General features: G+C 36.6%; 50 protein-coding genes and 2 tRNA genes. 51 read left to right on the top strand and 1 reads right to left on the bottom strand.

Going from position 1 to position 48,905, the window contains the following annotated elements:
- Positions 1-313 precede the first annotated feature (313 nt).
- The 9 genes from AZF08_RS16020 to rsmI all read left to right on the top strand — a co-directional run bounded on the left by AZF08_RS16020 (position 314) and on the right by rsmI (position 6,837).
- On the top strand, positions 314-493 hold the full coding sequence (locus tag AZF08_RS16020) for a sigma factor G inhibitor Gin (protein ID WP_033678145.1): 180 nt from the start codon (positions 314-316) through the stop codon (positions 491-493).
- An 80-nt stretch (positions 494-573) separates the two neighbouring features.
- A complete protein-coding gene (locus tag AZF08_RS16025; RefSeq protein ID WP_033678147.1) occupies positions 574-1,992 on the top strand; it encodes an aminotransferase class I/II-fold pyridoxal phosphate-dependent enzyme in 1,419 nt (472 codons plus the stop codon).
- Between the two features lie 8 nt (positions 1,993-2,000).
- A complete protein-coding gene (tmk, locus tag AZF08_RS16030) occupies positions 2,001-2,627 on the top strand; it encodes a dTMP kinase (protein ID WP_033678149.1) in 627 nt (208 codons plus the stop codon).
- A gap of 35 nt (positions 2,628-2,662) precedes the next feature.
- Complete coding sequence (gene holB / locus AZF08_RS16035; RefSeq protein WP_033678151.1) at positions 2,663-3,646, top strand: DNA polymerase III subunit delta'; 984 nt, start codon at positions 2,663-2,665, stop codon at positions 3,644-3,646.
- Between the two features lie 5 nt (positions 3,647-3,651).
- The gene (locus tag AZF08_RS16040; RefSeq protein WP_033678203.1) at positions 3,652-4,479 is read left to right on the top strand and encodes a PSP1 domain-containing protein; all 828 of its coding nucleotides are present in this window, start codon (positions 3,652-3,654) and stop codon (positions 4,477-4,479) included.
- Positions 4,480-4,493: 14 nt separating this feature from the next.
- Positions 4,494-4,844, top strand: coding sequence for a DNA replication initiation control protein YabA (yabA, locus tag AZF08_RS16045; RefSeq protein ID WP_033678153.1), 351 nt, complete (start codon positions 4,494-4,496; stop codon positions 4,842-4,844).
- Positions 4,845-4,975: 131 nt separating this feature from the next.
- On the top strand, positions 4,976-5,716 hold the full coding sequence (locus AZF08_RS16050; RefSeq protein ID WP_033678155.1) for a tRNA1(Val) (adenine(37)-N6)-methyltransferase: 741 nt from the start codon (positions 4,976-4,978) through the stop codon (positions 5,714-5,716).
- The gene (locus tag AZF08_RS16055; protein WP_033678158.1) at positions 5,703-5,993 is read left to right on the top strand and encodes a GIY-YIG nuclease family protein; all 291 of its coding nucleotides are present in this window, start codon (positions 5,703-5,705) and stop codon (positions 5,991-5,993) included. The genes AZF08_RS16050 and AZF08_RS16055 overlap by 14 nt, the downstream gene beginning before the upstream one ends.
- Positions 5,962-6,837, top strand: a complete 876-nt coding sequence (gene rsmI, locus AZF08_RS16060; RefSeq protein WP_033678160.1) for a 16S rRNA (cytidine(1402)-2'-O)-methyltransferase — start codon at positions 5,962-5,964, stop codon at positions 6,835-6,837. The genes AZF08_RS16055 and rsmI overlap by 32 nt, the downstream gene beginning before the upstream one ends.
- Positions 6,838-6,857: 20 nt before the next feature.
- Here the strand turns inward: rsmI and AZF08_RS16065 are convergent, their stop codons facing one another.
- Entirely contained in the window at positions 6,858-7,142 is a 285-nt protein-coding gene (locus AZF08_RS16065) for an AbrB/MazE/SpoVT family DNA-binding domain-containing protein (protein ID WP_033678162.1), read from the bottom strand.
- 361 nt (positions 7,143-7,503) lie between these two features.
- Here AZF08_RS16065 and metG point away from each other — a divergent pair, with 361 nt between their 5' ends.
- From metG to lysS, 42 genes are all read left to right on the top strand, one after another.
- Entirely contained in the window at positions 7,504-9,486 is a 1,983-nt protein-coding gene (gene metG / locus AZF08_RS16070) for a methionine--tRNA ligase (RefSeq protein WP_033678164.1), read from the top strand.
- A gap of 171 nt (positions 9,487-9,657) precedes the next feature.
- A complete protein-coding gene (locus AZF08_RS16075) occupies positions 9,658-10,425 on the top strand; it encodes a TatD family hydrolase (protein WP_033678166.1) in 768 nt (255 codons plus the stop codon).
- A 367-nt stretch (positions 10,426-10,792) separates the two neighbouring features.
- Positions 10,793-11,350 (top strand): ribonuclease M5, encoded by a 558-nt coding sequence (gene rnmV, locus AZF08_RS16080; protein WP_033678168.1) that lies wholly within the window; start codon positions 10,793-10,795, stop codon positions 11,348-11,350.
- A complete protein-coding gene (rsmA, locus tag AZF08_RS16085; RefSeq protein ID WP_033678170.1) occupies positions 11,347-12,222 on the top strand; it encodes a 16S rRNA (adenine(1518)-N(6)/adenine(1519)-N(6))-dimethyltransferase RsmA in 876 nt (291 codons plus the stop codon). Before rnmV ends, rsmA begins: the two co-directional genes overlap by 4 nt.
- Before the next feature lie 153 nt (positions 12,223-12,375).
- On the top strand, positions 12,376-13,239 hold the full coding sequence (yabG, locus tag AZF08_RS16090; protein ID WP_033678172.1) for a sporulation peptidase YabG: 864 nt from the start codon (positions 12,376-12,378) through the stop codon (positions 13,237-13,239).
- A 267-nt stretch (positions 13,240-13,506) separates the two neighbouring features.
- Positions 13,507-13,770: a biofilm formation stimulator Veg gene (veg, locus tag AZF08_RS16095; RefSeq protein ID WP_033678174.1), complete on the top strand. Its 264-nt coding sequence runs from the start codon at positions 13,507-13,509 to the stop codon at positions 13,768-13,770.
- 91 nt (positions 13,771-13,861) lie between these two features.
- On the top strand, positions 13,862-14,041 hold the full coding sequence (sspF, locus tag AZF08_RS16100; protein WP_002094215.1) for an acid-soluble spore protein SspF: 180 nt from the start codon (positions 13,862-13,864) through the stop codon (positions 14,039-14,041).
- 197 nt (positions 14,042-14,238) lie between these two features.
- Positions 14,239-15,108, top strand: a complete 870-nt coding sequence (gene ispE, locus AZF08_RS16105) for a 4-(cytidine 5'-diphospho)-2-C-methyl-D-erythritol kinase (RefSeq protein ID WP_153019542.1) — start codon at positions 14,239-14,241, stop codon at positions 15,106-15,108.
- 54 nt (positions 15,109-15,162) lie between these two features.
- Complete coding sequence (gene purR / locus AZF08_RS16110; protein ID WP_033678176.1) at positions 15,163-16,011, top strand: pur operon repressor; 849 nt, start codon at positions 15,163-15,165, stop codon at positions 16,009-16,011.
- Between the two features lie 186 nt (positions 16,012-16,197).
- A complete protein-coding gene (locus tag AZF08_RS16115) occupies positions 16,198-16,572 on the top strand; it encodes a RidA family protein (RefSeq protein ID WP_033678178.1) in 375 nt (124 codons plus the stop codon).
- A 152-nt stretch (positions 16,573-16,724) separates the two neighbouring features.
- Positions 16,725-17,018: a septation regulator SpoVG gene (gene spoVG / locus AZF08_RS16120; RefSeq protein WP_000454042.1), complete on the top strand. Its 294-nt coding sequence runs from the start codon at positions 16,725-16,727 to the stop codon at positions 17,016-17,018.
- A 373-nt stretch (positions 17,019-17,391) separates the two neighbouring features.
- The gene (gene glmU / locus AZF08_RS16125; RefSeq protein ID WP_033678180.1) at positions 17,392-18,771 is read left to right on the top strand and encodes a bifunctional UDP-N-acetylglucosamine diphosphorylase/glucosamine-1-phosphate N-acetyltransferase GlmU; all 1,380 of its coding nucleotides are present in this window, start codon (positions 17,392-17,394) and stop codon (positions 18,769-18,771) included.
- Positions 18,772-18,789: 18 nt separating this feature from the next.
- Positions 18,790-19,743, top strand: coding sequence for a ribose-phosphate diphosphokinase (locus AZF08_RS16130; protein WP_000107420.1), 954 nt, complete (start codon positions 18,790-18,792; stop codon positions 19,741-19,743).
- 72 nt (positions 19,744-19,815) lie between these two features.
- Complete coding sequence (gene pth / locus AZF08_RS16135; RefSeq protein ID WP_033678182.1) at positions 19,816-20,376, top strand: aminoacyl-tRNA hydrolase; 561 nt, start codon at positions 19,816-19,818, stop codon at positions 20,374-20,376.
- Between the two features lie 70 nt (positions 20,377-20,446).
- Positions 20,447-20,671 (top strand): anti-sigma-F factor Fin family protein, encoded by a 225-nt coding sequence (locus tag AZF08_RS16140; protein WP_033678183.1) that lies wholly within the window; start codon positions 20,447-20,449, stop codon positions 20,669-20,671.
- Between the two features lie 106 nt (positions 20,672-20,777).
- Complete coding sequence (gene mfd, locus AZF08_RS16145; RefSeq protein ID WP_033678185.1) at positions 20,778-24,308, top strand: transcription-repair coupling factor; 3,531 nt, start codon at positions 20,778-20,780, stop codon at positions 24,306-24,308.
- A 135-nt stretch (positions 24,309-24,443) separates the two neighbouring features.
- Entirely contained in the window at positions 24,444-24,980 is a 537-nt protein-coding gene (spoVT, locus tag AZF08_RS16150; protein WP_033678187.1) for a stage V sporulation protein T, read from the top strand.
- A 303-nt stretch (positions 24,981-25,283) separates the two neighbouring features.
- A complete protein-coding gene (locus AZF08_RS16155) occupies positions 25,284-26,885 on the top strand; it encodes a putative polysaccharide biosynthesis protein (protein WP_033678189.1) in 1,602 nt (533 codons plus the stop codon).
- Between the two features lie 12 nt (positions 26,886-26,897).
- Positions 26,898-28,361, top strand: a complete 1,464-nt coding sequence (gene yabN / locus AZF08_RS16160; RefSeq protein WP_033678206.1) for a bifunctional methyltransferase/pyrophosphohydrolase YabN — start codon at positions 26,898-26,900, stop codon at positions 28,359-28,361.
- Positions 28,362-28,373: 12 nt separating this feature from the next.
- On the top strand, positions 28,374-28,649 hold the full coding sequence (locus AZF08_RS16165; RefSeq protein WP_033678191.1) for an RNA-binding S4 domain-containing protein: 276 nt from the start codon (positions 28,374-28,376) through the stop codon (positions 28,647-28,649).
- Between the two features lie 58 nt (positions 28,650-28,707).
- On the top strand, positions 28,708-29,016 hold the full coding sequence (gene yabP, locus AZF08_RS16170; RefSeq protein WP_033678193.1) for a sporulation protein YabP: 309 nt from the start codon (positions 28,708-28,710) through the stop codon (positions 29,014-29,016).
- Positions 29,013-29,666, top strand: a complete 654-nt coding sequence (gene yabQ, locus AZF08_RS16175) for a spore cortex biosynthesis protein YabQ (RefSeq protein ID WP_033678195.1) — start codon at positions 29,013-29,015, stop codon at positions 29,664-29,666. Before yabP ends, yabQ begins: the two co-directional genes overlap by 4 nt.
- Complete coding sequence (gene divIC / locus AZF08_RS16180; RefSeq protein ID WP_033678198.1) at positions 29,663-30,022, top strand: cell division protein DivIC; 360 nt, start codon at positions 29,663-29,665, stop codon at positions 30,020-30,022. The genes yabQ and divIC overlap by 4 nt, the downstream gene beginning before the upstream one ends.
- Positions 30,023-30,109: 87 nt before the next feature.
- A complete protein-coding gene (locus tag AZF08_RS16185; protein ID WP_033678200.1) occupies positions 30,110-30,595 on the top strand; it encodes a S1 domain-containing RNA-binding protein in 486 nt (161 codons plus the stop codon).
- Between the two features lie 170 nt (positions 30,596-30,765).
- Positions 30,766-30,839: transfer RNA gene (locus tag AZF08_RS16190), tRNA-Met, on the top strand.
- A 13-nt stretch (positions 30,840-30,852) separates the two neighbouring features.
- A tRNA-Glu gene (locus tag AZF08_RS16195) sits at positions 30,853-30,924 on the top strand.
- A gap of 252 nt (positions 30,925-31,176) precedes the next feature.
- Positions 31,177-33,648 (top strand): stage II sporulation protein E, encoded by a 2,472-nt coding sequence (gene spoIIE, locus AZF08_RS16200; protein WP_033679089.1) that lies wholly within the window; start codon positions 31,177-31,179, stop codon positions 33,646-33,648.
- Between the two features lie 221 nt (positions 33,649-33,869).
- Entirely contained in the window at positions 33,870-35,300 is a 1,431-nt protein-coding gene (tilS, locus tag AZF08_RS16205; protein ID WP_033679090.1) for a tRNA lysidine(34) synthetase TilS, read from the top strand.
- Positions 35,297-35,839 carry a hypoxanthine phosphoribosyltransferase gene (gene hpt / locus AZF08_RS16210; protein ID WP_033679092.1) on the top strand — a complete coding sequence of 181 codons (543 nt, stop codon included), beginning with the start codon at positions 35,297-35,299 and terminating at the stop codon, positions 35,837-35,839. Before tilS ends, hpt begins: the two co-directional genes overlap by 4 nt.
- A gap of 85 nt (positions 35,840-35,924) precedes the next feature.
- The gene (ftsH, locus tag AZF08_RS16215; RefSeq protein WP_033679094.1) at positions 35,925-37,844 is read left to right on the top strand and encodes an ATP-dependent zinc metalloprotease FtsH; all 1,920 of its coding nucleotides are present in this window, start codon (positions 35,925-35,927) and stop codon (positions 37,842-37,844) included.
- 311 nt (positions 37,845-38,155) lie between these two features.
- Positions 38,156-38,944, top strand: a complete 789-nt coding sequence (locus AZF08_RS16220; protein WP_033678929.1) for a type III pantothenate kinase — start codon at positions 38,156-38,158, stop codon at positions 38,942-38,944.
- Between the two features lie 2 nt (positions 38,945-38,946).
- Complete coding sequence (hslO, locus tag AZF08_RS16225; protein ID WP_033678930.1) at positions 38,947-39,822, top strand: redox-regulated molecular chaperone HslO; 876 nt, start codon at positions 38,947-38,949, stop codon at positions 39,820-39,822.
- A gap of 120 nt (positions 39,823-39,942) precedes the next feature.
- On the top strand, positions 39,943-40,866 hold the full coding sequence (gene cysK, locus AZF08_RS16230) for a cysteine synthase A (RefSeq protein WP_033678931.1): 924 nt from the start codon (positions 39,943-39,945) through the stop codon (positions 40,864-40,866).
- 221 nt (positions 40,867-41,087) lie between these two features.
- Positions 41,088-42,485, top strand: coding sequence for an anthranilate synthase component I (gene trpE / locus AZF08_RS16235; protein ID WP_033678932.1), 1,398 nt, complete (start codon positions 41,088-41,090; stop codon positions 42,483-42,485).
- 5 nt (positions 42,486-42,490) lie between these two features.
- Positions 42,491-43,078, top strand: coding sequence for an aminodeoxychorismate/anthranilate synthase component II (gene pabA / locus AZF08_RS16240; RefSeq protein WP_033678933.1), 588 nt, complete (start codon positions 42,491-42,493; stop codon positions 43,076-43,078).
- Entirely contained in the window at positions 43,072-43,944 is an 873-nt protein-coding gene (pabC, locus tag AZF08_RS16245; protein WP_033678934.1) for an aminodeoxychorismate lyase, read from the top strand. The genes pabA and pabC overlap by 7 nt, the downstream gene beginning before the upstream one ends.
- Positions 43,919-44,779, top strand: a complete 861-nt coding sequence (gene folP / locus AZF08_RS16250; protein ID WP_063177310.1) for a dihydropteroate synthase — start codon at positions 43,919-43,921, stop codon at positions 44,777-44,779. The genes pabC and folP overlap by 26 nt, the downstream gene beginning before the upstream one ends.
- Positions 44,780-45,142, top strand: coding sequence for a dihydroneopterin aldolase (gene folB, locus AZF08_RS16255; protein ID WP_033678936.1), 363 nt, complete (start codon positions 44,780-44,782; stop codon positions 45,140-45,142).
- Complete coding sequence (folK, locus tag AZF08_RS16260) at positions 45,139-45,654, top strand: 2-amino-4-hydroxy-6-hydroxymethyldihydropteridine diphosphokinase (RefSeq protein ID WP_033678937.1); 516 nt, start codon at positions 45,139-45,141, stop codon at positions 45,652-45,654. The genes folB and folK overlap by 4 nt, the downstream gene beginning before the upstream one ends.
- Positions 45,606-45,809 carry a helix-turn-helix domain-containing protein gene (locus AZF08_RS16265; RefSeq protein ID WP_033678938.1) on the top strand — a complete coding sequence of 68 codons (204 nt, stop codon included), beginning with the start codon at positions 45,606-45,608 and terminating at the stop codon, positions 45,807-45,809. Before folK ends, AZF08_RS16265 begins: the two co-directional genes overlap by 49 nt.
- Before the next feature lie 23 nt (positions 45,810-45,832).
- Positions 45,833-46,831, top strand: a complete 999-nt coding sequence (gene dusB, locus AZF08_RS16270; protein ID WP_033678939.1) for a tRNA dihydrouridine synthase DusB — start codon at positions 45,833-45,835, stop codon at positions 46,829-46,831.
- Between the two features lie 164 nt (positions 46,832-46,995).
- Positions 46,996-48,495 carry a lysine--tRNA ligase gene (gene lysS / locus AZF08_RS16275; protein ID WP_033678940.1) on the top strand — a complete coding sequence of 500 codons (1,500 nt, stop codon included), beginning with the start codon at positions 46,996-46,998 and terminating at the stop codon, positions 48,493-48,495.
- Positions 48,496-48,905: the final 410 nt, after the last annotated feature.

A 48,905-nucleotide genomic window follows, 5' to 3' on the forward strand; every position in this document is an offset into this window, starting at 1 on the left:
GATGGTAGTTGGGACCTTGTCCCTGTGAGAGTAGGACGTCGCCAAGCAATCTAAGCACGAGTCAATGGACTCGTGCTTTTTTTGTATATATTTTTATTTTAGGTAAGATGAAAAATCTTGAGTTGAAAGTTTCATTTCATTATATAAGTGACAAACACATTGCCCAAAGAAGATTCATATCATACATATATAACGCAACGATGTATATTTTTCTGTAAAATGTTAATGAATAGAAGTATGAAATATTTTAATGTAAATAGAGAGAGAATATCCTAAATCATTTTATTTTGAAGGAAAGGATGGGGATAAAGCTATGAAAGTAAAGGATGAAATCTGTATTGTATGTGAAAATAGAAGAGATGATGGAATACATGTACAGACTAGTTTTATATGCGATGAGTGTGAAAGGGATATGGTGAGAACAGAGACCAATGACCCTAAATATATATATTACTTACAACAATTGCGAAAGATACAAATATCATATTCATAAATAGGCGTATATGCCTATTATTTTTTTTGCTTTAATATCTGTATAATAGATAGAGAACGAAAAATAAGGAAGAGATAAGCATGAATCAAAAAAAAATACCATTATACGAGGCTTTAATTCAGTTTAGAGAAAAAAAACCACTTTCTTTACATGTCCCAGGACATAAAAACGGCTTGAATTTCCCGGAAGAGGCTAGGGTAGGTTTTGAAGATATACTTTCTATTGATGTAACAGAATTAACAGGTTTAGATGATTTACATAGTCCCTTTGAGTGTATAGATGAGGCACAAAAACTGTTAGCTCATGTATATAATGTGCAAAAGAGCTACTTTCTAATTAATGGGTCTACGGTTGGAAATTTAGCAATGATTTTATCGTGTTGTGGAGAAAAAGATACCGTTCTTGTACAGAGGAATTGTCATAAATCAATTATCAATGGTTTGAAGTTAGCGGGAGCGAATCCAGTCTTTTTAGATCCTTGGGTGGATGAGGCATATGGTGTACCGGTCGGAGTTCAACATAAGGTTATTAAAGAAGCGATTGAGCGTTATCCAGAAGCGAAAGCATTGATTTTAACGCATCCCAATTATTACGGTATGGGGGTCGATTTAAAGGAAAGCATTACATTGGCACATGAACATGAGATTGCTGTTTTAGTGGATGAGGCACATGGAGCACATTTTTGTATAGGAGAACCTTTTCCCAAGTCTGCATTAACATATGGTGCTGATATTGTTGTACATTCAGCACATAAAACATTACCGGCTATGACTATGGGATCTTATTTACATATAAATAGTAATTTAATTCATGAAGAAAAAGTTTCTTCCTATTTAAATATGTTACAATCTAGCAGTCCATCTTATCCTATCATGGCCTCGCTGGATGTAGCTCGTTTTGCATTAGCGAATATGAAAGAAAAGGGTTGTCATAAAACTATGGAGTTTGTGCGGAAGTTTAGAGAGGAATTACAGTGTATTCCGCAACTTGCTGTTTTACAGTATCCTATGCAGGATGAATTGAAAGTTACAGTACAAACACGCTGTCAGCTATCGGGGTATGAATTACAATCCATATTCGAGGAAGTAGGTATATATGCAGAAATGGCAGATCCATATAATGTTCTGTTTATCTTACCATTACAAGTAAATGAGCAGTATATCCAGGCGGTACAGGTGATACGATTAGCATTACATAATTACAAGGTAACAGACAAGATACCATCTATTCGGTATACTTATAATGGGAGATTTTCTTCCTTACCATTTACGTATAAACAATTAGAAAAGTATGAGAAAAAGATGATACCCGTGCAAGAAGCTGTTGGTATGATCGCGGCGGATATGGTTATTCCATATCCACCAGGAATTCCATTACTTATGTATGGAGAGAAGATTACTGCAGAGCATATTAAACAAATTTCTTATTTAGAAGAAACGGGAGCTCGTTTGCAAGGAAATAAAAAATATATGAATGTATATGATATAGAGAGAAAGTAGGTTTTTGGATGAAAGGATTATTTGTAACAATTGAGGGACCAGAAGGTTCAGGAAAGTCGACATTAATTACAAAGTTATTACCATACTTTGAGAAGAGAGAGCAAAAGGTAATTGCTACAAGGGAGCCAGGTGGTATTGCAATTTCAGAAGAGATTCGAACCATTTTACATAAACAAGAATATACGATGATGGAAGCACGTACGGAAGCTCTATTATATGCTGCAGCACGTAGACAGCATTTAGTAGAAATGGTTATGCCGGCATTGAAAGAGGAGCATCTTGTATTATGCGATCGCTTTATTGATAGTTCTCTTGCTTATCAAGGATATGCAAGGGGATTAGGTATTGATAAGGTATTTGAAATTAATCGCTTTGCGACGGAAGATTGTATGCCTGGCTTGACGATTTATTTAGATATTAAACCAGAAGTGGGATTAGCACGCATTGAGAAGGATGCTGGCCGTGAAGTAAATCGTTTAGATATGGAGAGTATTACATTCCACAAGCGTGTACGTGAGGGGTATTTACAGGTTGTGGAACGTTTCTCGGATCGTATAGCTGTTGTGAATGCTGATCAACCAATGGAAAAGATTATGGAAGAAGTCATTCAGCTTATAGAAAATAAATTGTTATAATAGAAGGAAAGTATAAAACAAGTGAGGTATGCATTATGACGAAGACGTGGGAGCAGCTCTCTGCTATACAACCCATTGGTGTAAAGATGTTAATGAATAGTATTGCAAAAGGGCGTATATCCCATGCTTATTTGTTAGAAGGGGCGAAAGGAACGGGAAAATTTGAAACGGCAATTCAAATGGCAAAAAGTTTTTTATGTTTGCAACGGATCGGTGTAGAGCCTTGTCATACGTGTACAAATTGTCGCCGAATTGACTCAGGTAATTATCCTAATTTACATATTTTAAAACCAGATGGATTATCAATCAAAAAACAACAAATTCATGATTTACAAGAAGAGTTTTCAAAAACAGGTTTAGAGGCCAATAAAAAGGTGTATATTATTGAGCACGCAGATCGTATGACAGCAAATGCTGCCAATACCTTATTGAAATTTTTAGAAGAACCAAGTGGTAACACAACAGCGATTTTACTTACTCAACAAAGCCATCAGATTTTAAATACTATTTTATCACGTTGTCAAGTTGTTACATTTAGACCACTTTCTACTGAATCTTTAATTGAGAGGTTGCAGGTTGAGGGAGTTACCGTTTCTTTATCCACTCTTGCTGCGCAAATTACAAATAGTTTTGAAGAAGCTTTATTACTATGCAATGATGAATGGTTTGCACAAGCACGAGCTTTAGTGATAAAATTATGTGAAGCGCTCGAAAAAGATAAAGCTGCCCTTTTTTTTGTACAAGAAAAATGGGGAAAGCACTTTGGAGAGAAGGAACAATTACAACAAGGTTTAGATATGTTACTCCTTATTTATAAGGATTTATTATATGTTCAATTAGGAGAAGAAGATCGTCTTGTTTTTCAAGATCAGAAGGAAATATTCCAATCTTTCTCCTATGCTCAGAAGCGCATTGTATCAGCTCTTTTTAATATATTAGAAGCAAAAAATAGAATCAACGCTAATGTAAATGCGCAGCTTGTGTTCGAACAGTTAGTGTTGCGGTTGCAGGAGGGATGACCGTTTTGTATGATGTAGTAGGTGTTCGCTTTAAGAAGGCCGGAAAAGTATATTACTTTGACCCTAATGAATTTGATATCTCAGAAAATGAGTTTGTAATCGTGGAAACTGTACGAGGTATTGAATATGGGAAAGTAGTTATTACAAAAAAGCAAGTTGATGAAAACGATGTTGTACTACCGCTAAAGAAAGTCATTCGTATTGCAAATGAAAATGATCGGACCATTGTTGAGGAGAACAAGCATGCTGCAAAAGAAGCATATCAAGTTTGTCAACAAAAGGTAGGGGAACATAAACTTGATATGAAACTTGTAGATGTAGAATATACATTTGATCGTAATAAAATCATTTTCTATTTTACAGCAGACGGTCGGATTGATTTCCGTGAGCTTGTAAAGGATTTAGCAGCAATTTTTCGGACAAGAATTGAGCTAAGGCAAATTGGTGTGCGTGATGAGGCAAAAATGCTTGGTGGTATTGGTCCATGTGGGCGTATGCTTTGTTGTTCTACATTTTTAGGAGATTTTGAGCCTGTATCCATTAAAATGGCAAAGGATCAAAATTTATCATTAAATCCTGCGAAAATCTCTGGTTTATGTGGTCGTTTAATGTGTTGCTTAAAATATGAGAATGACGAATATGAGGCAGCAAAAGAGCAACTTCCTGATTTAGATCAGCGTATACAAACACCAAATGGTCTTGGACGTGTCATCGGATTAAATATTTTAGAAAGATTAATTCAAGTGGAACTAGTAGACAAGGAACGGGTAATAGAATATACGTTAGATGAATTAATTAATGAAGGGGTCGTTTCGAGTCAAACCACAGATTAATGAGGTGGGTGCTTGTGGAGAAAAAGGATATTTTTGCAGCGGTTTCCAGTATGGAAGAGCAAATTGGCCATTTATATAAACAGTTGGGAGAATTAAAGCAACATCTTGCAGAGTTACTTGAAGAAAACCAACATATTAAAATGGAAAATGAAAATTTGCGACAACGTTTTGAAGAAGTGCAGAAAAAGGAAAAACAAAAAACTCAAAAACGAAAAGAAATGAAACCTAAAACGGATATTGGTGAGGGATATGATAATTTAGCGCGCTTATATCAAGAGGGTTTCCATATCTGTAATTTACATTATGGAAGTGTACGTAAAGAAGGGGATTGTTTATTCTGTCTGTCATTTTTAAATAAAAAATGAAATTACCTTTCCAATATATTTGGAAAGGTAATTTTTTATACATGAGAGTAAAGATAATAGAAAATAGATCTTAATTTTACGTTAATAGAGAATAAAATAGGGTAGGTTAATTGTAAGAAAGGAAGCAGTATATGAACTTATATGAAGATGAGCGTTTAGATTATTTACTAGCAGAACAAATGAAAATCATTCAAAGTCCATCCGTATTTAATTTTTCCTTAGACGCAGTTTTACTTGCGAATTTTGCTTGGATTCCGATTCAAAAAGGGAACTTACTTGATTTGTGCACTGGAAATGCTGTTATTCCGCTTTTATTAAGCGCGAGAACAAAAGGGAATATTACCGGTGTAGAAATCCAAGAGCGCTTGTATGATATGGGGATTAGGAGTATCCAATATAACAAACTAGAAGAACGAATTCATTTAATTCATGGGGATTTGAAGGATATGCCAGAGGTACTTGGGCGTCATCAATATGACGTTGTGACATGTAATCCACCTTATTTTCAAACACCAAAGACATCTGAGAAAAATATAAATGAACATTTAGCTATAGCTCGTCATGAAATTATGTGTACACTGGAAGATGTTGTACATGCTAGTAGCCAACTTGTGAAACAAGGTGGTAAGGTGGCATTTGTCCATCGTCCAGGCCGGTTCCTTGATATTGTAACGTTAATGAGAAAATATAAGATTGAACCTAAACGTGTACAATTTGTGTATCCTAAGGCTGGTAAAGAAGCAAATACATTGTTAATTGAAGGGATTAAAGATGGAAATGCAGATTTAAAAATTTTACCACCCCTTTTTGTATATGAAGAAAATAATGAGTATACAAAGGAGCTTCGTTCAATCTTATATGGAAAAGAATAAACATTATTTTTATGTTGTGGAGTGCTCAGATAGAAGTTATTATGCGGGATATACAAATCATATAGAGAAAAGGATCCAGACTCATAATAATGGGAAGGGAGCTCGGTATACACGTGCTAGGCTCCCAGTCGTTTTGAAATACCTAGAAGTTCATGAGGATAAACGAACAGCTATGCAAGCTGAATATCACTTTAAACAGTTAAAGCGAAAAGAAAAAGAAGAATATATGCAAAAAGGAGAACGTTATGTGGCAGCAAAAAAGCTTTCAACAAAATGAAAAGGGAGTCCTATATTTAGTTCCGACCCCAATTGGTAATTTAGAAGATATGACGTTTCGCTCAATTCGAATTTTGAAAGAAGCGGATGTCATTGCTGCTGAAGATACGCGGCAGACGAAAAAGCTTTGTAACTATTTCGAAATCGAAACGCCTGTTATGAGTTATCATGAACATAATAAAGAAGTAAGTGGGCGAAAGATCTTAGAGAAGTTAGAAGATGGGAAAAACGTAGCTCTTGTAAGTGATGCAGGAATGCCGTGTATTTCTGATCCTGGTTACGATATTGTTGTAGAAGCTGTAGCAGCACAATATCATGTTATCCCGCTCCCAGGGGCAAATGCTGCACTTACAGCGTTAATTGCTTCAGGATTAGAAACGAGACATTTTTATTTCTATGGTTTTTTACAAAGGAACAAGAAGGAACGTAAAGCTGAATTAGAAAAATTACGCTATGTCCCAACTACGATGATGTTTTATGAAGCACCACATCGTTTAGATGATACATTAATTTCTATGAAAGAAGTACTTGGTAATAGGGAGATTGTATTGTGCCGAGAACTAACGAAAAAATTTGAAGAGTTTATTCGCGGTTCAGTAGAAGAAGCGATTGAATGGACAAAACAAAATGAAGTTCGTGGTGAATTTTGTATTTTAGTAGCAGGATCAAAAGAAGAAGCTCCGTCTGAGGAGCAGTGGTGGGAATCTATATCGGTGTATGAACATATAGAACATTACATAAATGAAAAAGGGATGTCATCAAAGGATGCAATTAAAATAGTTGCAAAAGATCGTAATTTATCGAAACGAGATGTCTATCAAACCTATCATGTTGATAAAAAATAAACTTCTCATAATTGAGAAGTTTATTTTACTGCTTGGATATATTGTTGAAGTTCGCTTAAAACTTGTTCAGCGCCCTCTTTGCTTAAAATAATTTTGCCTGCAGCTAAAGAAAGATTACCATCAGATACTTCACCAGTTACTTGGCAAGTCATATTTGGCTTATATTTCTTTAGGATGATTTTTTCGTCATCAACATAAATTTCAAGAGCATCCTTTTCAGCAATACCTAATGTACGGCGTAATTCAATCGGAATTACCACACGACCTAATTCATCAACTTTACGAACGATACCAGTAGATTTCATATTCGTTTCCTCCTCATATTCTGTAAGTCTTCGAGTCTATATTTTGATTCGTCATTTTTCGACAAAATACCCTATGAACATATGATACCAATCATTTACATTTCCGTCAATTCTTAAATTCTATATTTTATAAAAGATTTATAGATTTTTATACTTCTTATATATAATAGAAAAGGGGAGAGTTACACAAGTGTTTTACTGTATTTTAAAAATTTATCAATATTTCAGACAAATGATTGTATATTTTTTTTGAATATGAGTAATAGATGATAAAGATATCGAGCATTAATTCGTTTTTATGGGTCAGTTTTTGATATACTGTTTATAAATACATATGAGGTCATTTGGGAGGTTCAAAACAATGGCAGAGGAAAATAAGTCCTTTTATATTACTACTCCAATTTATTATCCAAGCGGAAAGCTCCATATTGGACATGCTTATACAACGGTAGCAGGAGATGCAATGGCACGCTACAAGCGCATGCAAGGATACGATGTTCATTATTTAACAGGTACTGATGAACATGGACAAAAGATTCAAAAGAAAGCAGAAGAACTACAAGTTACACCACAAGCTTATGTTGATAACATCGTAACAGGAATTAAAGAGCTTTGGGAAAAGATGGACATTTCTTATGATGACTTTATTCGTACAACCGAAGATCGTCATAAAGAAGTTGTCGAAAAGATTTTTAAACAACTTGTTGATCAAGGGGATATTTATCTTGATGAATATGAAGGATGGTATTCTGTCCAAGATGAAACATTCTACACGGAACATCAACTTGTTGATCCAATTATGGAAGAAGGCAAAGTAGTTGGCGGAAAAAGCCCAGATAGTGGCCACGCTGTAGAGCTTGTTCGTGAAGAATCCTATTTCTTTAGAATGGGAAAATATGTAGATCGACTTCTGCAGTTCTATGAAGAGAACCCTCATTTCATTCAACCGGAATCTCGTAAAAATGAAATGATCAATAACTTTATTAAACCAGGTCTAGAAGACTTAGCGGTGTCCCGTACTTCATTTGACTGGGGAATTCGTGTGCCAGATAACCCAAAACATGTTATTTATGTATGGGTAGATGCATTATCTAATTACATTACAGCACTAGGATATGGAACAGCAAACGAAGAGAAGTATAAAAAGTATTGGCCTGCAGATGTTCATTTAGTAGGAAAAGAAATTGTTCGTTTCCATACAATTTATTGGCCAATTATTTTAATGGCATTAGATTTACCACTTCCGAAAAAGGTATTTGCTCATGGGTGGATCTTAATGAAAGATGGAAAAATGAGTAAATCTAAAGGTAATGTAGTTGATCCTGTTACGTTAATTGATCGTTATGGATTAGATTCCTTACGTTATTATTTACTTCGTGAAGTGCCATTCGGATCAGACGGTGTGTTTACACCTGAAGGATTTGTGGAACGTATTAATTTTGATCTTGCTAATGATTTAGGGAATTTATTGAATCGTACAGTGGCAATGATTGATAAGTACTTTAACGGAGAAATTCCTGAATTCAAAGCGAATGTAACAGAGTTTGATGAAACGTTAGTAACATTTGCACAAGATACAGTGCAAAAAGTAGAAGAAGCAATGGAAAACATGGAATTTTCAGTAGCGTTAAGCTCGATTTGGAAATTAGTTAGCCGTACAAATAAATATATTGATGAAACGCAACCTTGGGTGCTGGCGAAAGATGAGAATGACCGTAATAAGCTTGCTGCTGTAATGGCACATTTAGCAGAAATGCTTCGCCAAACGGGAATTATGCTGATGCCATTCTTAACAGCAACGCCAGGGAAAATATTTGTGCAACTTGGTATTACTGAGGAAGCATATCAATCTTGGAATAGTCTTTCTACAATTGGTTGTATCCCAGCGGGTACAGCAGTAGTTAAAGGACAACCAATATTCCCTCGTTTAGAAGTAGAAGTAGAGGTTGAATATATTAAAGAACAAATGAAAAATTCTACTCCTAAAGTAGAAGAGAAAAAAGAAGAAGAGCCGAAGGCGGAAGAAATTACAATTGATGATTTCTTTAAAGTAGAATTACGCGTGGCAGAAGTAATAGATGCAGAGCCTGTGAAAAAGGCAGATAAATTGCTGAAAATCCAACTTGATTTAGGTACAGAAAAGCGACAAGTTGTTTCGGGAATTGCTAAGTTTTACAAGCCAGAAGAATTAAAAGGAAAAAAGGTTATTTGTGTAACAAATTTAAAACCAGTAAAATTACGTGGTGAACTATCACAAGGTATGATTTTAGCAGGCGAAGAAAACGGTGTATTATCGTTAGCGACAATTGACCAAAATTTACCGAATGGTACAAAAATCAAGTAATTATGACAAAATAAAAGATGTTTCACGTGTAACATTCGTGGAGCATCTTTTTCTTATTAGACAACTTTCTTGATTTTCCTTTTTTGTATTAAACTTGTAATTTTGTTATCGTTACGTTGTTAGTAAAGTGATTTTTATATAATTCATTTCAAATAAAAGGAGTTATTTACCATGTTGTTTGATACACATTCACATTTAAATGCAGAGCAGTTTGAAGAAGATTTACAGGAAGTTATTGCAAGAATGAAAGAAGTCGGGGTTTCATACACAGTTGTTGTTGGTTTTGATGAAGTGACAATCAACAAAGCAATTGAGCTCGCGGAAACATATGATTTTATTTATGCAGCAGTTGGCTGGCATCCGGTTGATGCAATTGATATGACAGATGAACATTTAATTTGGTTAGAGGAGTTAGCTACTCATCCAAAGGTAGTAGCCCTTGGTGAAATGGGGTTAGATTATCATTGGGACAAGTCTCCAAAGGAAATACAGAAAGAAGTCTTTCGTAAACAAATTCAGCTAGCAAAGAAAGTGAAGCTACCTATTATTATACATAATCGTGATGCAACGCAGGATATTGTAGATATTTTAGAAGAAGAAAATGCAGCTGAAGTAGGCGGTATTATGCATTGTTTTAGTGGTAGTGTAGAAGTAGCAAAGCAATGTATTGATATGAATTTTTTAATCTCATTAGGAGGACCAGTAACTTTCAAAAATGCGAAGAAGCCAAAGGAAGTTGCTATGGAAATCCCTATGGAAAAGTTGTTGATAGAAACCGATTGCCCATACTTAACACCGCATCCATTTCGTGGTAAACGAAATGAACCAAGCTATGTTAAGCTTGTAGCAGAAGAAATCGCAAATTTAAAAGGAATCTCATACGAAGAAGTTGCGCAGGCAACAACAGAAAATGCAAAAGCTTTATTTGGTGTTGAATAGAAAAAGAATGGGGAAATCAATTCTTTTTCTTTATACTTTGTCTTATCATTAGTGTCCGATAAAAATAGCGAAAGAGATGTACAAGGTAATTGGTGGGATGAAGTTGAGAGAAATGTGTTAATGAGGTTAAAAGCAAGTAAAAGTGTAGAAATAAAGGGGAAACGAATTGATTTGTTAATGCCACCCGCGGCACAGGTATACTCGTGGAGGCAGAAAACAAGTGAAGCTTAAAGTGTTACAATAAGAAGAGTAGGCAGAGGGTTTTTTCTCCTCTGTTTTTTAAATTGTAAGAATGGGAAAATAATAATGGAAAAGTATTTGTTTTTTTGTTTTACTAAGTAGAGACGAAAAGAGTGTGGAGGAAGGCATGAAAATTAAAGAGATTATCGTTGTAGAAGGTAAAGATGATACAGTCGCAATTAAGCGTGCTGTTGATGCAGATACAATTGAAACGAACGGTTCAGCAATCGGTGATCATGTCATTGAGCAAGTAAAATTAGCACAGCAAAAACGAGGCGTTATTATTTTGACAGATCCTGATTATCCGGGAGAGCGCATTCGTAAAATTATTTCTGAAAAGGTTCCAGGTTGTAAACATGCTTTCTTACCAAAAGAAGAGGCAATTGCTAAAAGAAAAAAAGGACTTGGAATTGAGCATGCTTCTAATGAATCTATTCGCCGTGCTTTAGAAAATGTTCATGAGGAAATGGAAGCTTATACGAGCGAAATTAGTTGGAGTGACTTAGTAGATGCTGGCTTAGTGGGCGGAGAACAGGCAAAAAGTCGCAGGGAAAGAATGGGTAAGCTATTAAAGATTGGTTATACAAATGCGAAGCAGTTACATAAACGTTTACAAATGTTTCAAGTTTCAAAAGAGGCATTTGCGGAAGCATATAAACAAGTATTACAGGAGGAAAAGAAATGAAGGATATCGCGACGCCAAATCGTACGAAAGATATTGTTGAAAAGTACGGATTTTCATTCAAAAAAAGTTTAGGACAAAATTTCTTAATTGATACAAATGTATTAAATCGTATTGTAGATTATGCAGAAGTTGGTCCAGAGAGCGGTGCAATTGAAATTGGACCTGGTATTGGAGCGTTAACAGAACAGTTAGCAAAACGTGCGAAGAAAGTGGTAGCTTTTGAAATAGATCAGCGATTATTACCAATTTTAGATGAGACTCTAGCTCCTTACGGTAATGTTACTGTTATTAATAAAGATATTTTAAAAGCGGATGTACATGAAGTATTTGGAGAGCAATTTGATGAAGGACAAGATGTAATGGTAGTAGCGAATTTACCATACTACGTTACAACGCCGATTTTATTTAAATTGCTTGAAGAACAGTTACCAGTTCGAGGGTTTGTTGTGATGATGCAAAAAGAAGTAGGCGATCGATTAGCAGCTAAACCAGGAACGAAAGATTACGGTTCTTTATCTATTGCGATTCAGTATTACACGGAAGTAGAAACAGTTATGACTGTTCCACGCACTGTATTTGTACCGCAACCTAATGTAGACTCTGCAGTTATTCGCCTTCTAAAAAGACCAAAACCAATTGTAGAAGTAAAAGACGAGAAATTTTTCTTCGAGGTTGTAAGAGCAAGTTTTGCGCAGCGCCGTAAGACTTTGATGAATAACTTATCAAACAATTTAAACGGTTTCCCGAAAGACAAAGAGTTGTTAGATCGTATTTTAACAGAGGTGAATATTGATCCAAAACGAAGAGGCGAAACGTTATCAATTGAAGAATTTGCAGTGTTGAGTAATGCACTAGTCTCTCATAAAGCGTAACTTTAATCAGTGGAATTGCTCTACTCATGAATAGAAGGATAAAAGGACAACTCAATTAGAGTTGTCCTTTTTGTCACCTTTTTCACCCTAAACTCATACGTTAAGAACAGAACATGGTTAGTGAGATGGCCTAATGAGTTTGGAGGTAGAATAATGGCTGTACATGTTGGAGATTTAGTGGAACGACAGTCTTATAACCGCGACATTCTTTTTCGCATTACGGAAATAAAGGATGAGATGGCAATATTATTTGGCGAAGAAGTTAGGCTTGTAGCAGATGCACCGCTTGAAGATTTAATTATCATTGATCAACGAGAGTATAAAAAAAGAGCGAAGCGTGAAAAGGAGTCAATGGAGCGAACGTATCGTTTATTTCAACAAGATTATGTATTGATGAAGCAACGTCATGAACATACTTCCACAGGTGGGTATACGAGTGAAGTCAATTATTTTCAAATGCCAGGGCGAGTTTTGCATATAGATGGAGATCCATTATATTTACGAAAATGTTTAGATCTATATACGAAGATAGGTGTTCCTGTTCAAGGAGTTCATTGTAAGGAAACTGAAATGCATGAAAAGGTAGTAGATTTAATTGATCATTTCCGCCCAGATATTTTAGTGATAACAGGCCATGATGCATATACAAAATCGAAAGGGGTAATGGGGGATTTAGCAGCGTATCGTCATTCTAAACACTTTGTACAGGCTGTCCGAGAAGTAAGAAAAAAGTACCCTTCATTAGATCAGCTTGTTATTTTTGCTGGGGCATGTCAATCACATTTTGAAGCGTTAATCCGAGCAGGTGCTAATTTTGCTAGTTCACCATCACGTATTAACATTCATGCCTTAGATCCAGTCTACGTAGTAGGGAAAATTAGTTTTACTTCTTTTATGGAACGCGTAAATGTATGGGATGTTGTGCGCAATACCATCACTGGAGAAAAAGGTCTTGGTGGAATTGAAACACGTGGGATTTTACGAACTGGGTTGCCGTTTCAATATTATGAGGAGTAAGCAAGGTACATAGGTTACCTTGCTTTTTTTATGGAGAAAGGTTAAAGAATTATGTAGGTTAAATAAGGATTTGTTAGGGACGGGATAAAAAAGGATCAGAACGTACAGACTATATAATGATACTTTTACAATATAGTATTTCTTCTATCTATTCGAAAGCATTAGGTTCTTGCAAATGTATTGTCTGTTACTTGCGGTCAATAATTGGGTAGATATATCGTGTATTTATATGTTCAATCTAAATTACAGCGAGGTGTAGCAAGGTATATGTCAAAACGTTTAGATGAAATTAAAAGCGAACTAGATCACCATCTTGGAAAGCGCCTTATGTTAAAGGCGAATAGTGGAAGAAGAAAAACAGTGGAACAATCTGGAGTACTAGCAGAGACATACCGTTCTGTTTTTGTAGTACAGCTGGATCAACAGGAAGATATGTTGCAACGTGTTTCTTATAGTTATGCGGATGTTTTAACAGAAACTGTAGAATTAACGTTTTATGATGACCCTCATGGCGAGGTAATTTTAGGGTAATCGCTTAACTTGTTACATAGATTCCCATGAATAAAAAGGTACACTTTTTGCATACTAATTATACCGTAGCAAAATAAGGAGGGACCCTGCATTGAGTAGACGAAGAGGAGTCATGTCAAATCAATTTAAAGAAGAGCTTGCAAAAGAGCTTGGATTTTATGATGTTGTTCAGAAAGAAGGATGGGGCGGAATTCGTGCGAAAGATGCTGGTAATATGGTGAAACGTGCTATTGAAATTGCAGAGCAGCAATTAATGAAACGAAACCAGTAGTTGTAAGATAACTTCTATGCTACGGTAGCCGAGGAGAAATTCCTCGGCTTTTTGCACGCCAAAAGGTGTCATCATTTTGCACTCAGTAGTTTCATTCTGAATGCTTTTCGTTATAATTAGGGAAGTGTCATCGTCTTACTATAAATTTATGGTAAAATAAACGATAAAAGATTGAGTACATAGAGTGGGTGAATGGATTGAAGCTACTAGTGAAAGCACCAGCAAAGATTAATCTGTCGTTAGATGTACTAGGGAAAAGACAAGACGGTTATCATGAAGTGAAAATGATTATGACAACAATCGATTTAGCAGATCGTTTAGAGTTAACGGAGTTAACAGAAAACCGTATTGAAATTGTATCCCATAATCGGTATGTCCCAGACGACCAACGTAATTTAGCTTATCAAGCAGCGAAGTTATTAAAAGAGAGATTTAAAGTAAAGAAAGGTGTATCTATTGCTATTGAAAAAACGATTCCAGTGGCAGCAGGATTAGCAGGTGGTAGCAGTGACGCAGCCGCTACCTTACGTGGCCTTAATAAGTTATGGAATTTAGGTCTAACAATAGATGAGCTAGCGAACCTTGGTGCAGAAATTGGATCAGATGTATCTTTTTGTGTATATGGAGGAACGGCAATTGCTACAGGAAGAGGAGAAAAAATTGAGCATATAAAGACACCACCTTCTTGTTGGGTTGTTTTGGCGAAGCCTCACATCGGTGTATCTACTGCTGACGTATATGGAAATTTAAAATTAGATCGAGTTACACATCCGGATGTAGAAAAAATGGTTGAAGTGATCAATCAAGGTGATTATAAAGGAATATGTAATGCGGTTGGAAATGTATTAGAGGATGTGACGTTTGCAATGCACCCTGAAGTTGCACGAATTAAGGCACAGATGAAGCGTTTTGGCGCAGATGCAGTTTTAATGAGTGGTAGCGGGCCAACTGTGTTTGGACTTGTGCATCATGACTCACGTATGCATCGTATTTATAATGGTTTAAAAGGATTTTGCGAACAGGTATATGCAGTGCGTTTATTAGGAGAGCGAGAAACGCTTGAATAAAGACGTATAATAAGTTATGATTTGTTTAGAATATTCGTGATTTGAGGTGAGAGTGTGAAAATTAGGCGGAGTACAAGATTAGTCGATATGACTTATTATTTGTTACAAAACCCTCGTCGGTTAGTTTCTCTCACTTTTTTTGCTGAACGGTATCAATCTGCTAAATCTTCTATTAGTGAGGATTTAGTTATTATTAAGCAAACGTTTGAACAACAAGGGGTCGGCACATTGCAAACGATACCAGGGGCAGCAGGAGGAGTGAAATATATTCCGTATATAAGTGAAGAAGAAGCAAATCTGATTATCAATGAGCTTTGCAGCTTATTCGAAAATCCAGGTCGAATCTTACCAGGTGGGTATCTATATATGACGGATCTTTTAAGTAATCCACGTCATATAAATGGTGCGGGTCGTTTATTTGCATCTGTCTTTGCAAGGCAACCAATTGACGCGGTTATGACTGTAGCAACAAAAGGCATTCCGCTTGCATATGCGGTAGCTAACTATTTAGATGTACCGGTAGTAATTGCAAGAAAAGATAATAAAGTAACAGAGGGACCAACAGTTAGTATTAACTACGTATCAGGTTCATCTAAGCGTATTCAAACAATGACTTTAGCAAAGCGTAGTCTACCAGAAGGTGCCAACGTGTTAATCGTTGATGACTTTATGAAAGCCGGGGGAACGATTCAAGGCATGATTAGTATGCTAGAAGAGTTTAATGCAAACGTTGTTGGAATTGGCGTGTTAGTAGAGTCAACAGATATCGAAGAAAGACTTATTAATAACTTTGTTTCGTTAATTCGTTTATCAGAGGTAGATGTGAAAGAAAGAACAATTCAAGTGGAAAAAGGAAATTATTCGCTTGTACCATTTGAAGAAGGGCTTGTAGAAGCTGAATAAAAAGGTAAAGCAGAGGCTTTATCTTTTTTTGTAAATGAAAGTGTTAGTGGGCGGTAAGCCTTTTCGTATATTCGTAAAGTCTTACCACCCATTAGCACGATACAGCCTATTTATTTTAGAGGGTATGATGGGTGTTGTTTTGAAGGTTTGTACGTAAGGAAAATACAAAATAAAAGGGTGAGCAATGTGAAAGTAGTTCAAACAAATCAAGCACCACAAGCAATTGGTCCATATTCACAAGGAATTATTGTAAATAATATGTTCTATAGTTCAGGTCAAATTCCATTAACAGCAATTGGAGAACTTGTAACTGGTGATGTAAAGATACAAACAGAACAAGTATTTCAAAATTTACAAGCTGTATTAGAAGAAGCCGGTGCATCGTTTGATACGGTTATAAAAACAACTGTATTTTTGAAAGATATGGGTGATTTTAATGCTGTAAACGAAGTGTATGGGTCATATTTTTCTATACATAAACCAGCGCGTTCTTGTGTACAAGTTGCAAAATTACCGAAAGATGTTTCTGTCGAAATTGAAGTAATCGCCCTTGTAAAATAAAGCTTTGTAAGCGATAACGTCCATTAATCTCTATATTCAATTAAAATAAAAATTTTTATCTTAAAAATTTTTAAAAAATTAAAGGGAAAATAGAAAATTTGTGGAATTTATACAAACATATCGCTTATTTAGAAAAGGGTGGTGAACACAAGATGGAAGTGACTGACGTAAGATTACGCCGCGTAAACACAGAAGGCCGTATGAGAGCGATTGCCTCTATTACTCTTGACCATGAATTTGTTGTTCATGATATTCGTGTAATTGATGGCAATAATGGATTATTTGTAGCAATGCCAAGTAAACGTACTCCAGATGGGGAGTTCCGTGACATTGCACATCCAATTAATTCTAACACACGCTCTAAAATTCAAGATGCGGTTTTAACCGAGTATCACCGTTTAGGCGAGTTGGAAGAGGTTGAGTTTGAAGAAGCTGGAGCTTCGTAAAATTCGAATAAAAAGAGTTCGAATAAAAAGGGCTCTATAATTTTGTAGCAAACTCCTGTAAACACTTACAGGAGTTTGTTTTTTTATGTCTTTATTCATGAACAGTAGTAATTTCGTCTCAAAATGAAGTGAGAACAAAAAAACAAATGGAAAATTATCTTTGGAAGTTTTAATTGGTTCTTTGCATGGAAACTTCTAATTTTTTCAAAATCGTTCAAAATAGTATAGCTTATTTCCTAAAAAAAGATACTAAAGAGTAAAACATCTCGTAAGAAGTATGGTAAAATTTAATAGTTATGCTGTGTTTCTTGAAATATATAATGATTTAGGATAATATCTTTAATGGATAAATAGGTTGCGATGGAGGGTCTATATGTCAAACAGATTTGCAGTGATTCTAGCTGCAGGTAAAGGCACACGTATGAAGTCCAAGCTATACAAAGTGCTTCATCCTGTATGCGGAAAACCAATGGTACAGCATGTAGTTGATCAAGTATCTCAATTAGGATTGCAGAAACTTGTAACGGTAGTCGGACATGGTGCTGAAAAAGTACAAGAACAACTAGGGAACGTAAGCGAGTTTGCATTACAAGCAGAGCAACTTGGTACAGCACATGCTGTTGATCAAGCAGCTGATGTGCTTGCAAATGAAGAAGGAACAACTTTAGTTATTTGTGGTGATACACCTCTAATAACAGCAGAAACAATGGAAGCATTGTTAAAGCATCATGAAGAAGCAGGGGCGAAAGCGACGGTGCTAACAGCATACATAGAAGAACCTGCTGGATATGGCCGTATTGTGCGTAATGAAAACGGGCATGTCGAAAAAATCGTTGAGCATAAAGATGCAAATGAAGTAGAGTTAGCAATTAAAGAAATTAATACTGGTACGTATTGTTTTGATAATAAAGCTTTATTTGCTTCACTTTCTAAAGTTTCAAATGATAATGTTCAAGGTGAATACTACCTTCCAGATGTTATTGAGATTTTGAAAAGTGAAGGTCATATTGTATCGGCTTATCAAACGGAGCATTTTGATGAAACGTTAGGTGTTAACGACAGAGTCGCTCTATCGCAAGCGGAGATTATTATGAAAAATCGTATCAACCAAAAGAATATGGTAAATGGTGTGACAATTATTGATCCAAATAACACATACATTTCTACAGATGCAATTATTGGCAGTGATACAGTTCTTCACCCAGGAACAGTTATTGAAGGGAAAACTGTAATTGGTTCTGATTGTGAAATTGGACCACATACAGTAATACGCGACAGTGAAATTGGAGATCGTACGACAATCCGTCAATCTACTGTACATGATAGTAAGATTGGTTTAGAGGTTTCGGTTGGTCCATTTGCACATATTCGCCCAGACTCAGTTATTGGCGACGAAGTACGCATTGGAAACTTTGTTGAGATTAAAAAGACTGTTTTTGGAAATAGAAGTAAAGCTTCACACTTAAGTTATATCGGGGATGCACAAATTGGAGAAGACGTGAATCTTGGCTGTGGTTCAATTACGGTGAACTATGATGGCAAGAATAAATTTAAAACAGTTGTTGGAGATGGCGTATTTATTGGTTGTAATTCAAACCTTGTCGCTCCTGTAACAGTTGAAGATGGTGCGTATGTGGCGGCAGGCTCTACAATTACAGAGAATGTTCCATCAAAAGCATTATCTATTGCACGTGCACGTCAAATTAACAAAGAAGACTATGTTGATCAATTGCTGAATAAGAAAAAATCATAATGTGGAGGGTTAATCTAGATGTCGACTCAATATCTAAATTCTAATTTGAAAGTATTCTCTTTAAACTCTAATAAGGAGCTTGCAGAGCAAATTGCAAAGCACATTGGAGTAGGCTTAGGAAAATGTTCTGTTGACCGTTTTAGTGATGGAGAAGTTCAAATTAACATTGAAGAAAGTATTCGTGGTTGCGATGTATTCATTATTCAATCTACAAGCTTCCCAGTAAACGAACATATCATGGAATTACTTATTATGATTGATGCATTAAAACGTGCATCTGCAAAAACAATCAATATTGTTATTCCTTATTATGGTTATGCGCGTCAAGACCGTAAAGCGCGCTCTCGTGAGCCAATTACATCGAAACTTGTAGCAAACTTGCTTGAAACAGCAGGTGCAACTCGTGTAATCACTCTAGATTTACATGCTCCACAAATTCAAGGGTTCTTTGATATTCCAATCGACCACCTAATGGGTGTACCGATTCTTTCAGATTACTTCGAGACAAAAGGTCTTAAAGATATCGTAATCGTATCACCTGACCACGGTGGTGTAACACGTGCAAGAAAAATGGCGGATCGCTTAAAAGCACCAATTGCCATTATCGATAAACGTCGTCCACGTCCGAATGTATCGGAAGTTATGAATATCATCGGTAACATTGAAGGTAAGACAGCAATCTTGATTGATGACATCATTGATACAGCTGGTACAATTACATTAGCAGCAAACGCTCTTGTTGAGAACGGCGCTTCTGAAGTATATGCTTGCTGTACACACCCAGTTTTATCTGGTCCAGCAATTGAGCGCATCCAAAACTCAAATATTAAAGAGTTAGTTGTAACAAACTCTATCGTATTACCAGAAGAGAAGAAAATTGATAAAGTACACGAACTTTCTGTTGCTCCATTAATCGGGGAAGCAATCATTCGTGTTTACGAAGAAGAATCCGTGAGTGTATTATTCAATTAATTGGATAGAATGAGACGTAACCAAATTTGGTTACGTCTTTTCGTATCGTAAAAAGAAAGTAGTGGTACAAGAATGAAATTAATAGTAGGACTTGGGAACCCAGGTAGAGAATATGAATTAACAAGACATAATATTGGATTTATGGCGATTGATGAACTTGCAAAACGATGGAATATTTCTTTAAATGAGCAAAAATTTAAAGGTTTATTTGGAGCGGGATTTGTTAATGGGGAGAAAGTAATTTTATTAAAGCCACTTACATATATGAATTTGTCTGGAGAAAGTATTCGTCCCCTTATGGATTATTATAAAATTGATGTGGAAGATTTTGTTGTCATGTATGATGATCTAGATATCCCTGTAGGTAAATTACGTCTTCGGATGAAAGGTAGTGCTGGCGGGCATAATGGCGTGAAGTCAACAATTTCTCATTTGGGTACGCAGGAATTCCAACGCATTCGTATGGGAATCGATCGTCCGAAAAATGGTATGAAGGTAGTGGATTATGTATTAGGTCGATTTACAACAGAAGAAATAACGGATGTAAATCAATCTATTGAAAAGGCTGCGGATGCATGTGAAGAATGGTTAAAGAAACCGTTTCTTCAAATTATGAATACTTTTAATAGTTAATGTCTGAAATTGGAATATTTTATGTTATTTCTATCCATACTAATAGTAATTGTACATTTAGGAGGATAGTATGGACGGACATTATTACTGCAGACATTGTGGGTGTAACATAGGTTCCATTACCGTAGAAAAGGTATATAGCAAAGTTTTATTTCAACTAACAGAGCAAGAAAGGTTGGATATGATTCATTTTCATGAAAATGGAAATATATATATAAAAACGATTTGTGAATCGTGCCAAGAAACGCTCTCATCTCATCCTGAGTACTATGAGTATGAAAAGTTTTTGCAATAAAATGTTGTCGCTTTGGCGTGTCCAAAGCATTTTTCTGTTTTCTTTTTCCAAAATATTTGCATAAAAATATATTAGCTTGCTCTTTATGTTGAGAGGAGTTTTAAAAATGATAGGGTTATTAGAGCGATTTTATAAAAATAAAGAAATACAATCCATTATCAATGGTTTAGAAGAAGGGTTAAAAGAGCAGCTTGTTTCCGGTATGGCAACTTCTTCACGTTCTTTGTTAATGGCTGCTTTATATAAAAAAACAAAGCAGTCACAGCTTGTTGTCACGCACAACTTATATCAAGCGCAAAAAGTATATGAGGATTTAGTATCACTGCTTGGTGAAAAAGATGTGTGGCTATATCCAGTTAATGAATTAATTGCATCGGAAATTGGAGTTGCGAGCCCGGAACTTAAAGCGCAGCGGATTGAGGTATTGAATCGTTTAGCGATGGGCGAAAATGGTATTATTGTTGTCCCAGTTGCTGGATTGCGTAGATTTTTACCAATAAAGGAACTATGGAAGCAAAAACAAATTGAAATCAGCCTAGGGCAAGAGGTTGATTTAGATGCATTGCTTCATACGTTGCATCATATTGGTTATGAACGTAAATCGATGGTAGAGGCACCTGGAGAATTTAGTCTACGCGGGGGGATATTGGACATTTATCCTTTAACTGAAGAATTACCGTTGCGTATAGAGTTCTTTGATACGGAAGTAGACTCCATTCGTTCATTCGATGTAGAAGAACAACGCTCTCAAGATAAAAAGGAGAGTGTGCGTTTTGGTCCTGCAACGGAGTTTCTATTTTCAAAAGATGAGTTAAAACTAGGAGTGGAACGTCTTGAAGAAGGGTTAATGAAGACGATGCAGAAGCTCTCTGATGATAAAATCAAGACAGCAGTACTTGAAACAGTGAGTCATGAAATAGAAATATTAAAAAACGGACAGAACATAGAGCAAATGTTTAAATATTTATCTATCTTCTACAAGGAACATGCTAGTCTAATAGATTATTTACCTGAAAACGGTGTTGTCATTTTAGATGAAATTTCGCGTATCCAAGAAACTGCATCTCATCTTGAGACGGAAGAAGCTGAATGGTATACATCACTTCTTAGTGAAGGGGCAATTATTCAAGATTTGGTGTTCTCTCATCAATTTGAAGGGTTCTTACATCATAAAAAAAGAAGTTTTGTATATTTGACATTATTTTTACGTCATATTGCGCACACACATCCGCAAAACATTGTAAATGTAACATGTAAAACAATGCAGGATTTCCACGGACAAATGCAGTTATTAAAAACAGAAATTGATAGGTGGACTGAAGGGAATTTTACAACGGTTGTATTAGGGACAGATGAAGAACGTGCAAAAAAATTACAACATATTTTAAGTGATTATGATATCGAAGCGGATATTATAGAATCTACAGATATATTACTTCCCGGTCGTCTACAAATCGGTGTTGGTGATTTGCATGCAGGATTTGAAATGCCTATGCAAAAGCTTGTCGTTATTACAGAAAAAGAACTTTTTCATAAAAAGGTAAAAAAATCGCAACGTAAACAAAAACTATCAAATGCAGAGCGCATTAAAAGTTATTCAGAGCTAAAGGTTGGCGATCACGTTGTTCATGTGAACCATGGTATTGGTAAATTTTTAGGGATTGAAACATTAGAAATTAACGGTGTCCATAAGGATTACTTGAATATTAAATATCAAGGAAACGATAAGTTATATGTACCAATTGAACAAATCGATCAAGTTCAAAAATATGTAGGATCAGAAGGTAAAGACCCGAAAGTTTATAAATTAGGCGGAAATGATTGGAAAAAGGTAAAAACAAAGGTAGAAAAATCTGTACAAGATATTGCAGATGATTTAATCAAATTATATGCAGAGCGTGAGGCTTCAAAAGGCTATGCATATACACCAGACACTGCAGAGCAACAAGAGTTCGAATCATCCTTCCCATATCAAGAGACTGAGGATCAATTACGTTCTATTGAAGAGATTAAGAAGGATATGGAACGCGAGCGTCCGATGGATCGACTTCTTTGTGGTGATGTTGGATATGGGAAAACAGAGGTGGCAATTCGTGCTGCATTTAAAGCAATTATGGATGAAAAACAAGTTGCGATCTTAGTTCCGACAACAATTCTTGCGCAGCAACACTACGAAACAATTCGAGAGCGTTTTCAAGATTATCCAATTAATATTGGGTTGTTAAGCCGATTCCGTACGAGAAAACAGCAAAACGAAACAATTAAAGGTTTAAAAGATGGGACAGTGGATATCGTCATTGGAACGCATCGTATTTTATCAAAAGATGTAACTTATAAAGATTTAGGTTTGCTTATCATTGATGAAGAGCAACGATTTGGCGTTACGCATAAAGAGAAGATTAAACAATTAAAAGCGAATGTAGATGTACTAACATTAACAGCAACACCAATTCCACGTACGCTTCATATGTCTATGTTAGGTGTACGAGATTTATCTGTTATTGAGACACCACCAGAAAATCGTTTCCCTGTACAAACATATGTGGTGGAGTATAATCCAGGATTAATTCGAGAAGCGATAGAACGTGAACTTGCAAGAGGCGGACAAATCTATTTCTTATATAACCGTGTTGAGGATATTGAAAGAAAAGCAGATGAAATTTCGATGTTAGTTCCAGATGCGCGTGTGACGTATGCACATGGAAAAATGAATGAAGGAGAGCTAGAATCTGTCATGCTATCATTTTTAGAGGGGCAGCATGATGTTCTTGTAAGTACAACCATTATTGAAACAGGTGTGGATATCCCGAATGTAAATACATTAATTGTATTCGATGCAGATCGTATGGGGCTATCACAGTTGTATCAGCTTCGTGGGCGTGTGGGACGTTCGAATCGTGTTGCTTATGCATACTTTGCCTATAAGCGTGATAAAGTGCTCTCAGAGGTCGCTGAGAAGCGTTTGCAGGCGATTAAAGAGTTCACAGAACTTGGATCTGGATTCAAAATTGCAATGCGTGATCTATCAATTCGTGGTGCAGGTAACCTATTAGGGGCTGAGCAACATGGATTTATTGATTCTGTCGGATTTGACCTGTATTCTCAAATGTTAAAAGATGCGATTGAGCAGCGCAAAGGAACGCAGGGAATTGAGAATACAATTGATGTTGAAATTGATTTAGAAGTGGATGCATATTTACCAGACGCTTATATTTCTGATAGTAAGCAAAAAATTATGATGTATAAACAATTTAGAGGTGTCTCTACAATTGAGGATATTGAGGAATTACAAGAAGAAATGATTGATCGTTTCGGTGATTATCCGCAAGAAGTAGGATACTTATTGCAAATTGCAAATATTAAAGTGCTGGCAATAAAAGAACGAATTGAGCTTATTAAACAAACGAAATTTGAAGTTGCATTTTTATTCTCAGAGCAAGCAAGTCAAAATATTGATGGTGGAAAATTATTCATGCTTGGCAATAGTTTTGGTCGCATGATCGGTTTAGGTATGGAGGGGTCACGTTTAAAAGTTGTCATGAAAACGAATGGATTAGAAACATCAAAGTGGTTAACAATTGCTGAAAATTTATTAAAAGGCTTGTCTGACGTGAAAAAAGAAGTAATAAATGCCTAAAACAAAATAAAAAATGTAATTCGGCGTGCATAGAAGAACTAATGTGTAAAATACTATGTCTAACAGTTGGTGATTTTTACATGAACAGGTAAATTCACCACTTTCATCATCAGTAGAAAGTGAGGCAGCATTAGAATGAAAGCAACTGGAATCGTACGTCGAATTGATGATTTAGGTAGGGTAGTAATTCCGAAAGAAATTCGTAGAACTCTTCGTATTAGAGAAGGGGATCCACTAGAGATTTTTGTTGATCGCGATGGAGAAGTGATTTTGAAAAAATATTCTCCAATTAGTGAGCTAGGTGACTTTGCAAAAGAATATGCTGATGCTTTATATGATAGTTTAGGACATAATGTACTCGTATGTGACCGTGATTCCATTATTGCGGTATCGGGAGTATCTAAAAAAGAATACTTAAATAAAAGTGTTGGCGACTTAATTGAAAAGACAATGGAAGGTCGAAAGTCTGTTGTTATGACAGACGAAAGCGAAATTTCAATTATTGATGGGGTAACTGAAAAAGTTAGTTCTTATACAATTGGCCCAATTGTTGCAAATGGAGATCCAATTGGTGCTGTTATCATCTTTTCAAAAGAAGTTATTATAAATGAAGTAGAACATAAGGCGGTAAATACTGCGGCAAGTTTCCTAGCCAAACAAATGGAGCAGTAGTAAAGTGGATTTTTATGGGTGGCAATCTTTCTTAATTATGATTATTTCCTTATGAGAAAGTGGCATTATTGCTTGGAAGATAGGATTTACTTTCGTGAAAAGGTAGCATCTCTTGCTACCTTTTTTCATTGTATAAAGTGAAATTTTACTCAGTGGTATCTTGCTTTCTACCGTTCATCTGTACTTTTGCTGTATTTAGAGGGGCTTATCGCTCGTAAATAGCGGGCAAAATTGAAATAGAAGCCTGTCCTTTTCTTTGTGATATAATACGAGGGATGAGAATAGGAAAAGGAGTTTTCTCGTATGGAAGCAAAGAAGTACCAAGCTTTTTGGCGTGGGGCTATCATATTAACAGTAGCAAGTTTTGTTACAAAAGTATTAAGCGCTTTTTACCGTATTCCCTATCAAAATATAGCGGGGGATGTAGGGTTTTATATTTATCAACAAATTTACCCTTTTTATGGATTTTGTTTAATTCTCGCTACTTATGGTTTTCCCATTATTATTTCTAAAATGGTGGCAGAGCGTTTGGAACAAGGTAAGCCAAAAGAGGCAGAAGGAATTATTTGTGTTTCATTTTGGTTTTTATTGGTTATTGGTTTTATAGGCTTTTTCACATTGTTTTTTGGAGCCCACGCGATTGCATTGGCCATGGGTGATGTGTATTTAGATAAATTGATACGGGTTATTGCATTTTCATTCTTGTTAATGCCTTTTTTATCTGTTGCGAGAGGATATTTCCAAGGTTTTAATGATATGATGCCGACAGCTGTGTCACAAGTAATTGAACAAACAATCCGTGTTTCAATTATTGTATTTTTGTCACTGTTTCTTATGGCGCATGGATTTGATTTATATACAGTTGGGGCAGGAGCTATGTTAGGTTCGATTGCAGGTGGCCTCATTGGTATAGTCGTACTTTTATTTTACATGCGTCATGATTTTCAATCGATTTTCTTTCAAGGATGGACAAGTATAAGAAATAAGAAAAAGATAATTCGCATTCTTTTTTGGCAAGGTATAGCTATTTGCATTAGCAATTTAGTTTTGATTTTTATACAAATGGCAGATTCAATTTCGTTTTATACTTTACTTATTAAAGCGGGGGAGCCAACGGAAATCGCAAAAGTATTAAAGGGTGTTTATGATAGAAGTATTCCTCTTATGCAACTTGGAACGGTTGTGACGACTTCATTTTCACTTTCGCTCATTCCTATTATTACAGGAGCAAAGGAGAGAGGCAATCTTTCGTTTATTCGAGAAAAGGTGCAGTTAGCAATGAAGATTACATTCGTAATTGGACTTGCAGCATCGCTTGGATTAGCATGTATCATGAAACCGACAAATATTATGCTGTTTGAAAATAGTGAGGGGTCAGGTGTGTTAGCTATTTTAGCTCTCTCCATTTTATTTAGTTCGTTATCTATTACAACAGCTGCCATCTTACAAGGATTAGGTCAAATCTTAAAACCAGCGCTGTTTGTTGTATTTGGAGGATGTTTAAAGTTGTTGCTCAATTATATGTTAATGCCATATTTCGGTGTAACAGGGGCAGCAATTGCGACACTAATTGCACTTATGGGCATTGTATTGTTAAATAGTACCTTGCTTATTCGAGTTATAGAGGAACCGCTTATTCATAAAAGTAATATACTAAGTGTAATAACCAGTGGAGCAGGTATGGTTTGTGTATTAATGGTATTTATGCGTGTGTATGAAGGGTTTGGAATAGCGAGTGAGGAAGGATATAGAGGATTAGCGACAATGGAGGCCTTCTTAGGTGTATCATTTGGCGGGTTGACATATATTTTTCTGATTTTGAAAATGCGTGTTTTTACAAAGAAAGAATTAGGAACTGTAATGAAGCAAGAAAAAGGACAAGCTTCATTGAAGAAGAGTGGATAGAGGTGAATGGTTGTGAGTGGAGTAATTACTGTTTTAGGATTAGGTGCTGGTGAATTAGATCAGCTGACAATGGGTGTGTATCGAAAAATAAAAGAAACCGACCATATGTACATTCGTACAAAGGAACATCCTGTTATAGAAGAACTAGAAAAAGAAGGAATTACGTACACGGCTTTTGATAATGTGTATGAAGCGCATGATACATTTGAGATTGTATATGAAACAATCGCGAATACATTGTTGGAAAGAGCGAAAGGGAAAGAGATTATTTATGCAGTCCCTGGTCATCCACTTGTTGCGGAGAGAACTGTTCAGTTACTTTTGCAAAAAGGAAAAAGTGAGCAAGTTGAGATTCGAATAGAAGGTGGACAAAGCTTTTTAGATCCAATGTTCGCTAGTTTGAAAATTGACCCCATTGAAGGATTTCAACTAATTGACGCTACATCATTTGCAAGAGGACAATTAGAATTACGCCAACATTTGATTTTCTGCCAAGTATATGATGCTTTTGTTGCATCTGATGTGAAGTTAACATTAATGGACATGTTGCCTGATGAGTATGAAGTATACATTGTAACGGCAGCGGGGACTTCATTTGAACAAGTAAAAAAGGTACCGTTATATATGTTGGATCATGAAACGGAATTGAATAATTTAACAAGTGTGTATGTGCCACCGGTCACAGAGCGAAAATCTTTATATCAACAGTTTGATGTACTTCGGGAAATTATTGCGGAGCTTCGTGGACCAAATGGTTGCCCATGGGATAAAAAACAGACACACCAGTCTTTAAAGAAATATTTAATTGAAGAAGCGTACGAAGTGTTAGAAGCAATTGACGAGGAAGACGATGCTCATCTAATTGAAGAGCTTGGTGATATACTCCTGCAAGTTATGCTACATGCTCAAATCGGGGAAGATGAGGGCTGGTTCTCTGTCGATGATGTTATCCGTACACTCTCTGAAAAAATGGTGCGTCGTCATCCGCATGTTTTTGGGGATACAAATGTAGATAATGCAGAAGAAGTTGTTTCCAACTGGGAAGAAATTAAAAGGCAAGAAAAAGGAAATGTAAGGGAATCTGTTTTAGCAGGAATTCCAAAAAGTTTACCACAATTAATGCGTGCCAATGAACTGCAAAAAAAGGCTGGAAAAGTTGGTTTTGATTGGGTTGATGTGCAACCAATGCTGGATAAAGCAATAGAAGAATGGGAAGAGTTTCAACGAGAAGTTGTGAAGATGGATAAAGAGAAAATGCTAGGTGAATTTGGAGATTTATTATTTGCTTTTGTAAATATAGCTCGCCACTATAAATTAAATCCAGAAGAAGCACTTCATAAAACAAATGAAAAATTCATGAGTCGCTTTCTGTATATGGAAGCGAAGGTAGCTGGAATGAATAAGGAAATGCAAGAATTAACATTAGAACAACTGGACGTTTTGTGGGAGGAAGCAAAGCGGACAGAGAATCAATAAGGGGGAAATGCGATGCGATTAGATAAATTTTTGAAAGTATCACGTTTAATTAAGCGAAGAACACTGGCGAAAGAAGTAGCTGATCAAGGGAGAATTATGATTAATGGACAAGCCGCAAAGGCAAGTTCTGTAGTCAAAGTAGATGATGAGTTAACGATTCGTTTCGGTCAAAAAGTAGTAATTGTACAAGTGAGTGAATTAAAAGAAACAACTAAAAAAGAAGATGCGTCTAATATGTATACGGTAGTTCGTGAAGAGAAAATAAAAGCGGAAGAAGGCTTGTTCTAAAACGTTTTTCTCCCTCATACATTACTATTAGATAGTATAAAGCTATGGGGGGATTTGCGTGAATAAAGGCTACTCAGCTATGTCTTCTAATCAGCAAAATGTTTCTGTAGAACATGATATTGTGATGCGTGGTAGACGTGTAATTGATATTACAGGTGTAAAGCAAGTAGAGAGTTTTGATAGTGAAGAGTTTTTATTAGAAACCGTAATGGGTTTTTTAACGATTCGTGGACAAAATTTACAGATGAAAAATCTAGATGTAGAGCAGGGGATTGTGTCTATTAAAGGGAAAATTCATGAGATGCTGTATATTGATGAGAACCAAGGGGAGAAAGCTAAAGGATTCTTTAGTAAGTTGTTTAAATGAGCTTGACAGTTCAACTCTATACAATGCTTTCTATGATCGGAATGGGTGCTTGGATTGGAGCATCATTAGATACATACCAACGCTTTTTAAAGCGCGCGCAGCGTAGGCGTTGGATTGTATTTATACATGATATACTATTTTGGGTTGTCCAAGCACTGTTTGTCTTTTATGTATTATTGCTTGTTAATGAAGCTGAATTACGTGTATATGTTTTTGTGGCGTTGCTATGTGGTTTTGCAGCGTATCAAGGTCTGCTGAAATCATTGTATATGCAAGTATTGAATTTTCTTATTTATGTTTTTGTGCAGACAGTACAATTTTTTATTCAAATTGTACAGCTACTTATGATAAAACCTGTTATTATTATAGCGCAGCTTAGTATTGCATTTATATTATTTATATTTCGTATACTATTTTCAATTGGGCGTGTATTGTGGAAATGTTTTATTTGGATATTACTTTTCATATGGAAAGTTTTTTTCTGGCCTGTTCGATTTATTGTTTTGCTCATATGGAAACTTCTCCCTAACCGTGTTACACTTTTTATAAAGAAACATACAGGGTTCCTGCAATATATAAAGAATTTGAAGAAGTATATCTTCCTCGTATGGGAGCGTATAAAAAAGAAGTTAGGGGGACCTCGGAAATGAGGGAACTAAAACAAAGGTCGATCGGAGAACAGAATCCAAATCCTGTTAAAGAACATATAATACGAACGAATGAAAACAGGAGGCGAATTTATCGCCGTTTAGCAGTTTTCCTTGTCTTTGCATTTACGATTATTGCGAGTATTAGTGTGACATTTTATCAACAAAATAATTCTATTAAAGCAAAAGAAGTGAAAGTCAAAGACATGAAAAAAGAATTGGATTCATTAACGAAGAAAGAAAAAAAGTTAAAAGATGATGTTCAAAAGTTAAATGATGAAGAGTATGTTTTAAAGATTGCTAGAAGGGATTATTTCTTCTCCGGAAAAGGAGAGATAATTTTTCCTGTTTCTAAGTAAGACATGTCTTATTGACACTATATTTTAGGATTATATATAATAAAGTAAAATTTGACTTTTTAACCACTAAGGAGGAGCATTTTTTTTATGTCAATCGAGGTAGGCAGCAAGTTACAGGGTAAAGTAACAGGTATTACAAATTTTGGGGCTTTTGTGGAGCTGCCAGAAGGCTTAACGGGTCTTGTTCATATTAGTGAAGTAGCTGACAATTATGTGAAAGATATTAATGATCACTTAAAAGTAGGCGACCAAGTAGAAGTAAAAGTTATTAATGTTGAAAAAGATGGCAAAATTGGTCTATCTATTAAAAAAGCGAAAGAACGTGAAAGAACAGAGGGAGAGCGTCCGCGTGGTGAATACCAACGCGGTGGCGATCAACAACGTTCTGGACGTCCACAACGTAATCGTTCTTTTAACAAAGATAACCGTGGTGGCCGTGATAACGGCGGCAATCAAAAAGAAACATTTGAGCAAAAGATGGCACGCTTTTTAAAAGATAGCGAAGATCGTTTAACTTCTTTGAAGCGTAATACAGAATCAAAACGTGGTGGCCGTGGCGCTCGTCGCGGATAAAACGAACGTTTTATTCTTAACATATAGAGAGGTGCCCGGAGTAAGTTACTCAGGGCGCCTTTTTATGTGAATGAATGTATTTTATAAAAGGATAAAAAACTTTTTAAAACGTGTTGACTTTGAGGTGGATTTGATATAAGATACTAATTGTCCGTTAAATAAGACGACATGGCGGTGTAGCTCAGCTGGCTAGAGCGTACGGTTCATACCCGTGAGGTCGGGGGTTCGATCCCCTCCGCCGCTATATTTAATTTAACGGCCCGTTGGTCAAGTGGTTAAGACACCGCCCTTTCACGGCGGTAACACGGGTTCGAATCCCGTACGGGTCATCTAAAAAGATCATGCATATATGCATGATCTTTTTTTGTTTAAATAAGCACAACCCTTCTACAAAAACAACCTTCATTTTCTGAATTTCCCGTCGTGTTTAATTGTGTTTTCGGTGTAACTTGTATATATATAGGTTTATTTTGAATAAAAAGTCGAACGATTATAAGTGAGAGACCTGTTGTTTTGACAAAAATCCCAATAATCATCTTTTATAATGACAGTAATTAAACTATGCAGGTGGTGTTAAAAATATGCCAAAAGCAGGAAGGAATACTGTGAATACAAGTACACTCGCGATGAATAATGGACAACTTAGAACAGTGAAGTGGACAAGCAAGTTGAAAGTTAAGTTAGAACAAGTTTTCTTTAGATGGGGATTTGTTATTGCTGTAATCGGTTTTCTTTTAGGACGAGCATATATATTAACCAATATTTTACCGTTTGCACTACCATTTTTTGCTGCTGTTTATGTAATGAAGCGGGATAAGATGCCACTCGCGTTTCTTGCCCTTATGGGTGGTGCTCTTTCTGTTTCGATAGACAACTTATTTTTTACTTTTGCATCTATTTTTATGTTCTTCATTTATAATATCTTCTTTAGTCGGTTTACACGTAAAACCGTTGGACTTGTACCATTTCAAGTATTTATCTCCGCATTAACCGCACATCTTGCTGTCGTTTACTTCGCGCAGCAAACCGTTACTATGTACGATTTACTTGTAAGTACCATTGAAGCAGGCCTTAGTTTTGTATTAACGATGATTTTTTTACAAAGTGTACCGTTATTAACAGAAAGAAAGGGGAAGCAACACGCTTTAGAAACAGAAGAAATCGTTTGTTTAATCATATTACTTGCATCTGTATTAACAGGTACAACAGATTGGTTTATTTACGATGCTTCTGTTCAACATGTATTTACTAGATATTTGGTATTATTATTTGCTTTTGTTGCAGGGGCAGCTACTGGTTCAACCGTAGGGGTTGTTACCGGATTGATATTGAGTCTAGCGAATGTAGCGAGTTTATCTCAACTAAGTCTATTAGCCTTTTCGGGACTGCTTGGTGGATTGTTAAAAGAAGGTAAGCGAATTGGGGTCAGTTTAGGATTGTTGATTGGGACGAGTTTAATTACGTTGTATGTTGATAAACAAACTAGTATTGTAACAACTTTAATAGAATCTGGGGTGGCGATAGCCTTCTTTTTACTAACACCAAAGGTCATTATGGAGCGGCTTGCTAAATTTATGCCGGGAACACAAGAATATTCTCATGACCAACAGCAATATTTACGAAGAATGCGTGATGTTACAGCGAATAAGGTTAATCAGTTTGCAAATGTATTTTCTGCATTATCTAATAGTTTTTCAGTATATGGATATGTAGAAGAAGAGGATAAAGAAACAGAGGCGGATTTATTTTTAAGTACAATTACAGCAAAAACATGCCAAACATGTTTTAAAAAGGACCAATGCTGGGTAGTGAATTTTGATAAAACGTATGATTATATGAAGCAAATTATGAATGAAACGGAAGAAGGAACGCTTCAGCATAATCGTAAGTTAGTCCGCGAGTGGGATAAGTACTGTGTCAGAGGTAAAAAAGTAACGGACTTAGTTGCGGGGGAATTGGATCATTTCTATGAAGGACAAAAATTAAGAAAACAAATGAAAGAAAACCGTAGGATTGTTGCAGAACAATTATTAGGGGTTTCAAAAGTAATGGAAGATTTCGCAAAAGAAATTCAACGTGAACGGGAAAATCATCAAGTGCAGGAGGAACAAATTTTACAAGCATTTCGTGATTTTGGCGTTGAGGTGGAACATGTTGATATTTATTGTTTAGATAGAGGAAATATCGATATTGAAATGATGGTTCCAGCAGCATCAAATCAACATGGAGAATGTGATAAATTAGTCGCACCGATGCTTTCGGATATTCTAAAAGAAAATATTGTTGTAAAACATGAGGAGCGCTCTGCTTATCCAAATGGTCATAGTATGATATCGTTTGGCTCTGCAAAAACGTTCTCTCTTGATACAGGGCTCGCTACAGCGGCAAAAGGAGGGGGATTTGTATCAGGGGATTCATATGCGATGATGGATTTAAGTGTTGGAAAGTATGCACTTGCAATCAGTGACGGAATGGGGAATGGGCAGAGAGCGCATATGGAGAGTAAAGAAACAGTAAAACTCTTGCAAAAAATATTACAATCTGGCATCGATGAAGAAATTGCAATTAAATCTATTAACTCAATTCTCTCTTTGAGAACAACAGAAGAGATGTTTACAACGCTTGATTTAGCGATGGTAGATTTAAAGGATGCGAGTGCGAAGTTTTTAAAAATAGGTTCAACACCAAGTTTTGTAAAACGTGGAAATAGTGTTTTGAAAATAGAAGCAAGCAATTTGCCGATGGGAATTATTGAGGATGTTGAAGTAGATGTTGTTGGTGAACAATTGAAAACGGAGGACATTCTAATCATGATGAGTGATGGGATTTTTGAAGGGGCACAACATGTAGAAAATCATGAATTATGGATGAAACGTAAAATTAAGGAATTGCAGACAGATGACCCGCAGGAGATTGCTGATATTATCATGGAGGAGGTTATTCGATCTGGTGATGGATATATCAATGATGATATGACTATTGTTGTTGCGAAAGTAAAGAAGAATATGCCGAAGTGGGCTACAATTCCGATTGTAGGTAAGCAAGCGCAGTAAAGTTAAAAGTTTACTCATTTTCATTATAAGGCCTAGGCTCATACCTAGGCCTTTTTTCTATAGGAGAAAGTAGTTTCATTCATCATATAAAGATAGAAGGGAGGATGTAAGATAAAAATGTGAATTTTGCACATTTTTTTTTGCACAAAGTTTGTAAAAGTTGTACCATTATAAGCAAGGTAAGGTATGTTGTTTTTGTTTAATGAAAGGTGATTGCGAAGTTGAAAAATACATTTGTTGAAAAAGTAGATGATTTTGCAAAGCGGCATGATGTATTAAAGGAACATTCGACAATTGTTGTAGGAGTTTCTGGAGGTCCTGATTCTTTAGCCCTTTTATATTATTTATTAGAGAAAAGGGAAGAGAAAGCATTAAAAATTGTAGTGGCGCATGTGGATCATATGTTTAGGGGAGATGAATCCTACGGGGACTTACAATTTGTAGAAAAACTTTGTCAGAAGATTGGGGTTATTTGCGAAACAATCCGGATTAATGTATCGCAATATCAACAACAATCTGGCATGAATGCACAAGTGGCTGCTAGAGAATGCCGCTATGCATTTTTGGAAAGAATAATGAAGAAATATGATGCGCTGTATGTGGCGCTTGGACATCATGGTGACGATCAAGTCGAGACAATTCTAATGCGTCTTGTGCGAGGGAGTACTCCAAAAGGATATGCTGGAATTGCTGTTAAGCGCCCTTTCCATGGTGGCTATTTAATTAGGCCGTTATTAGCGGTAACAAAAGAAGAAATTGTTGCTTATTGCGATAGGATAGGAATCTCGCCACGCGTGGACCCAAGTAATGAAAAGGAAGTATATACGAGGAATCGATTACGTAAAAATGTTCTCCCGTGCTTGAAAGAAGAAAATCCGCAAGTGCATGAGCGATTCCAAAATTTTAGTATGCTTATGCAAGAGGATGAGGCGTATTTGCAGGAATTAGCTTTTGAAAAGATGAATAAAGTAATTACAAAAAAAAGTGGCAAACACATCGTCTTATCAATTCCTGCATTTGAATCCATGTCTATGCCTTTACAAAGAAGAGGGATTCAACTAATATTAAACTATCTTTATGAATATAAGATTCCGTCTTCGCTTTCTTCTATACATATTGACAAAGTTATTGCGTTTTTTAAGCGAACACATCCTTCAGGAACTCTAGATTTTCCTGATGGTTTAAAAATTGTTCGTACATATGAAGAATGTAGTTTCCGATTTAAGCAAGAAATTGTTTTTCCTTTTTCGCAAGTCTTATCAATACCTGGGGCTGTCACGTTAGCAAATGGGGATGAGCTTGTAGCAGAAGTAAATGAGAAGATACCAAGTAACATGAATGAAACGGTATTTGTTGCTAAGTATAATGATATATCATATCCTCTTCTTATCCGTTCTAGAGAAAATGGAGATCGCATGTCAATACAAGGTATGAGTGGTAGTAAAAAGATAAAAGCTATTTTTATCGAAGCCAAAGTACCGAAAGAAAAAAGAGAAGAGTGGCCGATTGTTTGTGATGCAAGCGGGAATATTATTTGGGTTCCATTGTTGAAGCGATCTACATTTGCTATTTCACAAGGAACAGCAAATAAGGATAAATATATGATTATTCACTACAAAAGCAAGGAGTCTTCCGGGAGGATAATGAAATGATGAATCAAGATATCGAAAAAGTATTAATTTCCGAAGAGCAAATACAGGAAAAGGTGCATGAGCTAGGTGCAATTATTGCAGAGAATTACAAAAATACAGTACCTCTTGCAATCGGTGTATTAAAGGGTGCAATGCCATTTATGGCAGATTTATTAAAGAGAACAGATACATATCTTGAAATGGATTTTATGGCTGTTTCTAGCTACGGTCATTCTACAGTTTCAACAGGTGAAGTGAAGATTTTAAAAGATCTTGATACTTCTGTAGAAGGTCGCGATATTTTAATCGTTGAAGATATTATTGATAGCGGTCTTACGTTAAGCTATTTAGTAGACCTATTCAAATATCGTAAGGCGAAATCTGTAAAGATTGTTACACTACTAGATAAGCCAACTGGCCGCAAAGTAGATCTAAAAGCTGATTATGTTGGATTTACTGTTCCTCATGAATTTGTTGTAGGATATGGCTTAGATTATAAGGAACAATATCGTAATCTTCCTTATGTTGGAGTTTTAAAACCAAGTGTTTACTCAAATTAATTAAATACAGGCTTTACAATTGTATAGGAAAGTTTTTTTATGTTACGATTTACTATAGTGTTTATGCCGTGAGAGGAGGTTAGGAATGAATCGTATCTTCCGTAATACCATCTTTTATTTACTGATATTCTTAGTAGTAATTGGAATCGTGAGCTACTTTAATGGTTCGACGCAAAAAACGACATCAGTTAGCTACGATAAATTCATTACTAAACTTGAAAAAGGTGAAGTGCGTAATGTGCAACTTCAGCCGAAAAATGGTGTGTTTGAGGTAAAAGGACAATTCAGTACTGCTAGCCAGGAAGAGCAATTTGTTACTTATGCACCAAATACTGAGGAATTACAAAAGAAAATTAATGACAAAGCACAAGGTGCTGAAGTGAAGTATCAACCAGCAGAGGAAACAAGTGCTTGGGTAACATTCTTTACTTCTATCATTCCGTTTGTAATTATCTTCATTTTATTCTTCTTCTTACTAAACCAAGCGCAGGGCGGCGGTAGCCGTGTTATGAACTTCGGGAAGAGTAAGGCGAAGTTATACAATGATGAAAAGAAAAAAGTACGTTTCAGAGATGTAGCTGGAGCAGATGAAGAGAAACAAGAACTTGTTGAGGTAGTAGAATTCTTAAAAGACCCTCGTAAGTTCGCTGAAGTTGGTGCCCGTATTCCGAAGGGTGTCCTACTAGTTGGACCTCCAGGTACAGGTAAGACATTACTTGCACGTGCTGTTGCTGGTGAAGCAGGCGTTCCATTCTTCTCTATTAGTGGTTCTGATTTCGTAGAGATGTTTGTCGGTGTCGGTGCTTCCCGTGTACGTGATTTATTTGAAAATGCGAAGAAAAATGCTCCTTGTATCATTTTCATTGATGAAATTGATGCAGTAGGTCGTCAACGTGGTGCAGGTCTTGGTGGTGGTCACGATGAGCGTGAGCAAACATTAAACCAGCTTCTTGTTGAGATGGATGGATTCGGTGCAAACGAAGGTATTATTATCATCGCTGCAACAAACCGTCCTGATATTCTTGACCCGGCGTTATTACGTCCAGGACGTTTTGACCGTCAAATCACAGTAGATCGTCCAGATGTAAATGGACGTGAAGCGGTACTGAAAGTACACGCTCGTAACAAACCGCTTGATGATGATATTAACTTAAGGGCCATTGCAACTCGTACACCAGGATTCTCTGGTGCGGACCTTGAAAACTTATTAAACGAAGCTGCGTTAGTCGCAGCACGTCAAGATAAGAAGAAAATTGACATGTCTGATATCGATGAAGCGACGGATCGTGTTATTGCAGGTCCTGCTAAGAAAAGTCGAGTTATTTCTGAAAAAGAACGTAATATCGTGGCATTTCATGAAGCGGGTCACACTGTAATTGGTGTCGTGCTTGATGAAGCGGATATCGTTCATAAAGTAACAATTGTCCCTCGTGGTCAAGCTGGTGGATATGCGGTAATGCTTCCGAAAGAAGATCGTTACTTCATGACAAAACCAGAATTACTGGATAAAATTACTGGTTTACTTGGTGGACGAGTGGCTGAAGAAATTGTATTTGGTGAAGTAAGTACAGGAGCTCACAACGATTTCCAACGTGCGACTGGTATTGCGAGACGTATGGTAACGGAATTCGGTATGAGTGACAAACTTGGACCGATGCAATTTGGTAGCTCGCAAGGCGGCCAGGTGTTCTTGGGTAGAGACTTCCATTCGGAACAAAACTATAGTGATGCAATTGCACATGATATTGACGTGGAAATGCAAACGATTATGAAAGATTGTTATGCTCGTGCAAAACAAATTCTTACGGAAAAACGTGATAAGCTTGATATTATCGCAAAAACGTTACTTGAAGTAGAAACGTTAGATGCAGAGCAAATCAATCATTTGTATGATTATGGAATTTTACCGGAGCGTAAAAAATCTTCTGAAGGTGATGTGAAAGTGAATATCACAATGAAAAAAGATGATGAGAACGCAGAAGGTAAAGGAGAAACGAAGGAGTGACAATAGTCACTCCTTTTTTCTATGGAGAAAGACTTGTGAATTTATCCCGCTACTTGTGGGGGATTACTGCCCGTAAAGCCCGATTGTTGAAGGCTAATAATCAGTGGGGGATGAAGAAAACCCTCACTGATTAAAGTTTTACTTTATATATAAATTCACAAGTCTTTGCATTAAAAATTGAAATAGTGAACAATCTTTTTGTAAAATGGTGAAGATGGAAAATTGGTTATATAGGTATGTATGATATGATGGCATTATAAGTTTTGTACATACTGGACAAGTATAGATTAAATAAGATAAGTGGTGAGAAGATGATTTTTGTATTGGATGTAGGGAATACGAATGCAGTACTTGGTGTGTTTGAAGATGGGAAACTTCGCCAGCATTGGCGTATGGAGACGGATCGTCATAAAACGGAAGATGAATACGGCATGTTAGTGAAACAGTTACTTGAACATGAAGGTCTTTCTTTTCAAGATGTGAAGGGAATTATTGTTTCTTCGGTTGTGCCGCCGATTATGTTTGCCTTGGAGCGTATGTGCGAGAAGTATTTTAAGATTAAGCCTCTTGTAGTGGGACCTGGAATAAAAACTGGTTTAAATATTAAATATGAAAACCCGCGTGAAGTTGGGGCGGATCGTATTGTAAATGCTGTAGCTGGTATCCAATTATACGGAAGTCCGCTTATTATTGTCGATTTTGGAACAGCTACTACATATTGTTATATTAATGAGAATAAACATTATATGGGTGGAGTGATTACACCGGGTATTATGATTTCAGCAGAAGCTTTATACAGTAGAGCAGCAAAGCTTCCTCGTATTGAGATTACAAAACCGAGTAGTGTTGTTGGGAAAAATACGATAAGTGCCATGCAATCAGGTATACTATATGGATATGTAGGACAAGTGGAAGGTATTGTGAAGCGTATGAAAGAAGAAGCTAAACAAGAACCGAAAGTTATCGCAACTGGTGGGTTAGCGAAATTGATTGCAGAAGAGTCTAATGTAATTGATATTGTAGATCCATTTTTAACACTAAAAGGTTTGTACATGTTATATGAGCGTAATGCAAATTTACAACATGAGAAGGGTGAATAAATATGAAAGATTACTTAGTAAAAGCGTTAGCGTTTGACGGAGAAGTTCGTGCGTATAGTGTGCGCACAACAAATACAGTAAGTGAGGCGCAGAGACGCCATGATACCTGGAGAACAGCTTCAGCAGCACTTGGACGCTCTTTAACAGCAGGAACAATTATGGGGGCTATGTTAAAGGGTGATCAGAAACTTACAATTAAGGTAGAGGGGAATGGTCCGCTTGGTCCAATCTTAGTGGATGCTCATGCGAACGGTGATGTACGTGGGTATGTAACGAATCCACATGTAGACTTTGAAGCGACGGAACAAGGGAAATTACGTGTGTATCAAGCTGTAGGTACAGAAGGTTCCTTAACGGTAATTAAAGATATTGGTATGCGTGAGCCATTTATCGGACAATCTCCAATTGTTTCAGGGGAATTAGGAGAAGATTTCACGTATTATTTCGCTGTTTCTGAGCAAACTCCTTCTTCGGTTGGGGTTGGTGTTCTTGTAAATGGAGATGATAGTATATTAGCTGCTGGTGGGTTTATCCTGCAAATTATGCCGGGGGCACAAGAAGAGACAATTTCATTTATTGAAGAGCGTTTGCAAAAAATTCCACCTGTTTCAAAACTAATTGAACAAGGTCTTTCGCCGGAAGAATTATTATATGAAGTTTTAGGGAAAGACAAGGTGAAAGTATTAGAAACAATGGATGTACAATTTAATTGTACATGCTCTCGTGAGCGTATTGAAACAGTATTGATTAGTCTTGGTAAAGAAGAATTAAAACAAGTTCGTGAAGAAGAGGATGAAACAGAAGTGCACTGTCATTTTTGCAATGAACGATATAAGTTCTCTAAAGACGATATTACAAATATAATTGAAAGCTTATAAATAAAGGTGATTTCTTTGAATTGGCAATCATCCAAATAGATTGACAAGTAAGAAAAATTCTGTCAAAATTAAAAAAGTATACAAAACCAATAAAAATACTCGGTGTTAGGAGTGACAGGAATGCGAGTGGCACAATCAGTTTCAGAATTAATCGGGAAAACGCCGATCGTTAAGTTGAACCGCATCGTAGAGCAGGACAGCGCAGACATTTACTTAAAATTAGAATTTATGAATCCTGGAAGTAGCGTGAAAGATCGTATTGCATTATCTATGATCGAGGCTGCTGAAGAAAAAGGATTATTAAAAGAAGGCGATACAATTATTGAACCAACGAGTGGTAACACAGGAATTGGTTTAGCGATGGTAGCAGCTGCAAAAGGATATAAGGCGATTTTAGTAATGCCAGAAACAATGAGTGTTGAACGTCGTAACTTATTGCGTGCTTATGGAGCAGAATTAGTGTTGACTCCAGGTTCAGAAGGAATGGGCGGTGCAATTCGTAAAGCGACTGAATTATCTAAAGAGCATGGTTACTTTATACCTCAACAATTCCAAAATCCGGCAAATCCAGAAATTCATCGTTTGACAACAGGTCCAGAAATTGTTGAGCAAATGGGTGATCAATTAGATGCGTTTATCGCTGGCATTGGTACTGGTGGAACGATCACGGGTGCTGGTGAGGTATTAAAAGAAACATATAAAGACATTAAGATTTATGCGGTAGAGCCTGCAGATTCTCCAGTTTTATCGGGTGGAAAACCGGGTCCTCATAAAATTCAAGGTATTGGAGCAGGGTTTGTTCCAGAAACATTGGATGTAGAAGTTTATGATGAAGTTATTCAAGTGAAAACAGAACAAGCATTTGAATATGCAAGAAGAGTAGCCCGTGAAGAAGGTATTTTAGTTGGTATTTCTTCAGGTGCTGTCGTTTATGCTGCAACAGAAGTTGCGAAAAAGCTTGGTAAAGGGAAAAAGGTACTTGTTGTTATTCCGAGTAATGGTGAACGTTACTTAAGTACTCCACTTTATCAATTTGAATCATAATTTTTTATGTTTGAGAAAAAGCATTCCTGAAAAGGGATGCTTTTTCTTTTTTTGTTCGAAAATAGGAAAAGAGTGAATGACTAGAAAACTTCATGTAAAATAAGTAGTAGTAAGATTAAATTATTTTCAGTAGCTCTCATCAACAATTATTTCATATTAGATATAGGTGATTTGAAACGATTAGTCTGAGGGAGTTGGATAAAAGAAGACGGGGTGTTGATATGCAGCGAAGAAAATCTTTAGCGATTTCTATTCCATATCATTTAGATTTTTTTAAGCAGTATAAGTTTCTTTCTAAGGGTAAGCATCAACATATTTTGTTAGAAAGCGGACGCGGAGGTCGTTATAGCATTGCTGGACTTGATCCCGTAGCGGTGATTCAAGGGAAGAACGAAACGTTACATATAAGAGAAGATGGTAAGGAAACAATACAAAAGGGGAACCCGCTATATTTGATGCAGCAGTATATGGAGAAATGGAAAACGGATTATAATCCAGAGTATCCTCCATTTCAAGGTGGTGCAATAGGATATTTTAGTTATGATTGTATCCGTTATATTGAAAAACTTCCATCTCTTGCAGAGGATGACGTGGATATACCTGATATATTCTTTTTATTATTTAATGATGTGTTTGTGTATGATCAAAAGGAAAAGACGTTATGGATTATTACACATTATATAGATGAGCGTGAAGAAGCGAAGAAACATTTAAATGAATGGAAGAACCTTTGGGTAAAAGAAGCTCCAGAAATAAAGATGCCATTTGCGTGTCCTGAAAATAGAAATGAAGCGGTAGCTTTTACAGAAGAAGGATTTATGAAAGCTGTTAAGTCTATTCAAGAATATATTGGAGCTGGAGATGTGTTTCAAGTTAATTTGTCTACAAGACAAGAGAAAACATTACAAACGCACCCATTAGAGATTTATGCGAGCCTTCGTGAAATTAATCCATCGCCATATATGGGATATTTAGAGCTTGGTGATTTTCAAATTGTTAGCGGTTCGCCTGAATTGTTAATTAAAAAACAGGGGAACAAAGTAAGTACACGTCCGATTGCAGGGACACGTTCTCGTGGAAGAAATGAACAAGAAGATGAAAGTTTGGCAAAAGAGTTAATTGAAAATGAAAAAGAACGAGCAGAGCATGTGATGCTTGTAGACCTAGAGCGGAATGATTTAGGACGAGTGTGTAAGTATGGTACTGTTGAAGTAGATGAATTTATGGTAATTGAAAAATATTCACATGTTATGCATATCGTCTCTAATGTTCGTGGTGAAGCTCGAGAAGATAAGGATGCTTTTGATTTAGTGAGAGCGGTATTTCCTGGTGGGACAATTACTGGTGCCCCGAAAATTCGTACAATGGAAATTATAGAAGAATTAGAGCCGGTTCGCCGTGGTATTTACACAGGTTCAATTGGGTGGATTGGTTATTCAGGAGATATGGAATTAAATATTGTGATTCGAACGCTTCTTGCGAAGGATGGACAAGCGTATGTACAGGCTGGAGCGGGAATTGTAATTGATTCAAATCCGAAAAATGAATATAAAGAGTCGCTAAAAAAAGCGATTGCCTTATGGCGTGCAAAAGAAAGTAGCGAAGAAACGGTTAGGTGAGAGAAATGATATTGATGATTGATAATTACGATTCTTTTACATTTAATTTAGTGCAGTTTCTTGGAGAACTTGGACAAGAGCTCGTTGTTAAGCGTAATGATGAAGTTACAATTTCAGATATTGAACGGATGAAACCAGACTTTTTAATGATTTCACCAGGGCCTTGTAGCCCGAATGAGGCTGGTATAAGTATGGATGTTATTAGGCATTTTGCAGGGGAAATCCCGATTTTTGGAGTTTGTCTTGGTCATCAATCGATTGCGCAAGTGTTTGGAGGTGATGTTGTTCGTGCAGAACGTTTGATGCATGGGAAAACTTCGCTGATGCATCATGATGGTAAAACGATTTTTGCAGACATCCCAAATCCTTTTACGGCAACGCGCTATCATTCTCTTATTGTTAAAACAGAAACATTGCCAGAATGCTTAGAAGTAACATCATGGACAGAAGAGGGAGAAATTATGGCGCTTCGTCATAAAACATTGCCGATTGAAGGGGTGCAATTTCACCCAGAGTCCATTATGACTTCGCATGGAAAAGAGTTACTGCAAAACTTTATTCGCAGCTATAGCCCGAGCGTACCGTTATGTTAATTTATGTGAACGGTGCATATGTAGAAGCGAGTGAGGCGAAAATCTCTCCTTATGATCATGGATATTTATATGGATTAGGCGTTTTTGAGACCTTTCGTATTTATAATGGACATCCACTTCTATTAGATGACCATTATGAGCGTTTAATGGAGTCTCTCTCTGCACTGCAAATCGAGTGGACGATGACCAAAGATGACGTGCTACGCATTTTGCAGGACTTGCTTATAAGGAATGGATTGGATCACGCCTATATTCGTTTTAATGTATCTGCGGGTATGGGGGAAATAGGGTTGCAAACAGAGACATATGAGCGCCCTTCCATTATTGTGTTTATAAAGTCATTAACAGCTCCGGGTGAGGTAATAGAAAAAGAAGGTGTTATTTTGGAGCAAAAGCGCAATACGCCGGAAGGAGCGTACCGTTTAAAATCTCATCATTATTTAAATAACATTTTAGGGAAACGTGAAATTGGGAATGTTGCAAATAAAGAAGGGATTTTCTTTACAGAAGAAGGTTATGTAGCCGAGGGAATTGTTTCGAATATCTTTTGGGTAAAAGAAGGGGTATTATATACGCCTTCGCTTGAGACGGGAATTTTAAATGGGATTACTCGTGCGTTTATTATAAAGATTGCTGAAATATTAGATATGCAAGTGGAAGAAGGTTTCTTTATAAAAGAGGAGCTACTTTCTGCAGATGAGGTATTTGTAACGAATTCTATTCAAGAAATTGTACCTCTTTTTCAGATAGAAGGAAGAGCTTTTCCGGGTAAAGAAGGCGAGGTTACAAAGCGTCTAATGTGTGTATATGAAACCCATAGAGAAAAGCTATGTAGCCGAAATGAATTGCGAAGAGGAGATGTGTAGTGTGAAGTGGAATTATGATTTGCGCTGCGGCGAATATACATTAGATTTAAATGCAAAGACGTTAATCATGGGTATTTTAAATGTTACACCAGATTCGTTCTCGGATGGCGGAAGTTATAATGAGGTGGAAGCGGCTGTGCGTCATGCGCGAGAAATGGTGAGTGAGGGTGCGGATATTATCGATATCGGCGGGGAATCAACACGTCCTGGCTTTGCGAAAGTTTCGGTGGAAGAAGAGATAGGGCGCGTGATTCCGATAATTCAAGCGGTTTCCAAAGAAGTGAAAGTACCTATTTCTATTGATACATATAAAGCGGAAGTGGCTAAGCAAGCAGTCGAGGCAGGTGCTCATATTATTAATGATATTTGGGGAGCGAAGGCAGAACCGAAGATTGCAGAAGTTGCAGCTCATTATAATGTCCCAATTATTTTAATGCATAATCGTGATAATACAAATTACCGCAATCTTATGGCCGATATGATTACGGATTTATATGAGAGTGTTAAAATTGCAAAAGATGCGGGTGTACCTGATGAAAATATTATTTTAGATCCAGGTATCGGTTTTGCGAAGACACCAGAACAGAACCTAGAGGCGATGCGCAATTTAGAAAAGTTAAATGTATTAGGATATCCAGTTCTTCTCGCAACTTCGAGAAAATCATTTATCGGTCATGTTTTAGACTTGCCGGTAGAGGAACGTGTAGAAGGAACTGGGGCATCGGTGTGCCTTGGTATTGAAAAAGGTTGTGAAATGATTCGTGTTCATGATGTAAAGGAAATGGTTCGTATGGCGAAGATGATGGATGCGATGCTTGGTAAGGGGGAAAAGTAATTGGATAAAATTTATATCCATGATATGGAATTTTACGGTTATCATGGAGTGTTCCCGGAAGAGAATAAATTAGGACAAAGGTTTAAAGTGGATTTAACAGTAGAGTTGGATTTGAAACAAGCGGGTGAAAGTGACAACTTAGAGTATTCGGTAAACTATGGGGAGCTCTTTGATTTGTGTAGACAAGTGGTAGAGGATCAAACATATAAGCTTGTAGAAAGTATAGCGGAAAATATAGCGGCGAATATATTGAAGCAATATGTAAGTATTTTACGATGTACAGTAAAAGTCGTTAAACCGGATCCGCCAATACCGGGGCATTACCGTGCTGTAGCGGTAGAAATTACGAGAGACCGGCCATGAAGAATATAGCGTACATTGCGTTGGGATCAAATATTGGTAATCGTTATACCTATTTAATACAGGCAGTTGAGTTATTGAATAAAAACTCTTGTATTCAGGTGGAAGACATTTCTTCTATATATGAAACTGATCCAGTTGGATATACAGATCAAAATCGCTTTTTAAATCTAGTCATAAAAATTTCTACCAATTTATCACCGCAAGAATTATTGAAAGTAACACAAAAAGCTGAGGGTGATTTAGGAAGAAAAAGGGAAATCAGGTGGGGTCCGCGAACCATCGACCTTGACATTTTGCTCTATAATCAAGAAAATATTGAAGCAGAGAATCTTATTGTTCCGCATCCGCGGATGTTCGAAAGAGCTTTTGTTATCGTTCCGTTGTTAGAGATTAATCGAGATATAAAACAAAACATTTCACGTTCACAGGTAGATGAAATGAAAAGGCGAGAGGGAGTAACGGTATGGAAGCAGAAAAATGGGGAAGACGCATTCGTGCATTTCGGAAGTTAAAAGGTTATACGCAAGAAGGTTTTGCGAAAGAATTAGGGGTATCTGTATCTGTTTTAGGAGAAGTTGAGAGAGGGAATAGAGCTCCTTCTCAAGATTTTGTAGTAGAAGTTGCGAAGACATTGAACGTTTCATTAGACGAATTAATGCCAAAGTGAAGATAAAGGAAGGGGGTAGTCGTGTGTTAAAGATTGCAAACATTGAAATGAAAAATCCGGTTGTGCTAGCACCGATGGCTGGAGTGTGTAACTCTGCATTCCGTTTAACAGTAAAGGAATTTGGTGCAGGTCTAGTGTGTGCTGAAATGGTAAGTGATAAGGCGATTTTATTTAATAACCAAAAAACATTAGATATGTTATATATCGATGAGAGAGAGAAGCCACTAAGTTTACAAATTTTTGGTGGTGAGAAAGACACTCTTGTTGGTGCTGCGAAATATGTGGACAAAAATACAACAGCGGATATCATCGATATTAATATGGGTTGCCCGGTTCCGAAAATTACAAAGTGTGATGCAGGAGCGAAATGGCTTTTAGACCCAGACAAAGTGTATGAAATGGTAGCGGCAGTTGTAGATGCTGTTGAGAAACCAGTGACAGTTAAAATGCGTATTGGTTGGGATGAAGATCACATTTTCGCGATTGAAAATGCTAGAGCTGTTGAACGTGCTGGTGGCCAAGCGGTAGCGGTTCATGGCCGTACGCGTGTTCAAATGTATGAAGGGAAAGCAGATTGGGATATCATTAAGCAAGTAAAACAATCTGTAAACATTCCGGTTATCGGAAATGGTGACGTAGAAACACCTCAAGATGCAAAACGTATGCTTGATGAAGTTGGTGTAGATGGTGTTATGATTGGCCGAGCGGCTCTTGGTAACCCGTGGATGATTTATCGTACGGTGAAGTATTTAGAAACAGGGGAATTAATGCCAGAACCAACAGTACGAGAAAAAATAGATGTATGTATGCTGCACTTGGATCGTCTTATTGATTTGAAGAATGAAGATGTAGCAGTAAGAGAGATGAGAAAACATGCAGCTTGGTATTTAAAAGGTGTTCGTGGTAATGCAAGAGTACGTAACGCAATTAATACGTGCAATACGCGAGAAGACCTTGCTTCATTATTAGGGACATTTGTAGAAGAAGTAGAAGCAAAACAAAAAACAATTTACGTTGGTTAAGAGGGAAGTGTGAAGGAGTGATTGACATTCTTTCGCTCGCTTCCTATAATTACGTGAAAGTAACAAGAACTGCCAGTATGCTACTGGCAGTTTTTCTAGTTGGATAGAAAATGATATACTGTATATATTGTAAAATTTAATAGAGCTGGAGTGATATCAATACCATGGATAACATGAACCACGAAGAACTAAATGACCAATTGCTTGTTCGTCGCGAGAAGTTACATAACTTACGTGAACAAGGGATCGATCCGTTTGGTAAACGTTTCGAGCGTACACATGCGACAAAAGAATTATTAAGCCTGTATGGAGAGTTCTCTAAAGAAGAGCTAGAAGAGAAAGAAATCTCTGTTTCTATTGCTGGTCGTATTATGACAAAACGCGGTAAAGGAAAAGCAGGTTTTGCACATATTCAAGATTTACATGGGCAAGTTCAAATTTATGTTCGTAAAGATGCTGTTGGGGATGAGTCATATGAATTATTTAAAACAGCAGATTTAGGTGACTTAGTAGGGATTGAAGGGAAAGTTTTCAAAACGAATGTAGGAGAACTTTCAGTAAAAGCGACAGGATTTATACTACTAACGAAATCACTTCGTCCGCTTCCAGATAAATATCATGGATTGAAGGATGTTGAGCAACGCTACCGTCAACGTTACTTAGATTTAATTACAAGTATGGAGAGTCGTGAAACATTTGTTACTCGTAGTAAAATTATTCGTGAAATGAGAAGATACCTAGACGATAATGGATATCTTGAAGTTGAAACGCCAATGATGCATGCAATCGCGGGTGGAGCATCAGCTCGTCCGTTCATTACACATCATAATGCGTTAGACATGGAATTGTATATGCGTATTGCAATTGAATTACACTTAAAGCGCCTTATTGTTGGTGGTTTAGAGAAGGTATACGAAATTGGCCGTGTATTCCGTAATGAAGGTGTATCAACGCGTCACAATCCTGAGTTTACAATGATTGAATTATATGAAGCGTATGCGGACTATAAAGATATTATGAAACTAACAGAAAATATGGTCGCTCATATTGCGAAAAAAGTATTAGGTACAACGACAATTCAATATGGTGAACAAGAAATTAATTTAGAACCAGAATGGACACGTCTTCACATGGTCGATGCAATTAAGCAGTACTCTGGCGCAGACTTCTGGAGTCCGATGAATGTGGAAGAGGCACGTGCATTAGCAAAAGAACATGGTGTGGAAATTAAAGATACAATGGAAGTTGGTCATATAATTAATGAATTCTTCGAACAAAAAGTAGAAGAAAACTTAATTCAACCTACATTTATCTATGGTCATCCAGTGGAAATTTCTCCACTTGCGAAAAAGAATGATGAAGACCCACGCTTTACAGATCGCTTTGAGTTATTCATTGTTGCTCGTGAACATGCAAATGCATTCACTGAATTAAATGATCCAATCGATCAAAAGGAACGTTTTGAAGCACAATTAAAAGAGCGTGAGCAAGGTAATGATGAAGCTCATATGATGGACGATGATTATATCGAAGCTCTTGAGTACGGAATGCCTCCTACAGGTGGACTAGGAATTGGTATTGATCGTCTTGTTATGTTATTAACAAATGCACCATCTATTCGCGATGTGCTGTTATTCCCGGCGATGCGTCATAAGCAAGATTAAGCTTTGGAGATTTTTCCAAAGCTTTTCTTTTTTGTTATTGTGCATTTGTGTGGGTGATCTAAAGATACGCATTACTATATAGAAGAAAGGTATCCCGGTATAGGAGATTGATACTGTTTTTATGCTTTTTCACTTGGTTAAAAATTTTATTAAAAAAACTATTGCATTTTAATAAGTGAACTGGTATATTTATATTCGTTGCCACGAAAGGCAGCGCAGGAAATGAACAAAAACAGCTTTTTAAATAAAAAAAGTTGTTGACTAAAATATAACAAAATGTTATATTGATAAAGTCGCTTCGGCGGCAAATGAGTTCTTTGAAAACTGAACGAAACAAACAATGTGCAACGTCAATTTTTATTTTTATGATGCTAGACAAACTAACTTTATTGGAGAGTTTGATCCTGGCT

This window comes from Bacillus gaemokensis, assembly GCF_001590835.1.
GTDB classification, from domain to species: Bacteria; Bacillota; Bacilli; order Bacillales; family Bacillaceae_G; genus Bacillus_A; species Bacillus_A gaemokensis.

Bases quoted from the DNA above. Each gene is read 5' to 3' on its own strand.
- hpt (WP_033679092.1), top strand. From the start codon at position 35,297: ATGATGAATCAAGATATCGAAAAAGTATTAATTTCCGAAGAGCAAATA.
- divIC (WP_033678198.1), top strand. From the start codon at position 29,663: ATGAGGGAACTAAAACAAAGGTCGATCGGAGAACAGAATCCAAATCCT.
- AZF08_RS16020 (WP_033678145.1), top strand. From the start codon at position 314: ATGAAAGTAAAGGATGAAATCTGTATTGTATGTGAAAATAGAAGAGAT.
- yabG (WP_033678172.1), top strand. From the start codon at position 12,376: ATGGCTGTACATGTTGGAGATTTAGTGGAACGACAGTCTTATAACCGC.
- AZF08_RS16220 (WP_033678929.1), top strand. From the start codon at position 38,156: ATGATTTTTGTATTGGATGTAGGGAATACGAATGCAGTACTTGGTGTG.
- rsmA (WP_033678170.1), top strand. From the start codon at position 11,347: ATGAAGGATATCGCGACGCCAAATCGTACGAAAGATATTGTTGAAAAG.
- AZF08_RS16055 (WP_033678158.1), top strand. From the start codon at position 5,703: ATGGAAAAGAATAAACATTATTTTTATGTTGTGGAGTGCTCAGATAGA.
- ftsH (WP_033679094.1), top strand. From the start codon at position 35,925: ATGAATCGTATCTTCCGTAATACCATCTTTTATTTACTGATATTCTTA.
- AZF08_RS16155 (WP_033678189.1), top strand. From the start codon at position 25,284: ATGGAAGCAAAGAAGTACCAAGCTTTTTGGCGTGGGGCTATCATATTA.
- cysK (WP_033678931.1), top strand. From the start codon at position 39,943: ATGCGAGTGGCACAATCAGTTTCAGAATTAATCGGGAAAACGCCGATC.
- glmU (WP_033678180.1), top strand. From the start codon at position 17,392: ATGTCAAACAGATTTGCAGTGATTCTAGCTGCAGGTAAAGGCACACGT.
- spoVG (WP_000454042.1), top strand. From the start codon at position 16,725: ATGGAAGTGACTGACGTAAGATTACGCCGCGTAAACACAGAAGGCCGT.
- pabA (WP_033678933.1), top strand. From the start codon at position 42,491: ATGATATTGATGATTGATAATTACGATTCTTTTACATTTAATTTAGTG.
- AZF08_RS16140 (WP_033678183.1), top strand. From the start codon at position 20,447: ATGGACGGACATTATTACTGCAGACATTGTGGGTGTAACATAGGTTCC.
- trpE (WP_033678932.1), top strand. From the start codon at position 41,088: ATGCAGCGAAGAAAATCTTTAGCGATTTCTATTCCATATCATTTAGAT.
- rsmI (WP_033678160.1), top strand. From the start codon at position 5,962: ATGTGGCAGCAAAAAAGCTTTCAACAAAATGAAAAGGGAGTCCTATAT.
- AZF08_RS16165 (WP_033678191.1), top strand. From the start codon at position 28,374: ATGCGATTAGATAAATTTTTGAAAGTATCACGTTTAATTAAGCGAAGA.
- yabQ (WP_033678195.1), top strand. From the start codon at position 29,013: ATGAGCTTGACAGTTCAACTCTATACAATGCTTTCTATGATCGGAATG.
- AZF08_RS16130 (WP_000107420.1), top strand. From the start codon at position 18,790: ATGTCGACTCAATATCTAAATTCTAATTTGAAAGTATTCTCTTTAAAC.
- veg (WP_033678174.1), top strand. From the start codon at position 13,507: ATGTCAAAACGTTTAGATGAAATTAAAAGCGAACTAGATCACCATCTT.
- AZF08_RS16265 (WP_033678938.1), top strand. From the start codon at position 45,606: ATGGAAGCAGAAAAATGGGGAAGACGCATTCGTGCATTTCGGAAGTTA.
- tmk (WP_033678149.1), top strand. From the start codon at position 2,001: ATGAAAGGATTATTTGTAACAATTGAGGGACCAGAAGGTTCAGGAAAG.
- spoVT (WP_033678187.1), top strand. From the start codon at position 24,444: ATGAAAGCAACTGGAATCGTACGTCGAATTGATGATTTAGGTAGGGTA.
- folP (WP_063177310.1), top strand. From the start codon at position 43,919: ATGAATTGCGAAGAGGAGATGTGTAGTGTGAAGTGGAATTATGATTTG.
- pabC (WP_033678934.1), top strand. From the start codon at position 43,072: ATGTTAATTTATGTGAACGGTGCATATGTAGAAGCGAGTGAGGCGAAA.
- AZF08_RS16075 (WP_033678166.1), top strand. From the start codon at position 9,658: ATGTTGTTTGATACACATTCACATTTAAATGCAGAGCAGTTTGAAGAA.
- metG (WP_033678164.1), top strand. From the start codon at position 7,504: ATGGCAGAGGAAAATAAGTCCTTTTATATTACTACTCCAATTTATTAT.
- folK (WP_033678937.1), top strand. From the start codon at position 45,139: ATGAAGAATATAGCGTACATTGCGTTGGGATCAAATATTGGTAATCGT.
- hslO (WP_033678930.1), top strand. From the start codon at position 38,947: ATGAAAGATTACTTAGTAAAAGCGTTAGCGTTTGACGGAGAAGTTCGT.
- rnmV (WP_033678168.1), top strand. From the start codon at position 10,793: ATGAAAATTAAAGAGATTATCGTTGTAGAAGGTAAAGATGATACAGTC.
- spoIIE (WP_033679089.1), top strand. From the start codon at position 31,177: ATGCCAAAAGCAGGAAGGAATACTGTGAATACAAGTACACTCGCGATG.
- AZF08_RS16065 (WP_033678162.1), bottom strand. From the start codon at position 7,142: ATGAAATCTACTGGTATCGTTCGTAAAGTTGATGAATTAGGTCGTGTG.
- AZF08_RS16185 (WP_033678200.1), top strand. From the start codon at position 30,110: ATGTCAATCGAGGTAGGCAGCAAGTTACAGGGTAAAGTAACAGGTATT.
- pth (WP_033678182.1), top strand. From the start codon at position 19,816: ATGAAATTAATAGTAGGACTTGGGAACCCAGGTAGAGAATATGAATTA.
- mfd (WP_033678185.1), top strand. From the start codon at position 20,778: ATGATAGGGTTATTAGAGCGATTTTATAAAAATAAAGAAATACAATCC.
- AZF08_RS16050 (WP_033678155.1), top strand. From the start codon at position 4,976: ATGAACTTATATGAAGATGAGCGTTTAGATTATTTACTAGCAGAACAA.
- AZF08_RS16025 (WP_033678147.1), top strand. From the start codon at position 574: ATGAATCAAAAAAAAATACCATTATACGAGGCTTTAATTCAGTTTAGA.
- holB (WP_033678151.1), top strand. From the start codon at position 2,663: ATGACGAAGACGTGGGAGCAGCTCTCTGCTATACAACCCATTGGTGTA.
- lysS (WP_033678940.1), top strand. From the start codon at position 46,996: ATGGATAACATGAACCACGAAGAACTAAATGACCAATTGCTTGTTCGT.